The sequence below is a fragment of the Brachybacterium sp. genome, assembly GCF_052095815.1.
Taxonomy (GTDB): Bacteria; Actinomycetota; Actinomycetes; order Actinomycetales; family Dermabacteraceae; genus Brachybacterium.
The window spans coordinates 1-56,789 of sequence record NZ_JBQDLF010000024.1; the positions used below are offsets into that span (position 1 = coordinate 1).

Sequence of the window (56,789 nt, forward strand, 5' to 3'; positions counted from 1 at the left end):
GGGACGAACGGATGCGGATGGGCTACTTCGCCCAGATCGCGAACATGCCCGAGACCACGAAGCTCTACGACACCGTCGTGGCCTGGTGGGACGCGATCGAGGTCCTCATCGTCACCGGCGCAACCACCGCGAAGGTCGAAGCGGGCAACACCGGCATCAAGAACATCAAACGCACCGGCCGCGGATTCCGCAACCCGGAGAACTACCGGACCCGTATCCTGCTGGCCAGCGCCGCGAGAGCCGTAGCGTGAATACCCGCCACAGCAGGGTCAATCACCACGAACCGCGAAGAGCCCCGTTGTCAGGCCGTGGTCAGCTGCCCGCGTTCAGGCTCCTCGATGGAGTCGCCCCCGCGCCTCCGCCCCACACACCACCGCTCGCACCACGCCCCCAGGTCTACGGGCCGTCCAGGACGGCGTAAGGTCGACCTATGACGGAAGAACGCACCACGTACCTCCTGGTGGACGGCGAGAACATCGACGCCACGCTCGGGGTCTCGGTCCTCGGCCGACGCCCCCAGCCCGACGAGCGTCCGCGATGGAACAAGCTGCTCCACCATGCGGAGATGTCGTGGCAGCAGGAGGTGAAGGGCCTCTTCTTCCTGGCCGTGGAGGACAGCCTGCCCTCCGGCTTCGTCCAGGCGCTGATCGCCATGGGCTACAAGCCCGTCCCGCTGCGCGGTGAGGGCAAGGTCGTGGACATCGCGATCCAGCGCACTGCGGAGGCGCTGCTGGCCCGTCCGGCGGACGTCATGCTGGTCAGCCACGATAAGGACTTCGTCCCCCAGATGGAGAACCTGGCCGCGACGGCCGGGCGGCGCACCGCACTCGTCGGTTTCCGCGAGTTCATGGCAGCAGATCTCCAGGACATCCCGGGGATCGAGTTCCACGACCTCGAGTACGACGTCGCCGCGTTCACGAGCCGGCTGCCTCGGGTGCGGATCATCAACATCGACGAGTTCGATCCGCTCGAGTTCATCTGAGGCCCCGCAGAGTCAGCCGGGGCTGCCGCACGTGGAGATGTCCGCGTCACGTACCGGTGCATCACACGAGCAGGTCACACGGATGATCAGCTCCTTGCGAGTGAAACCTGCTCACATCCACTTGCTGCGCTTGAAGATTACGAAGAGCAGCACGCCGAGGGCGATCATCATCCCGATCGCCATCGGATAGCCGTACGCCCAGTGCAGCTCGGGCATGTCGTCGAAGTTCATGCCGTAGATGGCACCGATCAGCGTGGGAGCGAAGAGGATGGCGGCCCAGCCGGAGATCTTCTTCATGTCCTCGTTCTGGCGCTGCGCGACCAGGGTCGCGTTGACGTCAAGGATCTGGGAGAGGGCATCACGCAGGTCCCGCACGTGCGATGCGGCCCGCGCCAGGTGGTCGCCGACGTCGTCGAGGTAGGCCTGCAGCTCGCCGCGGATCTCGTACTTCCCGAAGCCGGCCTGGAGATCGTCGATCACGTCGCGCAACGAGGAGATCACCTGCTGCATGTCGATGACCTCCTGGCTGAGCCGATAGATCCGCTCGGCGACCGCGGCATCGCCGCTGAACACCTGCCGCTCGATCTGCTCCTGGTCGACCCGGAGACCCTTCAGCACGGGGTCGTAGCCGTCGACGATCGTATCGAGCACCCGGTAGAGCACGGCCTCCGGGCCAAGCTCCAGGAGATTGACATCCTCGAGCACCGTGCGCTCCCGACGGGTCGAGGTCAGCGGATGCTCGTCGTCCAGCTGCGGGCCCGGGGTGCCGTCGATCCAGGTCCCGTCCTGGCACAGCACCGCCACAGCGCCGGGTCGCAGCAGCAGATGGAACTCCGCGAAGTCGACCTCCTCCTCGGCATCTACGTAGCGGGCCGAGCGCACCACCAGGAACAGGACGTCGCCGTACCGCTCGAGCTTCGGACGCTGATGCGCGTTGAGCAGGTCCTCGAGCAGCAGGGGGTGCAGGTCCCAGGAATCGCCGAGCTCCATCACCTGCTCGCGGTCTGGCCGCGGATAGAAGAACATCACCATCCGGTCCGGGGCCGCGCGCGAGAATGCCAGGGCATCGGCTATCGAGTCCCCGTCGGGCTGGCGGCTGGGGAGGCCTCCGGCGACGTAGCGGGTCGTTGGCGCCGCATCGCCGCTGTGCTGGGTACGCCCGTCCGCGTGCGCACGGGCCCGATCGGGGCGGCGTTTCCTGGACGGGCCGAGTCGTCGCACAGACATCCCTCTACTCCTCTTTCCTCTCCCCACAGGGAGTCGTCATACATCGTCCCGGGCGTGGCGCTCGTGGCGACCGGGTCGTGATCGTGGCGATCACGCCGGCAGCGTGACCACACCCTCCATGAAGCCGATCACGTCCGCGATGACCTCATCGCGATTGGTCTCGTGGAAGATCTCGTGCTGGGCACCGGGGTAGGTCTTCACGAAGGTCTGCGGGCCCCGCAACGAGTTCAGCCCCTCCCAGCTGGCGGGGAGGGGCACCAGACGGTCCGCCTCGCCGTGCAGGTAAAGCAGCGGATGCTCGCCCACGCTGCCGATCTCGTCGATCGTGGCCATCGCCTGCTGCAGGCCCTCGAGGGTGGGCCGGGCGAAGTCGCCGTGCCACACCAGCGGGTCTGCGACGTAGGCCTCGCCCACGGCAGGGTCACGGGACAGCGTGCCGGGGTCGATCGGCGTCGACAGGATCTCGTCGAGCGCGAGCAACTCGTCCACGGTGGCCCAGGAGCCGAGCACCGGGCCGGAGAGTACGGTCGCCGCAAGGGAGTCCGAGTGCAGCTGGGTGTAGCGGGCGGCGATCATCCCGCCCATGGAGTGGCCGATCAGCACGACCGGCATTCCGGGATGCTGGGAGGCGGCATGCTGGACCACTAGGTCGAGATCGTCGACCACCGGCGCGTAGTCGCTGATCAGCACCCTCTGGCCATCGCTGCGGCCATGGCCGAGGTGGTCGGCGGCATAGACCGCAGCGCCCGCCGCCTGCAGCTGGGCAGCGACCCAGTCATAACGGCCCGTGTGCTCGCCGTAGCCGTGAGAGAGCACGGCAACCCGGCGTGGGGCGGGGCGGGTCCAGGCACGGCCCGCGAGGGTGCCGCCGTGGCCCACGAGGGAGAACTCAGCGGCAGTGGAGTGGGCGTCAGGACTCATGTGGCCATGATGCCCCGTCCTCGCCGCACCTTCTGCCCGTCGTCCTCGTCTCCCGCCGATGCTGGACTGCGGTCACGCCAGATCAGCCGCACCGGGATCCTGGTCTGCGCGACCGACGCCGGGCCCTGCACGATCGAAAGGCCGGACCCCGCTCGATCGTAGCGCCCACCCGAGTTCTTCTGTCCTGACAATTGAGGCCTCCTCTGCCATATCCACCGTATAATGTGAACGACACCTCTGACGGAGGTGTCCATGAGCCCGCACGCATCCGATCCGTCCAGCACTCCAGGTCCCGATGGTTCACGTCGGCCGGTGGTGACGATCTGGGAGGAGTACGGCTCGGGTGCGGATGCGGTCGGTCGCGCCGTCGCCGAGCGGCTGGGACTTCCGTATCACGCGCAGGCATTCAGCTCGGAGGACATCGAGGCGGAGGGCGCACCGCAGGACCAGTCCGCCACCGCGCAGACGATCCAGAGCCGGGTCAACCTCTCGCAGGTGCTCGCAGCGATGGGCGGCGCCTTCGGCGGCGGGGACGGGATGGAGTACGTCGACGCACAGCGCGATAAGCGCGAGCTCATCGACGACAACAACGCCACAGTGCGCCGCTACGGCGAAGAGGGCGGCGTCATCGTCGGCCGCAACGCGACCAAGATCCTCGCCAACCGGCCCCGCACCCTGCACGTCCTGCTCACCGATGCTGCCGAGAGCCGCGTGGCGCGGACGGCAGAGCTGGCGGGGATCTCCCTGCAGCAGGCGGAGAAGCGCCGCCGGCAGGACGACAAGGTGCGCACCGACATGTCCACCTCACTCTATGGCTGGGATCCGCGAGAGCCGGTGCATTACGACCTCATGATCAACACCAGTCGCATCCCCCAGGCCACCGCGGTGGAGGCCATCGTCCATGCCGTGGAGCGCGCCGGCAGGCTGGATTCCTGACCGACGCGGACATGAAGAACCCCGGTTCATCTCGATGAACCGGGGTAATTCCTGCGGTGCGCAAGGGGGGACTTGAACCCCCACGCCGTTTCCGGCACACGGACCTGAACCGTGCGCGTCTACCAATTCCGCCACTTGCGCATTCCTTCGGCACCGGGACTCTAGTCACCAAGACCGAAGATTCCACTAGGTTACCCCTGCAGTACCTTCAGCCCAAGCCGACGCCCCGCACAGTAACGAACGCCACGTCCCGGCAGGTGTGAGCTCGGCTCAGCGCATCGATTCCGCCTCGGCGAAGGCCTCCTCGATGTCCGCCGGGTCGATGCGACGGCGGGCCACAGCGATGTAGAGCACCGTCGCCGCGAGCACCGCGGGGACGCCCACCATCGCGGCGATCTGCATGCTCGGCCGCACCGTGATGGTCGCGAAGACCGCCGCGAGTCCCACCAGGCCGACGATCGCGCTCCCGATCCCGCCCGGCATGTGGAAGGTGGCGCCGGTGACGTGCCGCCGCCGGTAGGCGATGAAGGTGCACAGGATGAGCGCCCAGACCAGGATCACGGCGAACACCACCAGGCTCATCATGTAACCGAAGACGCCGCCCACGCCGCTGAGGTTCAGCAGAGCCGCACCGAGCAGGCCCACCGAGCTCAGGGCGATGCCGACCACGGGAACCCGGTGCTTCGTGGTGCGGGCGGCGAAGCGGGGTGCCAGGCGATCCACGGCCAGGGAGTGGATCATCCGGCTGCCGGCGTAGAGATTCGCATTGGCCGCCGACAGAGCAGCGATGAGCACCAGCAGGTTGGTGATGTGGGCGGCGCCGGGGATGCCGAGCTGGTCGAAGACCATCACGAAAGGGGAGGTGGCGACGTCCTCGCCGGTGCCGGCGGCGGTGCGCCACGGCACCAGGCACAGCACGATCGCGATGCAGAACACATAGAAGAAGGACAGTCGGACCACGGTGGTGCGCGCGGCGGTCCGGATGGAACGGGCCGGGTCCTTGGCTTCAGCGGCAGTGATCGACAGCAGCTCGATGCCACCGAAGGAGAACATCACGACTGACAGCGCGATCCACACCGGCGCCCAGCCGTTCGGGGCGAAGCCTCCGTCGGCCGTGAGCTGGGCGAGCCCGGGTGCGGGGGTGTCCGGCAGGCCGAAGAGCACCAGCACCGCACCGACCAGGATGAAGACGAAGACGGCGATCACCTTGATGGAGGACAGGAAGAACTCCACGATGCCGAAGGAGCCGACGCTGATGAGGTTGATCGCGATGATCAGCGCGGCGAACAGCAGGATCCCGGCCCAGATCGGGATCGCCGGCACCCAGTAGGCGAGGTAGGCGGCGCAGGCCACCAGCTCCGCCCCGGTCACGCACACCGTGACGATCCAGTACAGCCACCGGGTGAGATAGCCCCAGAACGGGGAGAGGTAGTGGGCGGCGAGGGTGCCGAAGCCGCCGCGCACGGGATGGCGGGAGGCCATCTCCCCCATCGCCAGCGCGACGGTGGCGGCGATCAGGGAGCCGAGCGCGAAGGAGATGATCACCGCAGGGCCGGCGATGCCGATCGCTTCGCCGGAACCGAGGAACAGGCCGGTGCCGAGCGCGGAGCCCATGGCGATCATGGCCATCTGGCCGTGGCCGAGGGATCGTGCGAGGGAGCCGTGAGGCGTGGACACGGTGTCACGGGGTGGAGAAGTCACCGCTCGAGCGTAGCCCCCGCGAGTCGCGCCCTCACGCCCGGCCGATCCGATTCACATCATTGCGGGGAGCTCACGCCCCGCGGTAACGGTCGATCGCCTCCTTGGCCTCCTTGAGACCCGCGCCGGTGTGCTCGCGATACGCCTTGATGGCCTGGATGGTCCGACCCTCGGCGACCAGGCGCACGCACTCCTCAGGCATGCGGGGGCCGACGCCGCTCTCCAGCTCGCGCAGCTCTGCACTGCTCACGCCAGCGCGCGCGGCGAGCTCGTCCACGAGTCCCTCGAGGTCGCGGACCCGTGCCTGGAGCGTCTCGATCTGCTTCTGCTGCTGCCTGCTGCCGAACATGGGGGCCTCTCTCTGACTGCAGCGCTCGCACTGCAGAGTTCTCACTGCAGCGCTCTCACTGCATAGGTCGATGGATCAGGGCGAAGGTCACGGGGTCGCCGCTCGCGGAGAGCGTGGGGTAGAGCTGGGCCTCGAAGGGTGCCGGGCTGGCGTCCTGGGTGCCGGTGCAGCGCACCCCGGTGTGGCCGGTGCTCTCGCCGACGATGCCTTCGCAGGTCTCGAGCGTATCGCTCAGGCCGAGGCTCTCGAGCTCGGCCTGGACCCGTTCGACGAGTCCCTCCTGCTCGAGCAGCGCCGGGTCGTCGAAGAACAGCGCGGTCGGGCCGTAGTGGACGCTGACCTCGGTGTCCATCACCATCTCGGCCTGGACCTGGGCGAGCTGGCCGGCGACCACCAGGGAGTGGTCCTCCTGGCCGGAGACTCCGCTGAGCACCGGGTAGGCCGTGACCGGGTCCTGGGTGGAGGTGACGGTGCAGTCCACCGGGCTGCTGCTACCGCCCTTGAGGGTGTCCTCGCAGGTGACGTCCGCCGGTTCCACGCCCGCGACTCCGGCGGCGATCTCGGCGAGGCGGTCCGGTGCGACGTCGCTCCCGGGGGAGTCGTCGGTGGCCATCGGCGCGAGGCTCAGCACCGGGAACTCACCGACCGGGACGTATCCCTCCGAACGACCCTCGCCTTCGGTGGTCGCCGTCCCCTCCGTCGTCGCGGCTCCTGTCGGTGCAGCCGCTGCCGTGGTCTGCGCAGGAGTCGCTGAGTCCTCGTCGTCCCCTCCGCCGCTGCAGCCGGACAGTGCGAGGGCGAGTGCTGCGGCACCGGCGGCGGCGAGAACCGAGAATGGTCGTCGGGTCGTGCGCATGCGTCCCCCTGCTGCTCGTGCGGTGCGGCGTCCCGGGCTGCTCAAGTCCCCCGCAGAACGTACCCCATCAGGGTCGATGCAAAGAAGCGCCCCGCACCATCGCTGGTGCGGGACGCTTCTGGCCGGCCCGAGGGCCGAGGGGCTGATCAGGCCTGGGCTGCAGCGCCCTTCGCCGCGATGACCTGCACGAGCAGGTTCGCGAAGATGTCCTCGTGGAGACGGACGGTTGCCCTGTGCTCGCCGAGCGAGCGGATCGGGGCCACGAACTCGACCGTGCGACGGTCGATGTCCTTGTCGAAGATCGCCTTGACGCCCTCGGCGACCTCCTTGGAGGAGACCGCACCGAAGAGACGGCCGTTCTGGCCGGCGCGCTCGGCGATGACGACGGGCTTCGACTCGAGCGAGGCCTTCAGTGCCTGCGCCTCTTCGATGCTGGCGATCGCACGCTTGCCGCGTGCCGCACGGATCTGGTCGAGCTGACGCTGACCGCCCTTGGTCCACGGGGTCGCGAGACCGCGGGGCATGAGGAAGTTCCGGGCGTAGCCGTCCTTGACGTCGACGATATCGCCGGCGGCGCCGAGACCCGAGACCTCGTTGGTGAGGATGAGCTTGGTGGTCATGTGTTTCCCTTCCTCGCTCAGCGACCGGAGGTCGAGTACGGCAGGAGAGCGATCTCGCGGGCGTTCTTCACGGCCCGCGCGATCTTGCGCTGCTCCTGGACGGACACGCCGGTGACTCGGCGGGCGCGGATCTTTCCGCGGTCGGAGACGAACTTGCGCAGCAGCGCAGCGTCCTTGTAGTCGACGGTCTCGACTCCCGCGGCCTTCAGCGGGTTCTGCTTCTTCTTCGGGGGACGAAGTGAGGGCTTGGCCATCGTGGTGCTCCTTCTTTCTGAGGGGAGCCCGGGCATGCACCCGGGATGGAATGGATCAGTGTGTTGCGTCGATCGCCGAGGCGATCAGAAGGGAGGGTCGTCGTACCCGCCCTGGTTGCCGCCGCCGGCCCAGGGGTCGGCTGCCGGGGCGCCCTGCGGCGCACCCTGCGGCGCGTTGCTGTAGCCGCCCTGACCACCCTGGTTCCCACCGTAGCCACCCTGGCCACCGCCCTGCGGGGCGCCGCCGCCGAAGCCGCCACGGCCGCCTCCGCCGCCGCCGCCGCGCTGGACCTTGGTGGCCTTCGCGGTGGCGTACTTGAGGGAGGGACCGATCTCGTCGACGTCCAGCTCGATGCTGGTGCGGTTGTTGCCCTCACGGTCGGTGAAGGAGCGCTGCTTGAGACGCCCCTGCGCGACGACGCGGGAGCCCTTCTCGAGCGATTCCGCCACGTTCTCCGCGGCGTCGCGCCAGATGGAGCAGCGCATGAACAGCGCCTCGCCGTCCTTCCACTCGTTCGACTGACGGTCGAAGGTGCGGGGGGTGGACGCGATGGTGAACGACGCGACCGCAACGCCGGACTGCGTGAAACGCAGCTCGGGGTCGGCGGTCAGGTTGCCGATCACCGTGATGACGGTGTCATTCGCCATGGGGGCTCCTCTGCTCCAGGATGGGGTGGGGTGGTGCGGGGGTCAGCGACCGCAGGTCACTTGGCGTCGTCGCGCGGGGCCTTGACCTTGTCGTCGAGACGCATGACCTTGGTGCGCATGATCGACTCGTTGAGCCCGAGCTGACGATCCAGCTCCTGGGCGGTCGATGCCTTGGCGGTGAAGTTCAGGACGATGTAGATGCCCTCGGACTTCTTGTCGATCTCGTAGGCGAACTTCCGCTTGCCCCAGACGTCGACGTTGTCGATGGTGCCGCCTTCGGTCGGAACGACCTGGACGAGCTTCTCGAAAGTTGTGGTGACGGTCCGTTCGTCGACGGACGGGTCGAGGATGACGACCATTTCGTACTTACGCATGTTCTTGTACCCACCTCCTGTGGTCTCTGCGGCCACGGTCTCTCCGTGGCAGGAGGGTTCATGCCGCCCGCTAGAGCATCGGCGATGCACGTCACGGACCGGCCCAGCCTACCTGCGCGCTGGACCATCGGCCAGAGGAGGCCGATGGGTGCGCGGCGCATCACAACGACGCATCACGGGTAGAGCGCGGTTCCCACGGGTGGAGCGCGGATCAGCTGCGTGGCGGACGACCCATCGCCTTCCTGACCCGGGCATACCAGCCCCCGGTGCTGATCCCGCCGGCGATCCCGCCGCCGGCGACCACCCCGGCGGTGCGACCCTGCAGCCGCGTCCCACAGCGATCGCAGAGCTTCCGACCGGTGATCGAGGTGTACGCCTTGCCGCGGATCTTCCTGCTGCACTGTTCGCATCGCATGGCTCGATGGTGCCACCCGAGCAGCCCGGCGGCGACCGATCGGTCCGGTCCCGTCGGCTCCTGCCCTCTAACCTGAGCCCATGACCAGCACCGACGAACGCACCACGCTGCGCCGCACCGTGACCACGACGGGTCTGTTCCTGTTCATCCTCGGGGATGTGCTCGGCGCGGGCGTGTACGTCCTGGCCGGGGAGATCGCCGGGATCGCGGGCGGTGCGCTGTGGGTGCCGCTGGTGGTCGCACTGCTGCTGGCGCTGCTGACCGCCGGGTCCTATGCGGAGCTGGCGACCAAGTACCCCAGGGCCGGCGGCTCGTCCCATTACGCGAACCGTGCGTTCGGACCTTTCGCCGGCTTCCTGGTGGGCTTCTGCATGCTCTCGGCGGGAGTGGTCTCGGTGGGTGCTCTGGCCCTGGGCTTCGCCGGGGACTACCTCGGGGCGTTCGTGAGCCTGCCGACCTTCCTGGTGGTGATCGTCTTCCTCGGCCTGCTGGCGGCGCTGAACACCCGCGGCATCTCCGAATCGCTCGGCGCGAACCGGGTCGCCACCGTGATCGAGGTGGGCGGTCTGCTGATGGTGATCGTGCTGGGCGCGATCGTGATCGGTCGCGGTGAGGGAGACCTGGGGCGGCTGACGGAGCTCGGCACCCCCGAGAACGGCCCGGTCGCCGCGGTGCTGGCCGGTACCGTGCTCGCCTTCTACTCCTACGTCGGCTTCGAGACCAGCGTGAACATCGCCGAGGAGACGAAGGACCCGTCCCGCTCCTACCCGAGGGCCCTGTTCGGGGCGCTGATCGTCACCGGCATCGTCTACGCCCTGATCGGCGTGGTCGCCGCGGCGGTGGTGCCCACCGAGGAGCTCGCCGGGTCCTCGGCGCCGCTCGCCCTGGTGGTCGAGGCTGCGGGGATCGTCCCACCCGTCGTGTTCAGCGTGATCGCGCTGATCGCTGTCGCCAACGGCGCGCTGCTGACCGGGATCATGTCCTCGCGCCTGGCCTACGGGATGGCGTCCGACGGCCTGCTGCCCAGGGTCCTCACCCGGCTCCTGCCGGCGCGGCGCACGCCGTGGGTGGCGATCCTCGCGACCACCGCCCTGTCGATCGTGCTCGCGCTGACCGGGACCATCGACGTGCTCGCCGGCACCATGGTGCTGCTCCTGCTGGTCGTCTTCCTCTCGGTGAATGCGGCCGTGCTGGTGCTGCGCCGTGACCGTCTCGAGCATCGCCACTTCCGGACCCCTCTCGTGCTGCCGATCGGCGGCCTGGCCTCGTGCCTGTTGCTGATGACGCAGGTCGAGTGGGCGGTGTGGCGGCTCGGGCTGCCGTTCCTGGCCGTCGCGGCGATCCTGGCCGGCATCGCAGCATGGCGGCGGCGCCGGGCCGGTGCGGACACCGGGGCCGACGCCGATGCGGGAGCCGACACCGCCGCCTGAGGCCCGCGCGCTCAGAGCACGGCGGGGAACCGCTCCCAGACCCGGTGCGACTCCATGAGCGCCGTGATCTCACCGAGCACGGCATGCCCGTCGTCGCCGAGGACGAGCCCCGCACCACCGGGAGCGGTGCGCGCCTCGAGCGCCTCGCGCCCGGGACCCCAGGCGCCGATCGCCTTGGCATGGCGCCAGCACTCGTCGATCAGCTTGCCGACCCGGGGCTCCACCTCTCCGGAACCCGGGGCCCCGGCCTTCGGATCGACCGAGGGGCGGGAATCCGGCGCGGTCAGCGGGTTGCCCGCGAGCAGCAGTGCGTCGAACTCGACCGACGCGGCGGTGCCGAAGGTGCGGCCCACCGGGACCCCTGCGAAGCGCGAGCCGTGCAGCGGGCAGTCCCAGGAGCGCTCCGCGTCATTCCAGCGCAGCACGCCGCCGAGGTGAGGGCACACCGCGGAGAGCGCGCAGGTCCTTCCCTCGACGGTCGAGATCGCGACCGGTCGGCCCTCGCTGCGGCCCACTGACCCGGTGCCCTCAGGCGGAGGGGACGACGGCAGCTCGTGCAGCTCAGCCTGTGCCCAGCCCCCGGCGAGCTGGGCTGCGACGTTCGCGCCCATCGCCGCCCCGGAGGCCAGGGCTCTGAGACCTGACCCCTCCTGCAGGGCGGGATGCCAGGTAGGGGCCTTCCCCTCGAGGAGTCCGGTCATAGCGAGCGCCGCGGCGACGCCGTTCGTCATCCCCCACACATCGAGTTCGGAGCCGGTCATCAGCGGCACCGTGCGGTCGATCCCCCGGACCTTGGCCGCTCCGGCGAGGAGCATCGATCCCAGCACCGGCAGGGCCCGCGGATGCCGCAGCGGGTACAGGGATCGGGGATTCTCGTGCGCGTAACGGTACGGGTGGGCGGCCAGCTCGGCATCCTGCGGATGCAGGTGGACGGGCACTCCGAGGCGCTGCACGAGCCGTCGCGAGGTGCCGACATGGTCGAAGTGCGCGTGGGTGAGCACGAGAGCCCGCAGATCCTCGGGGCGATGGCCGAGCGTCCGCAGAGCGGCGCCGAGCTCGTGCCAGACGCCGGGCAGGCCCGAGTCCACGAGGGTGAGCCCGGACTGCCCTTCGATGAGATAGCAGTTGACGTGCGCGTACTCGATCAGGTGGACACCGGGAACCACATCGATGGTGAGCATGTCTCCTCCTCGCTAAATGTGCGAGGAGGCTACGCGGAGCACCGCCACGGGGTCACGAGCCGAGCGGTCGGCAGCGGCAGCGTGGCAGCGGAGGCAGCAGCGACTGAACCGGCGGTTCAGTCCTCCGGCGGACTCTCGTCGCCGTCGCCCTCGACGCGTCCGGCGCTGGTGTCCGCGCCGCCCTCCGTCTCGCTGGTGGGCTCCTCGGTGGGCTGCGTGTTCTCGCCGCCGTTGCCGGGCTTGGTGGTCGGATCCGCTGGCTTCTCGCTGGGTTCCTCGGACGGCTCCTCGCTGGGCTCCTCGGAGGGTTCCTCGCTCGGCTCCTCCGAAGGCTCCTCGGACGGCTCCTCGCTGGGCTCCTCAGAGGGCTCCTCGGAGGGTTCCGGCGCCTCGGTGGTGGGCGGAGGGGGCGGCGGCGTGTAGCTCCGCTCACGGGTCTCGTTGTCCAGCGTGACCTCTTCGGCGAAGTCGAGCATCTCCTGGCCCTCGAGCGAGGGCGCCATGATGTCGCCCCAGATGTCGGTGGGGAAGGTGCCGCCGGTCATGCTGCGGGCGCCGCCGAAGGGGGTGAGGGACTCCTCGGAGCCGTCCTGGCCGGGCTGGAACATGCCCACCGCGGTCACCAGCTGCGGGGTGAAGCCCACGAACCAGGCGGAGCGGAAGCTCTCCGAGGTGCCGGTCTTGCCCGCGACCGGGCGACCGTCCATGGTGTCCAGCAGCGATCGTGCGGAACCCACCTTCGGCGGGCCCTGCAGGGCGACGGTCGCGTTGATCGCCACCTCCTCGTCCATCGCCTGGGTGTCCGTGCCCTCGTGCTGGTAGCGCGAGGAGCCGTCGGGCCGGGTCACGGACTCGACGATGAAGGCGTCCCGGTGCACGCCGCCGGCGGCGATGGTCGCGTAGACCTCGGCCATCTCGACGACGGTCGGCGAGGCGGAGCCCAGCACGTTGGAGGGCTCGGCGTTCAGGCCGGGGGTGCCCTCGGGCAGGCCCAGCGAGATCGCCGTGTCCATGGTCCGCTGCGGGCCGATCTCGAGGTTCGCCTCGGCATAGGCGGTGTTGATCGAGCTGGCGGTGGCCTTCTCCAGGCTCACCCGGCCGTAGTCGACGTCGTTGAAGTTGTTGACCTCCCAGCCGCCGGGGACATCGGGGAAGTCCTTCGGGGAGTTGCCGTCCCAGCGGGAGTCCAGCGGGAAGCCGTCCTCGAGCGCGGCGATCAGGGTGAAGGTCTTGAAGATCGAGCCGGCCTGCATCCGTGACTGGGTGGCGTCGTTCTGCGCCTGGGCGACGTAGTCCGGACCGCCGTACATTCCACGGATCGCTCCGGTCGACGGGTCGAGGGTCACGGTGCCGACGCGGTTGTTCTCGGGCCGGTCCTCCGGCAGGTTCTCGACCGCCTGGACGGTGTTGTTCTGGATCGTCGGATCGATCGTGGAGACGATCGTGAACCCGCCGGTGTTGATCTCGTCCTCGGTGAAGCCCGCCTCGATCAGCTCTCCCCGCACCTGGGCCAGGAGGTAGCCGTTGGTGCCTCCGAGCGAGTTCTCGTTGCGCGGTGCGATGGTCTCGGGGAAGGTGAGCGCGTCACCCTCCGCGGCGGTCAGCTGGCCCTCGTTCACCTGCCGGGTGATCACCCGGTCCCAGAGGCGGGTGGCCTCCTCGGGGTTGTTCGCGGGATCGTAGGTCGACGGGGCGGGGATCACAGCCACCAGCAGCGCTGCATCAGCGTCGGTGAGCTCGGTGGCGTCCTTGCCGAAGTAGGCCTGCGACGCCTCCTGGACGCCGTAGGCACCGCGTCCGAAGTAGATGGTGTTGAGGTAGCGGGAGAGGATCTCGTCCTTCGACAGCTGCTGGTCGATCTTCAAGGCCATGATTGCTTCCTTGGCCTTGCCCACGTAGGACGTCTCGGTGCCGGTGTAGTACCGCTCGACGTACTGCATGGTGATGGTCGACCCGCCCTGACGGGCGCCGCCCTGGAGGTTGTTGACCATCGCCCGCACGATGCCTCGCGGCGAGACGCCTCGGTTCTCGTAGAAGCTCGAGTCCTCGCTGGCCACGACCGCCTGCTTGATGTTGTCCGGGATCTCGTCGGCCGGCAGCTCGGTGCGGTTCACCTCGCTGAACTGGCCCATCTCGGTCTCGCCGTCCGCGTAGTACACGCGGGAGGTCTGGGCCAGGGCGAAGTCCGAGGGCTCGGGCACCTCGGTGTCGTTGTACAGCCAGACGGCGAAGCCGAGTCCGGCCAGCACCATCAGCGCCATCGCACCGACGATCATGCGCAGCGAAGGGATCCAGCGCCAGGGGTTCTTCGCCCCGGCCCGCGGGTAGTTCAGGAAGTTGGTGGCCGCTGCCTTCTTCTTGCGTCCCTTCGCGGAGCCCCTGCCGGCGGAGGTGGCTGCGGCAGTGCCGGCGTGGCGCGCGTTGACCGAGGTGTGGCGGGTCGGAGCCTTCGCGCCAGCGCTGCTCTTCGCGCGAGCGCTGTTCTTCGCTCCAGCGCTGTTCTTCGCCGAGGCGGTGCGGGAGCTGCCCTTGGCGGCGGTGGCCCCCGAGGCGGAGCTGCGGCCGGTGCGGCTGGCGCCCTTGGCGTCGGAGCTCTTCGCAGAGGCTGCCTTGGCGGGCTTGGCACCGGACGTCGAGGAGGATGCGCGGCGCACACCGGCGGCGCGACGTGCACCACCGCCCGCCGAGTTCTTCGACGAGCCGCGGGACGAGCGTCGGGAATCGCTCATGACTGCTCCTGGTCCTACGAGGGGGCGGACGGTTCCGCGCGCACCGCTGGTGCACGGCCTCCCAGTATGAGCACGACGTCCCGGCCGACGGAACTCCCTGGCGTCGAAGCACACAGGGTGTGCACGTCCGGTGCGGCCCTGCTCACACCTGCCGGGCGGCCCACCAGGCGCGGAGCTCCTCGATGGCGCGCTCCTCGCCCAGCGGACCGTGCTCCATCCGCAGTTCGAGCAGGTGCTGATAGGCCTCTCCCACCACCCGGCCGGGCGGGAGGTCCAGGATCTGCATGATCCGGTTGCCGTCGAGGTCAGGACGGATCTTCCCGATCTCCTCCTGCGTGGCGAGGTGGTCGATGCGCGCCTCGAGCTCGTCATAGGCGAGGGCGAGGGAACGGGCCTTGCGGCGGTTGCGGGTCGTGACGTCGGCGCGGGTGAGGCGATGCAGCTGCGGCAGCAGGTCGCCGGCGTCGGTGACATAGCGGCGCACGGCGGAGTCGGTCCATGGCGACTCGACATAGCCGTGGAAGCGCAGGTGCAGCTCCACCAGGCGGGCGACCTTCTTGGTGGTGTCCTTGTCGAAGGTCAGCGCGCGCATCCGCTTCGCGGTCATCTTCGCCCCCACCGTCTCGTGGAAGCGGAAGGTGACCACGCCCCCCTCCTCGAAGCGCCGGGTGGCGGGCTTGCCCACGTCGTGCATCAGCGCGGCCAGGCGGAGCACCAGGTCAGGGCGCTCGCAGGGACCTCCGGAGCCGGCCGGGGACTCGAGGTCGATCGCCTGGTCGAGCACCGTGAGCGTGTGCTGGTAGACGTCCTTGTGGTGGTGGTGCTCATCGACCTCGAGCTGGAGTGCGGGCAGCTCCGGCAGCACGTGCGCGGCCAGGCCCAGAACGGTCAGCAGCTCGAGCCCGCCCCGCGGGTCGGCGCCCAGCATGAGCTTGACCAGCTCTTCACGGACCCGCTCGGCGGAGACGATCGTGATGCGTTCCGCGAGCTGCTCGATCGCGTCGGCCGTCGTGTCCTCGATCCGGAACCCGAGCTGGGAGACGAAGCGCACCGCTCGCATCATCCGCAGCGGGTCGTCGGTGAAGGACTGGGCGGGGGCGACAGGGGTGCGCAGCAGGGTGCGGGCGAGGTCGCCCAGCCCGTCGAAGGGGTCCACCAGCTCGAGCGAGGGGAGCCGCACCGCCATCGCGTTGACGGTGAAGTCCCGGCGGGACAGGTCGCCCTCGAGGCTGTCGCCGTACTCGACCTGCGGTTTGCGGCTGGTCGGGTCGTACGACTCGGTGCGATAGGTGGTGATCTCGACCTTCACCCCGTCGCGCACCCCGCCCAGGGTGCCGAAGTCGCGGCCCATGTCCCAGATCGCACCCTCGCGCGTCCATCCGCGCAGGATCGCTTCGGTCTCGTCGGGCCGGGCGGAGGTCGTGAAGTCCAGGTCGGCGCTGGAGCGTCCCAGCACTGCATCCCGCACCGGACCACCCACCAGGGCGAGTTCGTGCCCGGCCGCCTCGAACAGCCGTCCCAACTCGTGGATCTCCTCGGGCAGCGCCCGGAACATGGAGGCCGCCCGGGTGCGGGCGGTGTCGAGGCGCGCGGCGGTCTCGTCGACGGGATCGGTCACGGGAGGTCCTGTCCTGGTTCGGTGCGGTGCTGTTCAGTGCGGTGGCGTTGTAGAGGTGTCGTGCACCTGCAGGCCCCTACGGTAGCGGCCGCTTACAGTGTCACCATGCCGTCGTTCCCGCTGTCAGTGCGCCCGGTGCTCGCGGCGCTGCTGACGGCACTGGTCATGTCCTCATCAGTGCTGGTGAGCGGCTCGGCGACCCTGATTCCTGCTGCGCATGCGGCGCCGGCGCCGCCTGCTGCACCTGCCCCCGCGGCACCGCCGGGCACGAGCGCGGATGCTGCCGTGAGCATGGATCTCGTCTCTCTCACCCCGACTTCCCTCGCGCCGGGCGGGACTCTCGAGGCGCAGGTCGAGGTGACCAACACCTCCTCCGAGCCGCTGTCCGACCTATCCCTCGATCTGCGCACGCGCAGCGCTCGGGTGACGGATCGAGCCGTCCTGGCCGACTGGCAGTCCAACAGCTCCCCCGACACCTCCGGGACGGTGCTCGCCAGCTCACCCGCGCAGCCACACCTGGCGCCCGGGGAGAAGACCCTGCTCACCGTGCAGATCGCAGCGGAGGAGCTGGACTACTCCGCAGAGCCCTACTTCTGGGGCACCCGGCGGCTCTCGCTCACCGTCACGTCGGAGGAGCAGCCGCTGAGCACCCTGCGCACCTTCGTGGTGTGGCGGCCCGCGGACGCCACCGACACCATCACCCAGTCGGTGCTGCTGCCGCTCGCCTCGGAGGATGCCTCTGCCGCGGTGAGCGACCCGGAGGCGTTCGCGAGGTCCTCCGAGGCGGGCCGGCTCGCGTCGGTGCGGGGCCTCGCAGAGCGCGAGGACGTGGACTGGTGGCTCGATCCGGCGCTGCTGGATCCGCCGCAGATGCCCCTCGAGAGCGATGCCGACGGGCCGGCCGAGGGCGATGCGGACGAGGACCTCCCACTCGGCCCGGTGCGTGAATACGCGCCCGATCCACGCTCCGCCGAGCTCGCCGCCCTGCTCGAGGAGTCCGTCGGCGAGCGGACCGTGCTGGCGATGCCCTATGCCCAGGCGGACCCGGTCAGCCTGCAGCGGGCGGGGGTCGAACGCCTCGCCGGGGTGGTCCATGATCGGGGCGATCAGGTCTGGGAGGAGCACGGGATCGAGCCCCGTGCCGCAGCACTGCCGGTGGACGGCGCCGTCGCCGATCCCGAGCAGCTGGACTCCGTGCTCGCCGCGGGCGGGACCTCCGCCATCATCCCCGCCAGCTCGCTGCGGGAGTCCCTGAGCTCCACCGTCACCCCGAGCTCGGTCGGCATCTACGAATCGGCGCGCACCCCCGGCGCCCAGCTCCAGCTGCTGACCCCTGACCCTGAGCTCTCCGCCGAGTTCTCGCTGCTCACCGAGGGGTCCGATGCCGAGCAGACCCAGCAGCGGCTCCTCGCGGAGACCGCGACCATCGCCTCCGAGTACGCCAGCGCACCCCGACATCTGCTGATCTCCCCCTCGGCGGATGCGGTGCTGGACCCGGCGGCGGCCAGCGCCGCGCTGGATGCCCTGGCGGAGGCACCCTGGATCGAGTCCGGCCGCACCAGCACCCTGCTCGATACGGCCGATCACCAGGACTGGACCACGGACCCGCGCAGCGAGAGCGAGGAGCTGTACGCCCTGGGACGAATCACCCCCGAGGACGTGCACCCCAGCGGGCCCACCGACAACGGGCGCTGGGGCACGCTGGCGGAGGCAGAGGAGCCTCAGCTGCTGGATCCCGCCGCGCTGACCGAGCTCGATGCCGCCTGGGAGCAGGTCGACACGCTAGCCGCGGCGATGGACGACGACTCCCCGCTGGATGCGTCCCAGCTCGAGATCCTGGCCGGCACCTCGATGCGCTGGCGCGGCGAGCCGGAGATCCCGGCAGCCCGCGCCGAGGATGCCTCCGCCCGCGCCGCGCAGCTCCAGGACCGCATCGAAGTGGTTCCCGCCTCGGGGTACAACGTCATCTCCGACGCCGTGAGCGTCCCGATCACCATCAGCAACGACCTGGACACCCCGATCACGGTGCGCATCCAGGTCACCTCCGACCGTCCCCTGGTGAAGATCGGTGAGTCGAAGGTGGTGGAGATCCCCGCTCGGGGCCAGATCGATGCCGCCGTGGACGTGGAGGCGATCGCCAACGGCACCGTCACCCTCACCACCGTGCTCACCACGGAGGATGGCCGCGCCCTCACCTCCCCGGTCGACGTCCCCCTGACGGTCAACCCCTCCTGGGAGAACTGGACCACCCTGCTGCTGGTGATCGCGATGGGCCTGCTGGTCGTCGTGGGAGTCGCGCGGGCCCGCCGCACCGGATCCTCGACCCGGGCACCGGCCATCCGCGGTCCCGAGGACCCGGTGGAGCTCTCCCGCTCCGGCCGCTCCACGCTCGACACCAGCGCCGCCGAGGAGGTCTGGTCGCGCAGAGCGGACACCAGCACCAGCACCGACGCGACCCCAGATCCAGACCCGAGCACAGCGCACCAGAGCACGACGGACCAGAACGAGGAGGGCCACCGATGAGCACAGCCCGCCGAGTCCAGCACGTCCCTCGCCATCGACGCCACGGCACCCCCTCGAGCCGCTCGACCCTGCTGCGGGCCAGCGTCCTGATGGCCGCGGGGTCGATGGTCTCGCGTCTGCTCGGCTTCGTGCGGAACTTCATGTTCGGCATGATCCTGAGCGGTTCGATGTCCGCGGCGGCCAACGCCTTCAGTGCTGCGAACACGCTGCCCAACACCATCTGGCTGCTGGTGGGCGGCGGCACTCTGAACGCGATCCTGGTGCCCGCGATCGTCCGCGCGGTGAAGCGTCCGGACCGCGGCAGCGACTACATCTCGCGCCTGATGACCCTGGTCGCGGTGGTGTCGCTCGGAATCACCGCCGCCTGCCTGGTCGCGGTCCCGCTGCTGCTGACCCTGACCAGCGGCCTGCTGCCCCCCGCGACGTACGCGCTCGCGGTGCAGATGGGCTACTGGATGATGCCGCAGATCTTCTTCTCGGCGCTGTACGTGATGTGCGGCCAGCTGCTGAACGCGCACGATTCGTTCGGGCCGTACCAGTGGGCGCCGGTGGTCAACAATCTCATCGGCATCCTCGGTGCCGCGCTGTTCCTGGGCGTGTGGGGCACCGTCGGCGATCCCGGCCAGTGGACGATGTCGATGATCGTGGCGATCGCCGTGATCAACGTGGGCGGCTCGGCCGCGCAGGTGCTGTTCCTGTTCTGGTACGTCAAGAAGCTCGACCTGCGCCTCCGCCCGAAGTGGGGCCTGCGCGGGCTGGGCCTGGGCAAGCTCAGCCGGATCGGGCTGTGGTCGCTGGCGATGCTTGGCCTCGGGCAGCTCGGCATCTGGGCATCCCGCTGGGCCACCGGCGGTGCGGTGCGGATGACGGAGCACTACCAGGATCAGCCGGAGCTGGCGGCACGCTATCCGGCGCTGCTCACCATGGAGTGGGCCTACCTCGCGTTCATGATCCCGCAGGGCATCATCGCGGTCACCCTGGTCACTGCCGCCTTCCCGGCGATCTCGCGCCATGCCGCTGAGTCGGACCACGCCGGCGCGCTGGCCCGCTACTCCGAGACCAACCGGATGCTCGCGGTGCCGATGATGCTGTGCACCGCCGTGTTCATCTCCCTGGCCGGACCGATCATGTGGGTGATCGGCGGCGGCACGGCGGAGATCGGCGCCCGAGCCAACGGCACCGTGCTGATCGCCTACATGCTCGGGCTGGTGCCCTTCGCGTCCCTCTATCTCATCAAGCGCGTGTTCTACGCCTACGAGGATGCCCGCACCCCGTTCATCGCCCAGTTACCGATCGCCGTGGTCACGGTGCTCTCGGTGCCGATCATCCTGACGATGGTCGATCCGGCATATGCGGCGATGGCCGCGGCCGGCTCCACCAGCCTCGGAAGCCTGCTCGCGTGGCTGCTGGGCATGTGGCAGCTGCGCCGGCTCGCGGCCCGGCACGACACGCTCCCGCCGAGTGCAGCGTCCGGGGCGCTGATGTTCGGGAAGCTCGCGGCAGCCGCTCTGGTGAGCTGGGCTCTCGGCACCGCGCTGGTACGCCTGGCGGACGATCTGTTCTGGACCCACCGGGCCCTCGCCGTGCTGCTGGGCGCCCTGGTGGCAGGGGTGATGGTGGTGGTGTTCACCGCGGTTGCCTACCTGCTGCAGGTGCCGGAGGTGCGCCACCTGGTCGACGCCGTGCAGCGTCGGCTGCGCCGGTTCACCCACCGCGGCAAGGTGGTGGGCTCGTAACATGGTCGATGCACGTGACGGGCACACCCCCGCCGGACGACGAGAAGGACGGGCCGTGAACACGAATTCAGAGCCGGACGCATTGCGGTCCCGGTGGACGCTGGAGGGCACGATCCCTCTGACCGGCGTCGCCGAGGGCGCCTCATGGCGTCGTGCCCGATCGGTGGCGACCGGTCAGAGCGTGGTCCTGTACATCGTGCACGGCGACACCGCCCTGGAGGCCGCCGACGCGGTCCGCCGCGCGTATCTCGTCGACGACCCGCATCTGCTGCCCGTCCAGGAGATCGTGGTGCTCGACGATCCACGGGAGACCTCCTCGGAGCAGCCCTCCTCCGGGAATGCGCAGGGGCCGACGACGGTGGTGGAGTATCTGCTGCCCCCCGCACCGCCGCTCGCGGCGCTGCTGGCCCGCGGCCCGCTCCACCCGGAGACCGCCCGCGCGATCATCGGCGAGGCCGCGACCGGCCTCGAGGCCGCCCGACGCCGCGGCGTGCGCCATCAGCTGCTCGACTCCAACCGGGTGTTCGTCGATACCCGCTCAGGCGCTGTCTTGATCCTCGGGATCGGGGTGGAGGCCGCGTCCCATCCCGGCCTCGACAGGTCCCGCGAGGTGGCCTCCTTCCAGGACACCGCGGCCCTGGTCGCGCTGCTGTACCGGGCGCTGACGGGCCGCAGCCCGCGGCACGACGCCCAGGGGAACGTGCCCCGGCCCTCCACCGTGGTGGACACCGAGATTCCCCAGGACCTGGATCTGCTGTGCGACCTGGTGCTGAATGAATCGGCCGACGAGATCCCCGAGACCACTCGCGGACTGATCGAGGCGCTCGAGCCGTGGCAGTCCATCCCGGTGACCCTCGAGGCATATCCCCGCCGGGCACCGCAGGAGCCCACACCGGCCGGGACCCCGGAGCCTTCGCCGTCGGACGCCCCCGAACCTTCCTCGGAGCTTGCCCCACCACCGGTGGAGGCCACGCCCGAGGCCGCGCCCACGGAGGACGGGGCGCAGCCCGCAGCGGACGGGACGCAGGACGGCGGCGAGGGCGAGGACGAGCTGCTCGAGAGCACAGCATTGATGCAGGCCGTGCCCGACGAGGACACGATCGCTCAGGCGCCGTCCGACAGCCCGACTGAGAGCCCGGTTGAGAGCCCGGTTGAGAGCCCGGCTGAGAGCTCTGCCGCTGCACCGGGCGCCGGTTCCGCCAGCGCTGCGGGCGCGACCGGCGCCGCAGCAGCGTCCGGTGCCGCAGCAGCGACGGGTGCCGCGGGCATCGCAGCGGCTGCTGCAACCCCGACGCAGCCAACCTCCGGCAGCGAGAGCTATCACTACGGTTCTGCCGACGCTGATCTCACTTCCGACGGTTCAGCGCCTGACGTCGACGCCTCACCTTCCGCAGCGGCAGAGGACCAGACCAATCAGGCCGAAGCAGCCGACGAGGCTGCCAAGGCTGACGCGGCCGACGAGGCGGCTCGCCAAGCGGCCCTGGCCAGGGCCGAGGAGGCCCGGCGCGCCTCCTCAGAAGCGAAGGCTCTGGTCACAGACCTGCAGCTCGACGAGAAGCGATCCAGCAGCCCCTTCCCGGGCCACCTGGAGATCACCCTCCCGACCCGGCCGCAGCCGACGTCGGGCCCGGCAGCGCCCACGGACCCTGCTGCAGCTACGGGCCCAGCGGCGAACGGGGCGGCCACGCACCCGGCGCCATCGTCCGAGGAGCCTCCATCCGCAGCGCGATCGTCCGAGGGACCATCCTCTGAGGAGCCGTCCGCCCGCGCGGCCGGCGCGTCCAGCGCCCTCCCCGCAGGAGGCCTCACCGCCGGTGCCGCTGCAGGCACCGCTGCTGGCGCCGCTGCGGCTGCTTCTGGCACAACTGCCGCTGGCGGAGCGAACGCCGCCGACCTGCCATCGCGTTCCTCCGGCACCCACTGGCCGGTGGCCCACGGTGCGGAGCAGGCTGACGCCCCGACTCTCGCTCCCGACCAGTCCCCGTCGGGTTCCGACGTGCGAGCGCAGCAGCCCCCCGCTGCGCCCTCGGAGATCAGCGTCGCCTCCACCCCGGACCATTCAGCGCCGATCCCCGCGCAACCGGTCGTCCACAGTGCTGACGAGCAGTCGGTCGCTCCGGTTCCGGTCTCCGGTCGCACAGCATCCCTCGCACCCGTCCGAGAAGACGGACCGATCGTGGTCCATGGTCGAGATCGCACTCGGTTCGACGACACCCCCGACGAGAGCACCGCGCCCTTCGCCCGCAGCTCGCTGCTGCGAGATGTGGTCGGGGTGGCCGTGGATGCCGACGCTCCGGAGACCTTCACCATGGGTCCCCGCGATGAGGAGAAGCGTTCCCTGCAATCGCAGTGGATCATCATCGGCGGCGCCATCGTGGTGATGGTCGCACTGGTCATCGCGCTCACCTCGATCACTCGCGACCTCAGCGGGATCCTGGAGGACCCGCTGGCCACCTCCGCACCCGCGGCAGAGGCCCCCAGCGCGGAGCAGACCGGCGAAGCCCCGGTCGAACCGACCGCCGAGGCGACCGAGGATCCCGCCCTTCCCGCACCCGAGGTCACCGGTGTCGAGCTCTTCGCCGAGGGGAGCGATCGGGAACCCGACCACACCGACCAGCAGGAGCTGCTCACCGACGGTGACCCCGCGACGTTCTGGTCCACGAAGCACTACGGGAGTCCCGACTACGGAGGCCTGAAGGAGGGCGTGGGGATCCGCCTGAACTTCGCCGAGCCCTCGACGCTCACCGCAGTGACCCTCACCACCGCACGCAACAACGGCGGCACGATCGAGCTGCGGGCCGTGAACGACGACGGCTCCCTCGGGGACGTGCTCTCGACCGGCGAGCTCGCCGGGGACGGGGAGGTCCGGCTCGAGACCCCTGAGCCCTTCGAGGCCGAACGGGTCGCGCTGTGGATCACGGAACTGCCCCCGGACAGCAACGAGACCGGCCGGTTCCGCGCCCGCATCGCAGAGATCCAGGTCGAATGACCTCGCGGTCCCCCCGTCCTCCATCCCCCCGCAGGGGGACGGAGAGCGCTGCGCGTCAGGTCACGGTCCTGGGCATCCCCATCCCTCTGCTGCTGATCGCGCTGCTGGTCGCTGGCCTGCTGGGGATCCAGCTCGCCGGCGCGCTGGAACGAGCCACCACCAGCAGCTCCCACTCGGCGTCGACCTCGGTCGACTCCCTCGCCGGAAGCGGGAAGAATTCGGCGGGCGTTCCCGTTATCACTGAGACGACGCTCGGCACAGAGGTGCAGCGTTTGATCGACACCGGCACCATCCAGCCGATGACGAGCTTCGATGCTGCACAGTGCCTACGGGAGCAGAACATCCCGGAATCGATCCTGATCATGGAGGAGGTCGCGTGGGGCGGCGAGGAGACATCGAGCTGGTTGCTCGTCCACGGACCGATGGACCGCGAGACGTTGCGTGCCAACGGCGGAACCGTCTCCGCCACCGTGGTCCTTCCCGCCTGCGGCACTTCCGGGGACGGTACCTCGTCCCAGGAGAACAGGCTCTGGTCCGGTGACGTGATGATCGGCCCCCTCTGACCTCATGCGGCGAACGACCCACCCGCCGCGCAATACTCGATGGCGGTCCTCCCGCCGACCACCTACGACAGTTCCCATGGAAGGACACCCCCATGACGCAGCCCATCCAGGCGCTCAACATCCTCGGCGGCACCCCGCTGTCCACGCAGCCCGCCACAGCACCAGCCGCTGATATCGAGCAGGATGAGACGGTCCACGAGGTCGTCATCGTCGGCTCCGGCCCGGCCGGCTACACCGCAGCCATCTACACCGCGCGTGCCGAGATGAACCCGATCGTGATCGCCGGTGCCCTCGACGCAGGCGGCGCGCTGATGACGACCACGGACGTGGAGAACTTCCCCGGCTTCCCGACCGGCGTCCAGGGGCCGGAGCTGATGACGAATCTGCAGGAGCAGGCTGAGCGCTTCGGTGCCGAGATCATCTATGACGACGCGGTGCAGCTCGACCTGGAGGGTGAGATCAAGACCGTCACCCTCGACGACGGCACCGTCTACCGTGCGAAGGCGCTGATCATCACCACGGGTTCCGAGTACCGGAAGCTGGGAATCGACGGCGAGGAGGCGCTTTCCGGTAAGGGGGTCAGCTGGTGCGCCACGTGCGACGGATTCTTCTTCAAGGACAAGGAGATCGTCGTGGTCGGCGGCGGCGACAGCGCCGTCGAAGAGGCCACCTTCCTCACCCGCTTCGGCAAGTCCGTGACCCTGGTGCACCGCCGCGACGAACTCCGTGCCTCGAAGATCATGGCTCGCCGGGCCGAGGCGGATCCGAAGCTGAGCTTTGCGTGGAACAGCGAGCTGGTGAGCATCAACGGCATCGACAAGGTCGAGTCCGTGACGCTTCGGGACACTGTCAGCGGCCAGGAGCGCGTGCTCGAGACTTCTGCCGTCTTCGAGGCGATCGGGCACCTGCCCCGCACCGATCTGGTGCGCGGAAAGCTCGAGCTCGATGACGAGGGATACATCGTCTGCCAGGGCCGCTCGACCTTCACCTCCGTGCCCGGCGTCTTCGCTGCGGGAGACGTCGTGGACCACACCTACCGCCAGGCGATCACCGCGGCCGGGACCGGTTGCCAGGCGGCCCTGGACGCCGAGCGCTGGCTCGCGGACACGGCTGCCAACGCCCACGCCGAGCAGGTCCTGGCCGCCGCCGGTCAGTGACCTCCACGCCCCAGCAGACCACCACCGGCAGCCCTGAATCGCCGGTGGTGGTCCTGGTGAGCGCCTCGTGGGCTGGGCCGTCGCGCCCGGCGCCTACGGTGCTCAGGGAGCTCAGCCGGCGCTGGGGGCCGAGCATCCTCGCTCTGCTCGTCGAGGACCCCGAAGGCGACGTCCTCGAGCAGTGGGGTATCGACATGCTTCCCACCTGGATGAGATTCCGATCTGCTGCTCTAGAGGCCGCCCCCGATGACGCAGAGGAACGGCTCACCGTGTCGTCCCTGTGTGGTGTCACCCCGAATGGGGAGAGGCTCCTGCTGGAGGGGCCCTGGACGTTGACGCACCGACGCACGGGTGCCCTCGCCAAGCATGTGGTGGAGACGGAATTCGGACCGGACTCGCGGCACTGAGGGGGACGCACGTCCTGCTCCGCGGCTGTCAAATCACCTAGGACTGCAAGCGCTGACGTGCATGGATCAGGTTGTGCACAGTGTTGTCCACATGTCCGTCCACATTAGTGGACGGGTAGATCCACAGGGTTATCCACAATTGGGTGTGCACAAGTGGGGAAAGCCGTCGACCAGGCGCTTTGCTGGGAAAGCTGTCCTGACCTGCAGGAACACTGTCCAAGCGGCGGGAGATCGGCACCGCTGGTTCACGTGACCTTGCACATGCGCGTGTGACGACACCGAATCTGTACACCTGTCCAGATGTAGTTGTCCACAATGCTACGCACACTGTGCATGACGGGCACCGCCCGCTGCTTGACATGCATCTGCTGCCCGTAGCGAATGTGCACGAACGCCGTGGCCGCTGGCGGGGACTTTCCAAGTCTCGGGAGTCACGTGAAGCGACCGCAGGTGAAAGCGACGGCAGTGAACCGGCATGCACGCCTTGCCCTGCGGCCCGTGTGCGCGCAGCGCCCCTCCGGAAGAAACTGATCCCTCTCCGTCTGCTGCCGTAGGTCGACGTGGCTTGGGGAGAGTGGAGGAGTGCGGGCTCGGGTTCGGTGCGCCGATCGCGCAGTTCCTCGTGAAACCTGGACCGCGCGATGTGTTGCCTTCGCCGGCTCGCCGGGAGGGGCGTTACGTCCATGTTTCACGGGCAACATCGCGTCGCCGCCCCCCGCCGCGCAAGCACCGACCCTGCGCCGGGTGAAGCGTCGCGCCACGCTTTGTGCTGTGGTCGACTTCCACCGTGCCTCGGTCGGGCGCAGCCGGGCTCGGCCCATCCACGTTCCACGTGGAACTGAGTTCGAAATCATCAGTGATACCAAAGGCGGGTTGAGAGTTCGCTTGTACGACTAAGACCAGCCACCGCTCGGGCAAGTTTTCACCCGGGTAGCGATCCGCTGCGCCTTCCCCAGCACCGGCTCATCTAGCTACACACGTTTCACGGGGAACACAGAGTCGCGGTCGCACGTCGCCCTTAGCCCGTGCTGCGGAGCTGGCGAGAGCGGCCTACGGTCTACTACCCGTCCACGATTCACGGGAAACGAGGACGGCGAAGTGAACCCGGAGGCCGCCTCAGTGGGGACGTCGATCATGGTGGCCCGCCTCCAGAAAGGGCTCGTCCACAGCACAGACGCCAGGAGGGAAGTCCATTCCCCATTTGGCCAGCGGATTCCAGGCTCCGGCGACCACGGCGCTACCCCACACCTGGGGGACGTTTCACGCGAAACCATCGCAAGATCCCTAGTTCTCGCTTGATCCACGTGAAACGTTGATCCAAGGCGCTGTTGGCCCATGAGCTTGTCTCCTCCTCGCCGCCCTTCCTTGACCTCGCAGCAGTTCTATAGGCTTTCAAACGCTAATGACCGGTAGCCGCCTCACGGCACCGGCGCGCACGATATCGATGTTTCACGGGGAACGATAGGGAGGCGCGGCTTGCGAGGTCTCCCCGCTGACGAGCGGCCATAGGAGTCCGGGCCGCGCTCAGTCGTGTCGTTCCAGGCGAATCTCGACCTCCGGCGGGGGCCCATCTGATGCTGGCCATGTTCCACGGGAAACTGAGCTCGTGGGGCAACAGTTGGGAAGTGGCGATGCCCTGATGTCCGCCGTCGCCACCCCGGCAGCCTGCCTACCATGCACATCCCAAGCACGAACTCATACGCGTTCCACGCGGAACTCTCGCGAGGGCACAGTTCCACGTGGACCCCGCCATATCGCACCAAGTGAAGCTCTGGAGAGAAGATTCCGAAGGTCGCCGCCGAATCCAGGATCGGTCCAGGGCGCGAAATGTCGCCCCCCATCCCCGGTTCCCCGCTCTAGGTAGTGAACGTACGGGTAAGCGGGGCTCTCGAGTCGTCGCTTCCCGTGAAACGGTGACCATGCCCAGGGGCCGACCAATCCCTTCCAGCGTACGACCGACGTCGCCGAATCGATGGCTTGACGCTGCGTTCCGTGCGTTTGCGACCACGCAGAGATGACCGCACGCCAGCCCCCGTTTCACGTGAATCGCGGGGTTCGATCTAGGCTGCCCGTTAGCTGGACGACTGTCACGCCCATGTTCTTGAACCTACCGCCCAGGGAAGTAGGTGCACTAGTCCGTGTTTCACGTGAGTCGGACCTATCGCTGCCGGGCCGAATGTCGTCCGAGGCGAGCACGGACGTCACCACCCACATCGGCGTCGTCAGCAACACAACAATTCTCAGCCAGCCCGAGAGGACGTTTCGCGTGGAACGGCGCCAAAGAGCAGCCGGATCGGAGGGCTACTGGAGCACAGCCACAAGGTCCGGCAGTCGTGCCACGGTCGAAGATCCCCGGCGGCCTCGCCGGGGTAGCAGGGTCGCCTCGTACCCAAGGAGGGCTCTATCCACATGTCTGTACACAATGGTGGATAACCGAATAATGGGGCACTGACCTGTGCATACGCCGCTCAGACGGAGACGCTCTCTGCTTCTCCCAGAGCGGATAGACCACGACTACATAGATCAGCGCTTATGTGACCTGACTCACTTCGTGCAAGGTAACTGACATATGCGCCCACTACGTCGTGTCCGCGACCAGCACGTCCTTCAGTCTCTCCAAGCTCAGGGATCTGCCGGCGCGAGGGGCGATCGTTCTCTCGCAGGCGCCCGCTCGGTACCGGAATTCTCCAGGGCCGGGACTGCGTCCTCACACCAGGACCGCGGAACACTTGACGGGCCCCGCTGCGGTCACGAACAGACGCTGGACGCTGCTGACACTGAACAGCAAAGGAGGGGCTCGCAATATCTGCGGGCCCCTCCTGGTGTGCTGCTCGTGCCTGCTCAGTCTTGCGCGGCGTGCTCTCCATCGGGCAGGGGAATGTCCAACCCCATGTTCTCCACCAGACGCTCCAGATCCTCGAGGTTGCTGAACTCGAGGGTGATGCGCCCCTTGCGCTTGCCGACATCGATGCGGACGGGAGCTTCGAGGCGGTTGGAGAGACGACTGGTGAGGTCCACGACGTGCGGGTCATAGGTGGTGCGGCGAACGGTGCGGGTACCGGTCTCCTGGCCTCCACGAGCGACCAGACGTTCGACCGCGCGTACGGAGAGCCCTTCCTGCACGATGCGCTGTGCGAGCTCCTCCATCAACGTCGGGCTGTCGAGGGAGAGCAGAGCGCGGGCGTGACCAGCGCTGATCGCGCCGCTGGCGAGCCGGCGCTGCACCAGGGCGGGGAGACGCAGAAGACGCAGAGTGTTAGTGATCTGAGGGCGGGAGCGGCCGATGCGCTCACCGAGCTCATCCTGCGTGCACCCGAAGTCCTCGAGGAGCTGCTGATAGGCGTTCGCCTCTTCGAGCGGGTTCAGCTGAGTGCGGTGAAGGTTCTCCAGCAGGGCATCGCGAAGCAGGTCATCATCGCTGGTCTCGCGGATGATGGCGGGAATTGCGAGGAGCCCTGCTCGGCGTGCCGCGCGCCAACGGCGCTCACCCATGACCAGCTCGAAGGATTCGCCGTCTTCGGTGACGGGGATCGGGCGCACCACCACGGGCTGCAGTACGCCGACCTCACGCAGCGAGTAGGCGAGCTCATCGAGCTCGTCGTCGTCGAACATGGTGCGAGGATTGCGAGGATTCTCCCGCACCTCATGGATCGGGATCTCCGCGAACTCGGCCCCGGGAACACTGACCAGGCCACGGGTTCCGGTGAGCTCTGTCGGCGGCTCGTCGCTCCCGCTCTCGTCCTGCGCGATGTCGTCCTCTGAGTTCGCGGGCTCAGACTCAGGGGCAGCATCCTCGGAGTCCTCGGCAGTATCCGTGGGCTCCGGAGGGAGATCCGTGGGCTCCTCCGCGGGAGCCGGGGCGGGGGCGTCGGGCTGTGCAGGGGTCGACGTCACCGTCTCCACGTCGACGACCGGGCTGTCCTCGCTCTGGCGGGGCGTGGTCTCGCGCGGGGACGTCGTAGCCGTCCCTGCGGGCTCCGCAGTGGACTCAGAAGTGGCCTTCGCGGGAGACGACTTCGCCGAGGCGGGCTTCGAGGAGGCGGCCTCCGAGGCGGCAGGCTTCGAGGTGGTGCGCTTCGCGGTCGTCGAGGAGGAAGCGGAGGGCTTCTGGGCCTCAGCCGTCGGGGAGGCAGCTGCGCCAGCGGTCTCGGCGGCTGCGGCCGCTCCGGGTGCGACAGCCGGCTCAGCCCCAGTGGCCTTCGTCGGCGCGGTGCTCTTCGTCGGCGCTTCGGTCTTCGCCGCGGTGCTCTTCGCCGCGGTGTTCTTCGTCGCGGTGCTCTTCGCTGCGGCGCGCTTCGGCGCCGGGGCCTTGGCTGCAGTGCTCTTGGGGGCGGCCTTCTTCGCGGTGCCGCTGGAAGAGGAGGTGCTGCGGGAGGACCGTGTCGAGGTCGAGGTGTTCGAGGATTCCTTCTGCGGCTCCTCGTCAGCTCCCTTGGACTTCGTGGACGCAGCCCCGGAGCGTGCGGCACCGGAACCATTGGTGCGCCCGCGTCGCTCCGCCGCTGCGCGTGCCATACCGGTGGCCAGATCATGAGCGCCGGCACTGCCTCGCTGCGCGCGCTCGGTCTCGCCGACCTTCTCCCCGGAGAAGAACATGTCGACCGGCCGGGGGGAGCTGGAACGTCCCTCGGTCGCATCGGACGGGCGCGTGCGCGTACGAAGCTCCTGCTCAGGCGCAGGCCTCGAACCGGCGCCTGGGATCAGGGCGCCGAGTCCTCGACCGAGTCCTCGCTTCTGCGTCATGGCCATTGTCCTTCCAAGAAATATCGTCGCCATCGGGATGTTGACCGGGTGTGCGCGCGTCTTCGCAGCGGGTCCCGGTCAGGGGAGATCAGGGTGCGGGGCGGGTGTTGAGCTCGTGTGCGGCTGCCCGGTAGGCGAGCGCCCCGCTGGAGGCTGGATCGTAGGTCAGGACGGTCTGGCCGTAGCTGGGCGCCTCGGAGATCCTCACCGACCGCGGGATGCTGGTCTCCAGGGTCTGGTCCGGGAAGTGTTCGCGCACGTCCTGGGCGACCTGAGCCGCGAGGCGGGTGCGGGCGTCGTACATGGTGAGCATGATCGTGGAGACCACCAGGTCCGGATTCAGATGCTGACGGATCAGATCGATGTTGTTCAGCAGCAGCGAGAGACCCTCGAGCGCGTAGTACTCGGCCTGGATCGGGATCAACACCTCACGGGCCGCGACCAGCGCGTTCACGGTCAACAGCCCCAGCGAGGGAGGGCAGTCGATCAGCACGTAGTCCAGCCGCTCGAGCCCCTGCTGATCGCGCTCCTCGAGATGATCACGGATCGCGTTGCGCAGCCGGTTCTCCCGTGCCACGAGCGAGACCAGCTCGATCTCGGCGCCCGAGAGGTTGATCGTCGCGGGCGCGCAGAACAGGCGCTCCATGTCCGGGACCGGCTGGATCACGTCGCTCAGAGGAGCGGATTCCACCAGCACCTCGTACATGCTGGGCACCTCGGCATGATGGTCGATGCTCAGCGCCGTCGAGGTGTTCCCTTGCGGGTCCGCATCGATCACCAGCACGTTCAGGCCGCCCATCGACAGCGCCGCGGCGACGTTGACGGTGGTCGAGGTCTTGCCGACCCCGCCCTTCTGATTCGCGACCGTGATCACACGGGTCTTCTCGGGACGAGCGAAATCGAGACCCTCGAGCTTCTTCCTACGGGCATGGTCCCGGGTGAGCTCACGCATCAGCGGGGTGTCTTCCATCGCGCCGCGCCCCGGGGAGGAATCATCGCGCTTTTCAGCCACGTGCGTCTCCCTTCCTGGTCGCCTTCGCACGGCGACGCACTTGGACCACTGTAGTGGGAACCTCGACCTCGCCCACGCCGTACTGGGAGATGGTGGGATCCACGCCTCCGAGCTTGCTGAGGACCTTCTGAGCGTTCTCGACCTCATCCGCCGCCGAGGAACCCTTCATGGCCAACAGCATCCCGTCCTCGGCCACGAGCGGAAGCGTCCAGCGGGCCAGCTTGTCCAGCGCAGCCACCGCCCGCGCGGTCACCACGTCGAAGGACCGCACTCCGTGCAGCTCCTCGGCCCGGGCGCGGACCACCTCGAGCCCCAGAGCCAGCTCGGCGTCGACCTCCTCGAGCCAGGTGGTGCGGCGCTGCATCGTCTCTACCAGCGTGACCTGCAGGTTCGGGCGGGCGATCGCGATCACGACCCCGGGCAGGCCGGCCCCGGAGCCGATGTCGGCCAGGGTCGTCGCAGTAGGGGCGGCGCTGTCGATCGCGTCGACCATCAGCGCGCAGTTGAGGAGGTGCCGCTCCCACAGCCGGTCCACCTCGCGCGGGCCGATCAGCCCGCGCTCCGGTCCCTGCTCAGCGAGCAGCGTGACGAAGCGCTCCGCTAGCTCGAGGCGATCTCCGAAGAGACGCTCGGCTGTCGGGCGGAGGGAATCGGGAAGGGGCTGCACGGTGCGCCTCAGGATGCCGGGTAGATCACGACGTGGCGGTTCTTGCCATCACCATCGGACTCCGAGCGCAGACCCTCGCGCTTGGCCACGTCATGCACGACCTTGCGCTCGAACGGGTTCATCGGCCGCATCGGGACCGGTTCGCCGGACTCCTTGGCCTCGGCGATCGCAGTCGCGGCGAGTCCCTCGAGGCTGCCCTTGTGCTCCGCACGGAAGCCGCCGATGTCGAGCATGAGGCGCGAGCGGTTCCCGGTCCGGGTCTGCACGGCCAATCGCGTGAGCTCCTGCAGCGCATCGAGCAGCTCGCCCTTGGGCCGGTTCAGGCGGGCCAGCTTGTCGGCGCCGGCGATCTCCACGGACGCCCGGTCGCCATCCACGTCGATGTCGATGTCGCCATCGAGGTCGGCGATGTCCAGCAGCTCCTCGAGGTAGTCGGCGGCGATGTCGCCCTCCTCCTCGAGCCGTCGCATCCGCTCCTCAGTGGTCTCGACGGTCGCCTCCGGATCCTCCGGGTCCTCCGAGGACTGTTCGTCGCCCTCCACGGGGGTGTCAGCAGACGCGCTCCCGGAAGGTGCGGACTCGGCCTCGGTCGCCCCGGCGTCAACGGTCGCGGAATCGGCAGCCACGGAATCGTCGGGTGCGGACACGTCGGCAGCAGTCGCATCAGCCGCAGCCTCGTCGGGCGAGGACGGAGTGGCAGCGGACGCAGCCGCGTCGAGCGGCGCGGTCGACGCCTCCCCTCCCTCGTCGGTCACAGGAGCATCAGCGATGGGGTCATTCAGGTTCATCAGGAGTCCTCCGGAAATGCGGGATGTGGGGTGCTCCCCGGGAGCGGCTGTGCTCCCGGGGGCGAGGTCACTTCTTTCGCTTCTTCTTCGCGCCCTTGTTCAGGGCGTTCGATCCCTGCGAAGGAGGGGGCGGAGTCTCGCCCGCGGCCTCCAGCGCCTTCCGACGCTCCTCGGCGGCCTGGGCACGCAGAGCCCGAGCACGTTCGAGCTTCTCCTCGTCGGAGAGCTTCTTGCCGCTCTTGCCCTTCGAGGGCTGCACCCGGATCGGAGCCTCGGGCTCCGGCTCGGCGGAGATCTTCTTGGGCGGGGTGAAGTCCAGCGGCTTGAGGCCCTTCTTCGCCCGCTTGGCGTTGATGCGCTCGTGCTTCGCCTTCTCGGCCTCGGTGCCGGGAGTGGGGGTCGCACGGATGACGATGTACTGCTGGACGAAGGTCCACACGTTGGTGGTCAGCCAGTAGACGAGCACACCGATCGGCATACCCGGCCCCGTGATCACATAGATGAACGGGAGCATGTACAGCATCATCTTCTGGGTGCTGGCCATGGGGCCCTCGAGGGCCGCCTTGGGCATGTTCTTCATGGTCAGCGACTTCTGGGTGAAGAACGTGACTCCGGACATGCACGCGATGATGAGGCCGGAGACGATCATCGTCGTCATCCCGCCGTCACCGGGCTTCAAGAAGGAATTGGCAATGGTGACGTCGCCGAAGAAGGTCGCGGTGCTCGCGCTCTCCGCGAGCGACTGGGTGAGCGGGCCGAAGCCGTCGCTGCCCTCCGCAGCGGCCTCGGGGAGCTTGTTGAACAGCACCCGGAACAGGCCGAAGAAGATCGGCATCTGCAGCAGCACCGGCAGGCACGAGGAGAACGGGCTGGCGCCGGCGTCCTTGTAGATCGCCATGGTCTCGTTCGCCATCTTCTGGCGGGAGTCCGGGTCCGTCTTTCCCTTGTACTTCTTCTGGACGGCCTGGAGCTCCGGGGAGACCATCTGCATCGCGCGCGAAGCACGGATCTGGCGCACGAACAGCGGGATGATCAGCGTTCGCACCACAACGGTGAGGCCGACGATCGAGAGCACCCAGGTGATGCCCGCGTCCTTGTCCATGAACAGGGACAGCAGCGCATGGAACTTCACCATGAGCCATGCGACGGCCCACTCGATGGGATACAGGGGGTTCATCGGCCTGGTCTTCCTGCCGCACGGATGCGCATGACGTTCATACGAGGTGTCGGCTGTGGTCGGGAATCTGAGATAAGGGTAGGCCCTAGTGGGCCGGGTGCCGCAGTCGGCGTGGATTCGTCCACATGCCGGGGGCGGGGACCGGGTCGGGGCCCCCGCGGGTGAAGGGGTTGCACCGCAGGATCCGCCAGCCGGTGAGCAGCGTTCCCTTCAGCGCACCGTGCACACGCAGGGCGTCCATGCCGTACTGCGAGCACACCGGATCGTAGCGACAGGCGGGCGGCGTATAGGGCGAGATGCCCACCTGATAGCCGCGCACCGGGAGCATCAGCAGCCGGCGAGGCAGGCGGGTGAGGGCATGAATCCCTCGCCGCTGGCTCATCCGGCGTGCTCCAGGCGCCGGGCGAGCTTGCGCTCGGCGGCGGCGAGGGCGGAGTCCACGTCGTCCTTGAGTGCAGCGAACTCCTGGTCCTGGATGCCGGGCAGGGTGCGCAGCACGATCGCCGACCCTGCCGGCAGGGTCGCGAAGTGCGGGCGGACGATCTCCCGCAGCCGCCGTGTGACGCGGTTGCGCACCACGGCGTTGCCGACCTTCTTGGACACGACGAATCCCACGCGGGGTGCTTCTCCTCCCTGCGTCAGCAGGGCGAGATGCACGACCACGTGGGATCGGGCGCTGCGCACTCCACCGCGGGTGACCGCTCGGAACTCGTCACCGGAATGGAGCCGGTGACTGGACCAGCTCACGGTGCCACGAGTGTCACGAGGAGTGCGCCGGGAATCGCCTCGACGAGTCGCCTCAGGCGGAGAGCTCGGCGCGGCCCTTGGAACGACGGGCGTTCAGGATGACGCGGCCTGCACGGGTGCTCATGCGTGCGCGGAAGCCGTGCTTCTTGGCGCGACGACGGTTGTTCGGCTGGAACGTGCGCTTGCTCATGGTTCTCCTCGATCGTGGGCACGGACATGCCCCTCGCGGTGGTCTGTGGTCTGCTGCACGAACGGGAAGTCCGGGCGCACCCGCCGAGGCGGGGCGGCTGCCGAGGTCCGATCCGATGCCGGAGTGGGCCCGCAGTGGATCCGGGAAGCGTATCGGGACGGCGCGCAGCGCTGACTGCACGATGTTAGGCGCGGGGGTGCGTGGGGTCAACGGCTTGAGCCCTCAGGAGGCCGGTTGTGGCCGGATTCTCACTCTTCCCGGGCGTTTCGGGGTGATCGGGCCCGTGGGAGGTGTCTCCCGTCCCGTTGTCCACATCCTCGATCCACAATACAGAAGCTATTGTGGAAAACTGTCCCGACCGCCCGCTCTACCTGTAGGGAGAGACCTGATGAACGAGGCGAATGCCGACGCGATCTGGGAGCGCACGCTCCAGACCCTGCGCCGCGACGACACGGTGTCCCAGCGTGTCATCGCCCTGCTCACGCTCTCCCGGCTGATGGCCGTGGTGGCGGACACCGCGCTGGTCGCAGCGCCTTCTACCTCGGCGAAGGAGCTGTTCGAGCATCGGGTCGCCGGGTCTCTCAAGGCTGCCCTCAGCGAGGCCACCGGGCGTGACATCCGCTTCGCCGTGACGGTGGACGAGTCCCTGCTGCTCGAGGAGGACACCGATTCGCCGGCCTCCCCGCCGTTGACCTCCTCCTCCGCTGCTGGCAGTGCACATTCTGTGGACAGAGATGTGGACAACGCCCCTCACGACCTCCACAACGCCCCGTTCCGCCGCAACGAGGGCTCGATCCTGCCCTCGACCGGACACGTCGGGCGGCCCGCCCTGCCGGGCAGCAGCTCGGCGAGCTCCGCCGGAGGTTCCTCCGCTGCGGACCGCTTCGCCACCCACCCGGGCTACCGCGGCCGCGCCGCAGACGATCCCAGCGCCTACTCCGGTCTGACCGGCCCCTCGGCGCCCTCTCCCGGGCCTGCGCCGCGCCGTCCCACCCGCAACGGCGCCTCGCGGATGGGCGAGGATTCGCGGTTGAACAGCAAGTACACCTTCGACACCTTCGTGATCGGTGCCTCGAACCGGTTCGCGCAGGCAGCAGCGTCGGCGGTCTCGGAGACTCCGGCCAAGGCCTACAACCCGCTGTTCATCTACGGCGGCTCGGGTCTGGGCAAGACCCATCTGCTGCACGCCGTGGGCCACTACGCCCAGAGCCTCTATCCCGAGGTGGTGGTGCGTTACGTCAACTCGGAGGAGTTCACCAACGACTTCATCAACTCGGTGCAGTCCGGCCAGTTCGGCAAGGCTCAGGAGTTCCAGAGCCGGTACCGGGACATCGACATCCTGCTGATCGATGACATCCAGTTCCTGCAGCGGGCGCCGGAGACCATGGAGGCGTTCTTCCACACCTTCAACACGCTGTACAACTCGGACAAGCAGATCGTGATCACCTCCGATCTGCCGCCGAAGGAGCTGGGCGGGTTCGAGGACCGCATGCGCTCGCGCTTCGAGATGGGCCTGATGACCGACGTTCAGCCACCGGACCTCGAGACCAGGATTGCCATCCTGCGCAAGAAGGTCGCGCAGGAGAACACTGGGGAAGTGCCCCATGACGTGCTCGAATACATCGCCTCGCACATCGCCACCAACATCCGTGAGCTGGAGGGGGCGCTGATTAGGGTGCAGGCGCTGCACTCCCTCTCACGGCAGCCGATGGACGTCACCCTCGCCGAGACCGTGCTGAAGGATCTGCTCTCCCACGATGACGGTGCGCAGATCACCGCGTCGACGATCATCGTCCAGACGGCGACCTACTTCGGCCTGTCCGTCGAGGAGATCGTGGGCACCGGTCGCTCCCGCCGCCTGGTCTCAGCCCGCCAGATCGGAATGTACCTGTGCCGAGAGCTCACAGATATGCCGCTGATCCGCATCGGTGACGAGTTCGGTGGCCGCGACCACACCACTGTGATGCACGCGAACAAGAAGATCAGCGAGCTGATGAAGGAGCGTCGGGCGATCTTCAACCAGGTCACCGAGCTCACCGCCCGCATCAAGAGCTCGAGCTCCGCGTCTCGTCAGTGAGGCGGCGCCCGCTCGGAGCGGGCAGCTGGGCCCGGAGAAGAACAGAGCAGGTCAACACGGAGTTCTCCCCAATTGTGGATAACTCTGTGGAAACTGTGGAACTACAGCTGTTCCTGCAGGAGCCGATGTGCACGGGCGAATGACAAGAATTCCCTCGATCAGTGCCTCCATGCACAGCCGACGCACGACGCGCTGACACTCCTCAACGATCCGTCCACGCCGATGGAGATCGTAGTGACCTGCAGTGATGACGGTTATCCACCAGATCCACAGTCGTGAAGAAGAGGACTGTAAGTACTTGCTCGACGGGGATGTGGACGGGGAGGGCTGCTCGGGAGCGACCGCAGAGCCTGTGATTCTGGGTGCTGGGGAACGACAGGAAGCCGGGACCAGGAGGGGTCGGCTCCCGGGGAACACGGCGGGATGAGTGCGCGAGCAGATGTTCTCACCACGGCTGAAGCGGGGTCCGGTGACCATGGAAGTCAAGGATCCTTCCCGGTGTGTCGGCGAGAGTCCTCAGGAACCGATACGCTGTGCTCGGTTCGGCCGCGGCACATGACGCGGTCGATCTGATTCCGTCATTCGACCACTGCGAAGGAGTGGCAACGGTGAAGTTCCACCTCGATCGCGGCGTCCTCGGCGACGCCGTCTCCTGGGCCACCCGTACCCTCCCCGTCCGTCCGGCGATGCCGATCCTGCAGGGGGTGCGGATCGTTGCCGAAGCCGGCGGCGAACTGCAGTTCTCGACCTTCGACTACGAGGTCAGCGCCCAGATCCGGCTCGAGGCCGAGATCGAGCAGCCCGGTGAGGTGCTCGTCCAGGGACGGATGCTCTCCGACATCGTCCGGGCCCTGCCGAACAAGGACGTCTCCATCGCGCTCGAGGGGACCAAGCTCCAGGTCCGCTGCGGCAGCGCCCGCTTCGCCCTGGCGACCCTCCCCGTCGAGGAGTACCCGCAGCTTCCGAGCATGCCCCCGGTGGCCGGCTCCGTCGCGGCGGACGTGTTCGCCGAGGCGATCTCGCAGGTCACCGTCGCGGCTTCGAAGGACGACACCCTCCCGCTGCTGACCGGCGTGAAGGTCGAGATCTCCGGCGAGACGATGACGCTGATGTCCACCGACCGCTACCGCCTGGCATTGCGCGAGCTGACCTGGAACCCGTCGACCCCCAGCACCGAGCTCACCGCCCTGGTCCGAGGCCGCACCCTCCACGAGGTGGCACGCTCGCTCTCCACCGGCGGCAGCGTCGAGATCGCACTGTCCGATGACTCCTCGGCGAACCTCATCGGTTTCGAGGCCGGCGGTCGTCGCACCACCTCCACGCTGGTCGACGGCGATTACCCGCCCGTGCGTCGCCTGTTCCCGGACACCTCGGCGATCACCGCCGTGGTCTCCACCGGCAGCCTGATCGACGCGGTCAAGCGCGTCTCCCTGGTCGCCGAGCGGAACACCCCCGTGCGGCTGTCCTTCACCGAGGGTCAGGTCGCCCTTGAGGCCGGCGCCGGCGACGACGCCCAGGCCAGCGAGGTGCTTGAGGCGCATCTCCAGGGCGAGGACCTCGTGGTCGGCTTCAACTCCGGGTTCCTGCTCGACGGCCTCGGTGCCCTGGGCACCGAGTTCGCCCGGCTCACCTTCACCGACTCGATCAAGCCCTCCGTGATGACCGGTCAGGACTCCCTCGAGGGTGAGCCCGACAACTCGTACAAGTACCTGATCATGCCGATGCGGATCTGAGGGAGGGAGTGCTCCCTCCGTGCAGCTGACCTCGCTCGAACTCACCGATTACCGCTCCTACCAGCGGCTCTCCCTGCCGGTTCAGCCCGGCATCACCGTGCTGGTGGGGAAGAACGGGCAGGGCAAGACCAACATCGTCGAGGCCCTGTGGTACCTCGCGACCCTGTCCAGCCATCGGGTCCCGCACGACGCCGCCCTCGTCCACCGCGGCGAGAGCACCGCGATCATCCGTGCGAGTTTCCTGCGTGCGGGTCGGCCGCTCCAGATCGACCTCGAGATCACGCCGGGCAAGTCCAACCGGGCACGGCGGCAGGGACAGAACATCTCCCGCCTGCGCGATCTGCTCGGCGAGGTCCGGGCGGTGCTCTTCGCCCCCGAGGACCTGGGCCTGGTGAAGGCCGATCCCGAAGGCCGCCGCCGATTCCTCGATGAGCTGCTGTTCGTCATCGCCCCGCGCTACGCCTCGGTCAAGGCCGATTACGACCGGGTGCTCAAACAGCGCGGCAACCTGCTCAAGCAGATGCGGTCGATGCGCCGCGGCGGAAGCGGCCGCAGCGTCGGCGGGCTGGATCCCGCAGACACCGCTGCCTCGACCCTCGAGGTCTGGGACCAGCAGCTCGCCCGCCATGGCGCGGAGCTGCTGCGCGCCCGCCTCCATCTGGTCAACCGCCTGCGCCCCCACCTCGGCTACTCGTACCTGCGCGTCGCCACCGACGAAGGCGCAGACCAGGCGCTGGATCTCCCTCCTGATCAGCGGGGCGAGGTCAGTTCCCCGGCGGACATCCTCTACCGCTCCGAGGTGCTCGACGGACTGGGCACCCTGCCGGGCACCCTCCCCGCCACGCGCGAGATCCACGACCGGATGCTGGAGATGCTCGCCGCCCGGCACGACGAGGAGATCGATCGCGGGGCCACCCTCACCGGACCCCACCGCGACGACATGGAGATCCGGCTGCACGAGTTCCCGGCCAAGGGCTATGCGAGCCATGGCGAGTCCTGGTCGCTCGCCCTCGCCCTGAGGCTGGCCTCCTACGATCTGCTGCGTCTCGAAGAAGGGGATCTCGGTGACGGCGAGCCGATCCTGATCCTCGATGACGTGTTCAGCGAGCTCGACGCCTATCGCCGCGAGCGGCTGGGTCGGATCGTCACCGGTGCCTCCCAGGTGCTGATCACCACCGCCAACGATTCCGACATCCCAGATTCTCTGGACGGCGAGATCCACGTGGTCGAGGTGAGCCTGGGAGAGGCAGTGCCACGTCAGAACGGCGGCGGGCTGTGACGGGCCGTGCCGGTGGAACGAGCCGAAAAGGCGGTGCTGGCCGCGGTGACGGAACTGCCCGTCCCCGCCTCGCGAACCCCTATGACCTGGGCACCTGGTCCGGCGGGAACAGCTCAGCCGCCGAGACTGAGCGCGGATCCACGCCTCCGCCCGCGCGGCGATCTGCGGCGGATCAGTCCGCGACCCGGCCGGGTCGTGACCGCCCGGAGGTCCGCCGGATGCCGGACCACGAGCCGGATCGTGCATCTGGATTCGAGCCGAGCATCCGCTCGTTCGATCCGTACGACGCCGACGACCACACCGCCGACGATTATGCGAACCGCTCTGGCGCTGCCGTCGAGGTGCTCTTCGATCCGCCGCAGCTTCCCACCCCGCAGGATCCCTTCGAGCTCGCCCGGCGCACGGTGAACCGCTCTCGGGCCGCGGCTCGGGACCGCGGACTGTTCCCCATCTCCGCGAAGACGCAGGCCAGGGACGTGCGAGACCGTTCCGGCCGGGCCCCAGGCTATTCTGGATCCCGGCCCGACCCGCGCGATCCGCAGGGGATCGAGAACGTGCTGAAGAAGGTGCTGGGAAACCTCGGCTGGAATGCGGGGATGAACGCCGGGCGGGTGCTCGAGGAGTGGGACGAGATCGTCGGCGAACGGCTCGCCACCCACTGCCGCCCGGTGTCCCTCGACGACGGTGTGCTGGTGGTCAGCGCGTCCTCCTCTGCCTGGGCCTCGCAGCTGCGGATGCTCACTCCCCAGCTGATCACCACGATCGAGGAGCATGTGGGCTCCCATGTGATCTCCGAGCTGAAGGTGACCGGTCCCGCCGCGGCCGAGCGCACCTGGAAGAAGGGCCGCCGCACCGTGACCTGGCGCGGCCCCCGGGACACCTACGGCTGATCGACGTGCTGTGAGGGACGAACGGCAGGAGATCAGCGGATGAGGCAGTGCCTGATCGACATGCTGTGAGGGACGGGGACGATGTCCCGGCTGATGTGATGCGCAGTTCACGCCCCGTCATCTCCCGGCGGCGCCCTGCTACGGTGGCTCCTGACGAGCTGATGAAGCTCGCGTGCACTGGGGTCGGTGAAATTCCGAGCCGGCGGTGATAGTCCGCGACCCGATGGCCTCTGGCCCTCGGCTGACCAGGTGAAACTCCTGGACCGACGGTAAGAGTCCGGATGGGAAGCGCACGCGAACGATGTCCCCGGGCGATCCGCCATCGCGCACCTCGGTGCGCCGTACGGTGACCCCTGGGTGACGTCGTCTCCGCACACCCTTCCTCTCCCTCCGGGACCGCGAGCAGCGGACCGGAGGAGAGACCATGTTGAAGGATGCCGAGCGGCAGGCCCTGCGCCGAGCCCTCGAGATCGCGGCCGATCCCGTGGTGCCCCTGGGCCCGAACCCCCGTGTGGGCTGTGTGCTGCTGAGCCCCGCCGGAGAGGTCCTCGCCGAGGGTCACCATCGAGGCGCCGGCACCCCGCACGCCGAGGCCGACGCCCTCTCCCGCGCGACCGTCCCCGTGACCGGTGCGACCGCCGTGGTCACCCTCGAGCCCTGCAACCATGTGGGCCGCACCGGCCCTTGCGCCGAGGCGCTGATCGAGGCCGGCATCCACCGGGTGATCATCGCCCGCCGCGATCCGAACCCCGTCGCGAGTGGCGGCATCCAGCGCCTGCGCGAGGCCGGGATCGACGTCGTGCTCGACGTACCGGACGATCTCGCCGGCGCTGCGGCAGCCCTCAACCGAGGCTGGGAACACGGACTGCGGCACGAGCGTCCCCTGGTCACCGCCAAGATCGCCCTCACCCTCGATGGCCGCGCGGCCGCCGCCGACGGCACCAGCCAGTGGATCACCGGCCCCGCAGCCCGCGAAGAGGTCCACCTCCTGCGCACCACCTGCGACACCGTGCTGGTGGGCACCGGCACGGCCCGGATCGACCACCCAGCCCTCACGGCCCGTCGGCCCGACGGGACACTGCATCCGCGACAGCCGCTGCGGGCCGTGATGGGCATCGGCGAGGCGCCCACGCTGCCCGCCATCGACGGTGCCGGCGAGGAGATCCGGCTGCTCACCCGCGACCCGTCGGCCGCCCTCGCGGAGCTGTTCGATCGCGGTGCCCGGCATGTGCTGCTCGAAGGAGGGCCCACCCTCGCCGCCGCCTTCCTGCGGGAGGGCCTGGTGGATGAGCTGATCCTCCACCTCGCCCCGACGCTGCTCGGGGCCGGCCGCCCCGCCGTCGCGGACCTCTCCATCACCACCCTCACCGACCGGCTCGATCTGGACCTGGTCGATGTCACTCCGCTGCGCTCACCGGAGGGGCCGACGGATCTGCGCCTCACCCTCCGCCCCCGCATCCGGCCCTCTCCACCAGCCAACTAGCGCCGTCTGACGTGCGACACCTGAACCGCATCGCCTGAACCGCACCGTCAGATTCGCACCGTCTGATCCCCACTGTCTGGTCCCCACCGCCTTACCCATCCCGCCTGACCTGGAAGGACCCTCATGTTCACCGGCATCATCGAAGAGCTCGGCACCGTCGAGTCGCTCACCCCGGGCGCCGATCCCACCCGCCTGCAGATCCGTTCCCCGCACGTGCTCGATGGCATCGCCCTCGGCGACTCGATCGCCGTGAACGGCTGCTGCCTGACCGTGACCGCGCACGAGGGCGAGCTCTGGAGCGCGGACGTCATCTCCACCACCCTCGCCGCGACCTCCCTCGGCGACCTCGCGCCCGGGCACCGCGTGAATCTCGAGCGATGCGTGCGGGCGGGCGGCCGCCTGGACGGCCACATCGTGCAGGGCCACGTCGACGGCGTCGGCGAGGTCAGCGGGCGTGAGGAGGCGGAGGGGACCACCCTGCTGCACCTCGCGCTGCCTGCCGGTCTGGCGCGTTACGTCGTGGCGAAGGGCTCCCTCGCCGTGGACGGCGTGAGCCTCACCGTCGCCGAGATCGAGGGAGACCAGGTCACGATCGGCCTGATCCCCGAGACCCTCGCCCGCACCACCCTCGGTGGCCGCGACGTCGGCGACCGCGTGAACCTCGAGGTGGACGTGCTGGCGAAGTACGTCGAGAAGCTCACCGCAAGCCTGCTGCCCACCACTGAGGAGACCCGATGACCGCCCTGCGCCTGGATCCCGTCGAGGAGGCGATCGCCGCGATCGCCGCCGGTCACGCCGTGGTCGTCGTCGACGACGAGGACCGCGAGAACGAGGGCGACCTGATCCTGGCCGCCTCCGCCGCGACCCCCGCCCTGATCGGCTTCGCCGTGCGCCACTCGAGCGGTCTGCTGTGCGCCCCGATGAGCGGAGAGCGGGCCGACGCCCTCGAGCTGCCGCTCATGGTGCGGGAGAACGCCGACCCGCTGCGCACCGCCTACACCGTGAGCGTCGACGCTAGCGAGGGCGTGACCACCGGCATCAGCGCCTCCGACCGTGCCCGCACCCTCCGGGTCCTCGCCGGAGCGGACACCGTGCCCGGAGACCTCATCCGTCCCGGTCACGTGCTCCCTCTGCGCGCGAAGCCCGGCGGCGTGCTCGAACGTCGCGGCCACACCGAGGCGGCCGTCGACCTCACCCGCCTCGCCGGCCTGCCCGCGGTGGGGATGATCGTCGAGCTCGTCCACGACGACGGCGAGATGATGCGCGGCCCCGCCCTGCGCGAGTTCGCCGACGAGCACGGCCTGGCGATGATCTCGATCGAGCACCTCGCCGCATACCGCAGGCGGGAGGATCAGCCAGCCCTCGAGATCACGGCGCCGGTCCCGCTGCCCACCCCTCACGGCACCTTCCAGGCGCTCGCCGTGCGCGAGGGCACCGCCGAGCACCTGGTGCTGGTGCGCGGAGACGTCACCGCCGGTGGCCCGGTGCTCACCCGGGTGCACTCCGAATGCGTCACCGGGGATGTCTTCGGCTCCCGCCGCTGCGACTGCGGTCCCCAGCTGCAGGAGTCCCTGGCCCGCATCGACGCGGCCGGGCGAGGGGTGCTGATCCTGCTGCGCGGCCATGAGGGCCGCGGCATCGGCCTGGTCGAGAAGCTGCGCGCCTACGCCCTGCAGGACGCAGGGCGGGACACCGTCGACGCGAACCTCGACCTCGGCCTGCCGGTGGACGCCCGCTCCTTCGCCGCGGTCCCCGGCATCCTCGCCCACCTCGGGGTGCGCGCCGTCGAGCTGCTCACCCACAACCCCGAGAAGGCCCACGCCCTGGTGGGCGGGGGCGTCGAGGTCGCCGGCACCACCGACCTCACCACCCATCCGACCCCTGAGAACCTCACCTATCTGACCACCAAGCGGGACCGACTGGGACATCGCCTCCGCGATCTCCCCGACCTCCCCACCACCCACCTCGAAGGAGAGACCGCATGAGCGGCCACGGAAGCCCCACCACCCAGATCCCCCACCAGCCCACCACCCGGCTCGCGATCGTCGCGGCGTCCTGGCATGAGCAGGTCATGGACGGACTGCTCGCCGGCGCTCTGCGAGGCGCCGCCGAAGCCGGCATCACCGCCCCGACCGTCGTGCGCGCCCCCGGCTCCTTCGAGCTGCCGGTGATCGCGGACGCCCTGGCCCGCGAGCACGACGCGGTCGTGGCGCTCGGCGTCGTGATCCGCGGCGGCACCCCGCACTTCGAGTATGTGTGCTCCGCGGCGACGGACGGCCTGAACCGGGTCGCCCTGGATCACGGCGTGCCGATCGGATTCGGCCTGCTGACCTGCGACGACGAGGAGCAGGCGCTCGATCGGGCGGGGCTTGCGGACTCGCGCGAGGACAAGGGCTACGAGGCGGTGGCCGCTGCGCTGATCACCGCGAGCGTGCTGAGAGAGCTGAACGGGAGCGGCGCCGGAGCCTCCTCGGAGCTCCCGCGAGGCTGAGGGGAGCTCCCGCGAGCCCGAGGCTATCGGGGCGTCTGGTGCGAGCACGCCAGGCGCCCCTGTGCCGCGACAGGACCCGGGGAGGGGTACGGGACCCCGTCCCACGGAGGTTGATGTCGAAATCGAGGGGGTTCCAGGCCATCTGAGGGCCGTTCCGGGTCGCGTTGTCCACAGAACTGGCCATGAGAATAGGTTCAGGAGACGATTTCCGCTAGAATCAGGGAGGTTCGGCCGACGTCCTCCGACGTCCTCGTGGACTCGATGCTGTCGGCTCGATCGCCGTGGCCTACGGATGTCTCACGCGCGCACGCGCGCGGGCATCAGTGGGCCGCCTGTGCGAAGAGTCGGCGGTCCCGTCCGCCTGGTCTGCTGAACCACCCTCGGCGCTCTCCCGACCGAGGGACCCTGGACTGCGAGGAGCCACATCAGGTGAGCGACAGCGACCGCCCCATGCCCGATCAGGACGTGCCCGTGGGCACGACGGACCCAACCCCCGTGCCGGGCGAGGGTGCCGTGCCGGTCGAGTCCGGCTCGACGGAGCCCACCGCCGGAGAGCGTGCGGCCCGTGCGCCCGAGCACTACGAGGCCTCGGACATCACGGTCCTCGAGGGCCTCGAGGCGGTCCGCAAGCGTCCGGGCATGTACATCGGCTCCACTGGTGAGCGCGGCCTGCACCACATGGTCCAGGAGATCGTCGACAACTCGGTGGACGAGGCGATGGCCGGTCACGGCGACACCATCGAGGTCACGCTGCTGGCCGACGGCGGCGTGCGCGTGGTGGACCACGCCCGCGGCATCCCGGTGGACATGCACCCCACCGAGGGCAAGCCTGCGGTCGAGCTCGTGCTCACCGTCCTGCACGCCGGCGGCAAGTTCGGCGGCGGCGGCTATGCGGTCTCCGGCGGTCTGCACGGCGTCGGCTCCTCCGTGGTCAACGCCCTGTCCATCCGGATGGAGGTCGAGATCCGCCGCCAGGGTTACGTCTGGCGCCAGGCGTACAGCCGCGGCGTCCCGCTGGCCCCGCTCGAGAAGGGCGAGGAGGCCACCGAGACCGGCACCACCATCAGCTTCTGGGCCGACGACGAGATCTTCGACGAGACCGTCTACGACTTCGAGACGCTGCGCAAGCGGTTCCAGCAGATGGCGTTCCTGAACAAGGGACTGCGCATCACCCTGACCGACGAGCGCCTCCCGGAACAGGGAGACGACGGCGAGGACGACATCGTCGACGTCGAGCTCGAGGCGGAGGGCGCCGAGAAGGACAAGGGCCCCCGCACCATCTCGTACCACTACGAGCGCGGCCTGCAGGACTTCGTCGAGTTCATCAACACCTCCAAGCGGGCCGAGGTGATCCACCCCGACATCATCTCCTTCGAGTCCGAGGACACCGACGCGCACATCAGCGTCGAGGTCGCGATGCAGTGGACCGGCGCCTACTCGGAGTCAGTGCACACCTACGCCAACACGATCAACACCCACGAGGGCGGCACCCACGAGGAGGGCTTCCGCTCCTCGCTCACCTCGATCGTGAACCGCTACGGCCGCGCCCAGGGCCTGCTCAAGGAGAAGGACGCCAACCTCACCGGCGAGGACATCCGCGAGGGTCTGACCGCGGTCATCTCCGTGAAGCTCGGCGAGCCGCAGTTCGAGGGCCAGACCAAGACCAAGCTCGGCAACACCATCGCCCGCACCTTCATGGTCAAGGTGATGACCGATCAGCTCCAGGACTGGTTCGTCTCCCACCCGCAGGAGGCCAAGTCCATCGTCATGAAGGGCCAGGCCGCCGCGGCCGCCCGCGAGGCGGCCCGCAAGGCCCGCGACGCCACCCGTCGCAAGTCCCCGCTGGAGACCGGCGGCATGCCCGGCAAGCTGCGCGACTGCGCCTCGCGCAACCCCGCCGAGTCCGAGATCTTCATCGTCGAGGGCGACTCCGCCGGCGGCTCGGCCGTGATGGGCCGGGATCCGCGCACCCAGGCGATCCTGCCCATCCGCGGAAAGATCCTGAACGTCGAGAAGGCGCGTCTGGACCGGGCCCTGGACAACCAGGAGGTCAGGTCCCTGATCACCGCCTTCGGCACCGGCATCGGCGAGGACTTCGACGCCACCAAGCTGAGGTACCACAAGATCATCCTGATGGCGGATGCCGACGTCGACGGCCAGCACATCTGCACCCTGCTGCTGACGCTCCTGTTCCGCTACATGCGACCGCTGATCGAGCTGGGCCATGTGTTCATCGCGATGCCGCCGCTGTTCCGCCTGAAGTGGTCCAACGCCCCGCACGAGTACGTCTTCAGCGACGTCGAGCGGGACGAGCGTCTCGAGGCGGGCCGCGCGGCGGGCCGTCGGATCCCCCGGGACAACGGCATCCAGCGCTACAAGGGTCTGGGCGAGATGGACTGGAAGGAACTCCAGTCCACCACCATGGACACCAACACGCGCACGCTGAAGCAGGTCACGGTCGATGAGGCCGCCGATGCGGACACCATCTTCTCCGTCCTGATGGGGGATGACGTCGAGTCCCGGCGCCGCTTCATCCAGGAGAACGCCAAGGACGTCCGCTTCCTCGACATCTGATCGTCGGCCCCCGGGGCGGCGCCGGCCCGCCGTGCGCCCCCGGGAGCCCCTGACCCATCGGCCCCACCGGAAAGGCCCTGTGCCCCATGAGTGACACCCCGCAGAACCCAGACGAGACCCCGCGCCCCGACCAGGACCCGAGCCCGGAGCAGACCCCGGGCGAGGAGACCACCCCCGCGCAGAGCGCCGGCATCGGTGGCCAGGAGACGCCCGAGGGCGCCCACGAGATCTCCGCCGAGGAGGCCGCCTCGCGCACGGTCACCCTGGTGGATCCGCTGGACGAGCACGAGGTCGACCGCATCACGCAGGTCGATCTGAATCAGGAGATGCAGCGCTCCTACCTCGACTACGCGATGAGCGTCATCGTCTCGCGCGCTCTGCCGGACGTCCGCGACGGTCTCAAGCCCGTCCACCGCCGCATCGTCTACGCGATGTACGACGGCGGCTACCGCCCCGACCGCTCCTTCTCGAAGTCCGCGAAGGTCGTCGGCGAGGTCATGGGCAACTACCACCCCCACGGCGACAGCGCCATCTACGACGCCATGGTGCGCCTGGTGCAGCCCTGGTCGCTGCGCTATCCGCTGATCCTGGGCCAGGGCAACTTCGGCTCCGCCGGTGATGACGGCGCCGCCGCCCCGCGATACACCGAGTGCAAGATGGCCCCGCTGGCCCTCGAGCTGGTGCGCGACATCGACCAGGAGACGGTCGATATGCAGGGCAACTACGACAACACCGTCGACGAGCCCACGGTGCTTCCCGCCCGCTTCCCGAACCTGCTGGTCAACGGCTCCTCCGGGATCGCCGTCGGCATGGCCACCAACATCCCGCCGCACAACCTGCGCGAGGTCGCCGAGGCCGTGCAGTGGCTGCTGACCAACCACGAGGCCACCAAGCCCGAGCTGCTCGAGGCCTGCCTGCGCTTCATCAAGGGACCTGACTTCCCCTCCGGCGCCACCATCGTGGGCACCTCCGGCATCGAGGACGCCTACCGCACCGGCCGTGGCTCCATCACCCAGCGCGCCGTGGTCTCCACCGAGGAGATCAACGGCCGCATGACCCTCGTGGTCACCGAGCTGCCCTACCAGGTCAACCCCGACAACCTCGCGCGCAAGATCGCCGAGATGGTCAAGCTCGGCAAAATCCAGGGCATCGCCGACATCACCGACGAGACCTCCGGCCGCACCGGCCAGCGTCTGGTCATCACCCTCAAGCGCGACGCCGTCGCGAAGGTGGTGCTCAACAACCTCTTCAAGCACACCCAGCTGCAGGAGAACTTCTCCGCGAACATGCTGGCGCTCGCGAACGGGGTGCCCCGCACCCTGTCGATCGACTCCTTCGTGCGCGAGTGGACCAAGCACCAGATCGACGTCATCGTGCGCCGCACGAAGTTCCGCCTGCGCAAGGCCGAGGAGCAGATCCACGTCTTCCGCGGCTACCTCAAGGCGCTCGACGCGCTCGACGAGGTCATCGCGCTGATCCGCCGCTCCCCGGACGTCGATGAGGCGCGCACGGGCCTGATGAATCTGCTCGAGATCGACGAGATCCAGGCCAATGCGATCCTCGCGATGCAGCTGCGCCGCCTGGCCGCCCTGGAGCGCCAGAAGATCATCGAGGAGCACGACAAGCTGCAGGCCCTGATCGAGGAGTACACCGCGATCCTGGCCTCGCCCGTGCGGCAGCGCGAGATCGTCTCCGAGGAGCTCGCCGAGATCGTGGACCGCTACGGCGATGACCGTCGCACCCAGATCCTCCCCTTCGCCGGAGACATGGCGATGGAGGACCTGATCCCCGAGGAGGATGTGGTCGTCACCATCACGCGCGGCGGCTACGTCAAGCGCACCCGTGAGGACCAGTACCGCGCCCAGAAGCGGGGCGGCAAGGGGGTCCGCGGCGCGTCGCTGCGCGAGGACGACGTGGTCGAGCACTTCTTCACTACGACCACGCACCGCTGGCTGCTGTTCTTCACCAACCAGGGCCGTGTCTACCGCTCCAAGGGCTACGAGCTGCCCGAGGCGCCGCGGGACGCGAAGGGCCAGCACGTCGCGAACCTGATGGCCTTCCAGCCGGACGAGCACATCGCCTCGGTGCTCGCGATCGACAGCTACGAGGACGCCCAGTACCTCGTGCTCGCGACCGAGTCGGGCCTGGTCAAGAAGACGGCTATGTCTGCCTTCGACTCGAACCGCACCGGCGGCATCATCGCGATCAACCTGCGCGAGGTCGACGGCGTCGACGGCACCCGCCCGGACCGCGTGATCGCGGCCCGCGCCGTGAACGCCGACGACGAGATCCTGCTGGTCTCCCGCAACGGCCAGTCCGTGCGGATGCCTGCGGATGACGGCACGATGCGCCCGACGGGCCGCGCCACCAGCGGCGTCACCGGCATGAAGTTCCGCCATGACGACCAGCTGCTGGCCATGGACGTGGTGCGTCCGGACACCTTCGTGGTCACCGTGACCGACGGCGGCTTCGCCAAGCGCACCAGCGTCGACGAGTACCGCCTGCAGGGTCGTGGCGGCCTGGGCATCCGGGTCGCGAAGCTGCCCGACGACCGCGGCCACCTCGTCGGTGCCGCCGTCGTCGAGGAGTCCGACGAGCTGCTGGTGGTCATGGAGCGCGGCCGCGTGGTCCGCTCCAAGGTCGCCGAGGTCCCGGCCAAGGGCCGCACCACCATGGGCGTCGTCTTCGCCAAGCCCGACAAGGGCGACCGCATCCTGCTGGTCACCACCGGCCAGGAGACCGAGGTCGACGACGAGGACGCCGAGGCACCCGAGATCATCGACGCCGACGTGAGCACCGACGCAGCTGGAGTTGCCGAGGCTGCTGAGGTGGCCGAGGGCGCTGTCGACGGCGCAGGCGAGGATGCTGTGGAGATCTCCTCGCAGGGCGCGCCCGAGGGTGTGGCCGACGAGGCTGATGTTCTAGGCTCTGACGAGTCCGACCAGTCGCCGCAGGGCGACGCCGACCCGAACCAGGAGTGACCCGTGAGCACCAGTGAGTCCAGGACAGCCTCCGGGTCCCCCAGCCCGGCCGAGTCCACCACCAAGCTCCCGGCCTTCGAGGACACGTCCTCGCCGGCCGAGTCCCCGATGGGTGCGGGCCGTGGCTCCGCGGCCAAGGGCGCGAGCCGCAGCCCGAAGAAGACCAGTGGGATCGCGAATCCGGCGGAGAAGGAACGTCGCGGCCCCCGCCGTGTGCGCCTGACCCTGGCCCGGCTCGACCCGTTCTCGGTGATGAAGCTGTCGTTCCTGGCCGCGATCGCCATCGGCATCGCGACCGTGGTCGCCGTGGTGCTGCTGTGGAACCTGGTCGAGGCGATCGGCATGTGGGACCAGATCGAAGAGCTGGGTCGCTCCCTGAACGGCGGCGATCCGCTGCCCTTCATGGAGTTCTTCAGCTTCTCGAAGATGACCAGCTACGGCACCATCGTCGCGGTGGTGAACGTCGTGATCATCACCGCCCTCGGCACCCTGCTGGCCTTCCTCTACAACCTGGTGGCGGCGCTGCTGGGTGGATTGAAGATGACCTTCACCGACGAGTGAGGCTCATGGCGGGCCCCGCGTGAGACCGGTGGCTCAGGCGCCCTGAGGGTCGGTGAGGTCGGTGAGGTCGGTGATGTCGGCGAGCTGGGCGGCGAGGTGGGAGAGTGCCGCCTCGGCGGGAACAGTGACCGCGACCCCGTGGGCGCCGGCACCGAGGGAGATCGTGCGCTGTGGGTCACCGGTGAGGTCCATGTCGGCGATCACGGGCCAGGCGGTGATCGACCCGAAGGGTGTGATGGTGCCGCGCTCATAGCCGGTGACCTCCTGGGCGACGTCCTTGTCCGGCATCGACAACCGGTTCACCCCCAGCAGCGCCCGCAGCTTCGGCCAGGAGATCTCACGATCACCCGGGACCAGCACGAACAGGAAGTCCCCCTCGCCGCGACGCACCACGAGGGTCTTGATGATGTCGCGAGGCTCCACCCCGCGAGCGGCCGCCGCCTCGGCGAGGGAGCCCACCCGGCCGTGCCGGGTGATCTCGTAGGTGAGGCCGGAAGCCTCCAGGGCGTCGATCGCACGCTGTTCGCTCATGGTGCCAGGGTAGGCCCGGCTCTCAACCTCGCTCTCAACCTCGGCGGCGCTCCATCCAGTCCTCGGGGCCGTCGAGGGGAGTCCAGCCGGCGCGTTCGTAGAGCACTCGGGCCTCGGCGGAGGCTTTCAGCACGACCCTCGTGAGGCCCAGGGGTGCGAGGTCCTCGAGCACGCCGTCGACGATCGCCGCGCCCAGGCCGCACCTGCGGTGGGCGGGATCCACGACCACGTCGGCGAGCCAGGCGAAGGTCACCCCGTCGGTGACGACTCGGGCGTAGGCGACCTGGTCACCGGTGCGCCCCTGGTAGATCCCGTAGTTCCGGGACCCGGCGATGATCGCCTCCTGAGTCTCCCGGTCACGGCCCTGCGCCCAGTGCGCGTGCTCGAGCAGCAGCTGGTGCACGCGCACCGCGTCGATCCGCCCGGAATCCGTGGAGAACTCGTAGCCGGAGGGGAGCTGGGGAGGCGTGACCATGGGAAGAAGTGTGGGTGCTCGGGCGCCGTGTGTCCCAGGTGTCCTGCTCTGCGGACCATCTCTGCGACGGGCGTGAGGGTGATCGCGGTTCCCTGGGCGGGGTGCACAGACCTCGCTATGGTCGAAGGATGTCTTCCTCCACGATGACCGCCGTCGCTGCTCCCTCTGCCGCTCCCGAGGACTACCCGTGGCTCGGTCCGGCCGTGCGCTCGGCCCTGCTGCGGAGCGAGGGCGTCGTGGAGCTGGATCCGAGCGGCGGCGTGGACGCCCCGAGCGAGCAGCTCGAGGAGGCGCTCATCGACACCGCGGCGATCGAGCAGGCCCTCGCCGCCGACGGGGTGGCCCCGCTGGCCGAGCGCACCCTGGTGGTGGCCGTCGGCTCCAACCAGACCCCGCAGACGATCGCCCGCAAATACCACCGCTCCGGCCGCCGCATCCCGGCGACCACGCCGTTCGTGCGATGCACCGTGCACAACCTCGCCGTCGGGCACGTCGCCCACACCGCTGCACCGGGGTATGTGCCCGCAGCCCCGTACCTCGCCCCAGGGGAGCGGATGGAGCTCGTCGCAACCTGGTTCGACGACGAACAGCTCGAGGTCGTCGACGCCACCGAGCCGAACTACGACCGGGTGCGGCTGTCCACCGACGACTTCCCCCTCACCCTTGCCACCGGTGTGAGGCCTGCACATTTCGATGTCTACGCCTCGCTCTGGGGCGTGATCGCCCGGGAGGAGCAGCCGATCCCGCTGCGCCATCGCCAGCAGGAGATGTTCGACGAACTGGTCGGGCTCACCGGAGATCCGCTGACCCACGGCGAAGCCGCTGAGGTGTGCGCAGCGCTGGCCGCGTCCCCGGAGGCGCTCCATGAGCTGGTCACGGTGCACGAGCTGGTCGTGGGCGACGGCCTGCCCCGCTGAGAGGCGGCTGACTCGCTGAGAGGCGCCTGCCCGTGGGTGCCGCGCAGGCCACGAAGCCGCTCAGGCCACGGTGCCGCGCTCAGACCACGGTGCAGCGCACCGTGTGCCAGCCGCTGGACCCGTCGGGTGCGGGGTTCGCCCGCTCCTCGGTCTGCACCTCGCCCTCGCCGTCGGTCGCGCGGACCATGATGCTGTGGTCGCCGGGGGACGCATCCTCCCAGCGCAGGGACCACTGGACCCAGGTGTCCTCGGAGACTTCCGCGCCGAGCTCGGCCGCGCGCCAGTCGCCGTCGTCGATCCGTACCTCGACCGCCGCGATGCCGCGCTGCTGAGCCCAGGCGGTGCCGCCGAGCATCACGGCACCGCTGGCGTCGGGGCGGAGATCCCCGAAGGAGCGGGGAACGTCCACGCGGGAGGCGATCTTGATCGGCCCGCGCTCGGACCAGCCACGGGTGGACCAGTAGGCGACGTCGTCCGCGAAACGGGTGACCTTGAGCTCGGTGAGCCATTTGGTCGCGGAGACGTAGCCGTACAGGCCCGGCACCACCATCCGCACCGGATAGCCGTGCTCCGCAGGCAGCGGCTCGCCGTTCATGCCCACCGCGATCAGCGAGTCGCGGGAGTCGGTGAGCGCCTCGAGAGGGGTGGAGGCGGTGAACCCGTCGATCGAGCGAGAGAGGACCATGTCGGCCCCGTCCTTGACCCCTGCGCGCTCGAGCAATGTGCGCACGGGGACCCCCAGCCAGATCGCGTTGCCCACGAGATCCCCGCCGACCGCATTGGAGACGCAGGTCAGCGTCAGATTCGTGTCGATCATGGGCTCCGCGAGCAGCTCCTCGAAGCTCAGCGTCAGCTCCCGGTCCACGAGCCCATGTATCCGCAGCTGCCAGGTGGTGGGGTCCACCCGAGGCACCGCGAGAGCGGTGTCGATCCGATAGAAGTCCCCGTTCGGGGTGACGAAGGGCGGCATGCCCTCGAGGTTCACCTGGGCGCCCTCCGGGATCGGGTCCGCGGGGGTGCGCGGAGCGGGGAGCATGAACTGCGCCGCACGCTGAGCCACCTCACGGCTCGCGCTCACCCCGCGGGCGGTGGCGGCGGCGATCACTGCCAGGACGCCCACGGCGCCGATGCCCACCAGTGAGCGGCGCCGCGTCCAGCCGTCGCCGCGCTCCTCGACGGGGGCGTGGACGGTGCGCAGCAGGAACAGCAGAGTGGGCGCGGCGATCACGGTGCCAAGCAGAGTGGGGATGACATCGAGCGCAGAGTTCTGCGCGCGGGTCAGCACGATGATCATCGCGAACACCCCGAGAACCGCGAGGAGGCCGGCGGCGAGGCGCGGCCGGGCATCCCCGAGACGGCCGATCAATGCCGTGAGCACGAGGTACACGGCGATCATCGAGGCGAACAGCACCACCTTGTCCCAGGTGCCGAACAGACCCACCACCAGGTCCTTCACTGCAGGCGGGATGATGTCGACGAAGCCACCTCCGACGGCCACGAAGGGCGCGGAGGAGGAGCTGAAGGCCAGGGAGACCAGCTCCGCGACGGCTACCAGCACCACCCCGGAGATGGTCCCGGCCAGCATCGACCACAGGGGCTGTCGGGCCCGGCGAGGAGCGGCGGGCTGTGTGGCGGCGGACATCACAGCACACCCATCGCGATCGGGGTCATCGTCGGCTGGTCGGAGCCCCCGGCCGGCTCGATGGTCAGGCCGATGCTCGCGCCCTCGCTGATCTCGCCGGTCCTCATCACCGCCGTCGCCGGGTCCTCGATCGTCCCCGCGCTGTGGATGCTCTCGGGACTCTCGATGACCCACAGCTGGTAGTCCTCATCCGCGGGCAGCGCGGGCAGTCCGGCGGACTGGATGATCATGGCCTGCTGATCCTTCGAGTACATGAGGTTCAGGCTGCCGCCGTGCTGGGAGGGGACCGTGAGGTGGGCGGCGTCGGAGGAGGCCATGATCGTCGAGACCAGCTGGCTCTCCTGCTCCGCACCGGCCTGTGCGGATTCCATCGCCGCGAGGGCCTCCAGGGTCTCCTGCTGTGCGCCCCGCTCGGTGCCCCACAGGCCGAAGCCAACGATCGTCGTGACCATCAGCGCCGCGGCCGCGACGGCGAGCCAGCGAGTGCGGGAGCGATAGCGGTCCAGGGGGATCACAGCAGCGTCGTGCCCGGCAGAGTTGTGCTCAGCGGCGTCGCGCCCAGTGGGGTTGTGCTCCGCAGCGTCGTGCTCGGCCGCGGAGGCGCTCTCCGTGCGGGTGTCCGGCTCGACGGCTGAGTGCGTGGCTGTGCCTGTGCCTGTGCCTGTGCCTGTGCCTGTGTCTCTGTCGCCTGTGGAGACGTCCTCAGCCGGCTCCGGCGAGAGCTGGCGGGTCTGGGAGATCTGCGCCATCAGTGCGCGCTTGAGCTCGGGTCGGGGAGCCTCGCGCTCGAGGCTCCCGGCCAGCTCGCCGGCGGTCTCCTCGAAGGAGCGTGCCTCGGCCGCGGCCTCGGGATCCTTCGCGAGGAACTCCTCGAGCAGGGCGCGCTCCTCGGCATCCAGGGCGTTCAACGCCCAGGCACCAGTCATGTCATGCTGCTGATCGTTCACGAGGTCACCCCCAGGCTGTCGCGGAGGACGATCATTCCGTCCCGGATTCGTGTTTTGGCCGTCCCGACGGGGATGTCCAGAAGTTTCGCCACCTCCGTGTGGCTGTAGCCGCCGAAGTAGGCGAGGCGGATCGCATCGGCCTGCAGCCCGCTCAGCGAGCCCATCGCTGCCTGCACGCGCTGTGCCTCGACCCTCATGATGCCCTCCTCCTGCACGTCGACGACTTCGTCCTGGATGATCCGCAGCCCCTCCTGGGAGTCGCGGCGCCGAGCGGCGGCGCTGGAGCGGACCGTGTCCACCGCGCGGCGGTGGGCGATGGTGCAGATCCATCCGTGGGCGGATCCGCGCCGAGCATCGAACCGCGGGGCCTGCTTCCAGATCTCCACGAACACCTCCTGGAGCACTTCTTCGCTGATCGACACATCCCTCACCACGCGCTTGATCAGTGAGAACAGCAGCGACGAGGAGTCGTCGTAGAGACGGGAGAAGGCATCCTCGTCACCCCGAGCGACGCGGGGCAACAGCTCGGAGAGAGTGGGCGCGGCGGGAGCTTCCGCCACGTACCTTCCGCTATTGGTCTCCGGCGGTCGCCGTCGCTCGGCTGATGTCTCGGGAGGGTCGTGCACCATTCACAGCTCCTTCGAGGACCGGTCGAGCGGGCGGAGGTCATCGGGTCGATGCTCCCGCCCGCTCACCGCGTCTCCACAGTGTGCGCTGATATCAGCTGGCGTCCGCCATCGACGGAGGCATCAGAACGGTATCGACCAGGTAGACGGTCGCGTTCTGGGTCTTCACGCCGCCGCAGATCACGGTGGATCCATTGACCATCAGATCGTCGCCGCTGCCGGTCACCTCGACCTCTTCGCCCTGCACGGTCGTGTGCGTGCCGGCGATCTCGTCGGGGGAGAGCTGCCCGGGGACCACGTGGTAGGTGAGCACGGAGGAGAGACCCTCGGCGTCACCGGCCAGGGCGTTCAGATCCGCCTCGGGGACTGCCGCGAAGGCGTCGTCCACCGGCGCGAACACGGTGAACTCGTCTCCATCGAGGGTATCGACGAGGTCCACGTCCGGGTTCAGCTCGCCGGAGACCGCTGAGGTCAGGGTGGTGAGGATCGGGTTGTTCGAGGCCGCCACGCTCAGCGGGTCCTGGGACATGCCCTCCACGGAGCCGGCGCCGTCCGGCACCATCGCGGCATAGTCCGCGCAGCCGGCGCCGACGAGATTCGCCGCGGGGTCCATGTCTCCGCCGCCGTCGGACGTCATCCCGCTGT

At 69.0% G+C, this 56,789-nt stretch carries 49 protein-coding genes, 1 tRNA gene and 1 riboswitch (1 of these 51 running past the window's edge); of the genes, 22 read left to right on the plus strand and 28 right to left on the minus strand.

What is annotated here, in order from left to right:
* Together ACTH43_RS10615 and ACTH43_RS10620 are read left to right on the plus strand one after the other, a co-directional pair.
* On the plus strand, positions 1-251 hold a 251-nt coding region (locus tag ACTH43_RS10615), incomplete at its 5' end, for a transposase (RefSeq protein WP_441444872.1).
* Positions 252-430: 179 nt separating this feature from the next.
* Positions 431-982, plus strand: a complete 552-nt coding sequence (locus tag ACTH43_RS10620) for an NYN domain-containing protein (protein WP_441444873.1) — start codon at positions 431-433, stop codon at positions 980-982.
* 111 nt (positions 983-1,093) lie between these two features.
* On the opposite strand, the gene ACTH43_RS10625 is transcribed toward ACTH43_RS10620, so the two are convergent.
* Both ACTH43_RS10625 and ACTH43_RS10630 read right to left on the minus strand, forming a co-directional pair.
* A complete protein-coding gene (locus ACTH43_RS10625) occupies positions 1,094-2,209 on the minus strand; it encodes a magnesium and cobalt transport protein CorA (RefSeq protein WP_441444874.1) in 1,116 nt (371 codons plus the stop codon).
* A 90-nt stretch (positions 2,210-2,299) separates the two neighbouring features.
* Positions 2,300-3,130 carry an alpha/beta fold hydrolase gene (locus tag ACTH43_RS10630; protein WP_441444875.1) on the minus strand — a complete coding sequence of 277 codons (831 nt, stop codon included), beginning with the start codon at positions 3,128-3,130 and terminating at the stop codon, positions 2,300-2,302.
* Positions 3,131-3,382: 252 nt separating this feature from the next.
* On the opposite strand from ACTH43_RS10630, the gene ACTH43_RS10635 reads away from it, so the two are divergent.
* Positions 3,383-4,066: an AAA family ATPase gene (locus ACTH43_RS10635; RefSeq protein WP_441444876.1), complete on the plus strand. Its 684-nt coding sequence runs from the start codon at positions 3,383-3,385 to the stop codon at positions 4,064-4,066.
* Between the two features lie 57 nt (positions 4,067-4,123).
* Here the strand turns inward: ACTH43_RS10635 and ACTH43_RS10640 are convergent.
* From ACTH43_RS10640 to ACTH43_RS10680, 9 genes are all read right to left on the minus strand, one after another.
* A tRNA-Leu gene (locus tag ACTH43_RS10640) sits at positions 4,124-4,207 on the minus strand.
* A 129-nt stretch (positions 4,208-4,336) separates the two neighbouring features.
* Entirely contained in the window at positions 4,337-5,695 is a 1,359-nt protein-coding gene (locus ACTH43_RS10645) for an amino acid permease (protein WP_441444921.1), read from the minus strand.
* A 142-nt stretch (positions 5,696-5,837) separates the two neighbouring features.
* Positions 5,838-6,113: a hypothetical protein gene (locus tag ACTH43_RS10650; RefSeq protein WP_441444877.1), complete on the minus strand. Its 276-nt coding sequence runs from the start codon at positions 6,111-6,113 to the stop codon at positions 5,838-5,840.
* 55 nt (positions 6,114-6,168) lie between these two features.
* Positions 6,169-6,969 carry a hypothetical protein gene (locus tag ACTH43_RS10655; protein WP_441444878.1) on the minus strand — a complete coding sequence of 267 codons (801 nt, stop codon included), beginning with the start codon at positions 6,967-6,969 and terminating at the stop codon, positions 6,169-6,171.
* Between the two features lie 146 nt (positions 6,970-7,115).
* A complete protein-coding gene (gene rplI / locus ACTH43_RS10660; protein ID WP_441444879.1) occupies positions 7,116-7,589 on the minus strand; it encodes a 50S ribosomal protein L9 in 474 nt (157 codons plus the stop codon).
* 17 nt (positions 7,590-7,606) lie between these two features.
* Positions 7,607-7,843 carry a 30S ribosomal protein S18 gene (gene rpsR / locus ACTH43_RS10665; protein WP_441444880.1) on the minus strand — a complete coding sequence of 79 codons (237 nt, stop codon included), beginning with the start codon at positions 7,841-7,843 and terminating at the stop codon, positions 7,607-7,609.
* A gap of 84 nt (positions 7,844-7,927) precedes the next feature.
* Positions 7,928-8,491, minus strand: coding sequence for a single-stranded DNA-binding protein (locus ACTH43_RS10670; protein WP_441444881.1), 564 nt, complete (start codon positions 8,489-8,491; stop codon positions 7,928-7,930).
* 56 nt (positions 8,492-8,547) lie between these two features.
* Positions 8,548-8,865, minus strand: a complete 318-nt coding sequence (gene rpsF / locus ACTH43_RS10675) for a 30S ribosomal protein S6 (protein ID WP_441444882.1) — start codon at positions 8,863-8,865, stop codon at positions 8,548-8,550.
* Between the two features lie 211 nt (positions 8,866-9,076).
* Positions 9,077-9,280 carry a hypothetical protein gene (locus ACTH43_RS10680; protein WP_441444883.1) on the minus strand — a complete coding sequence of 68 codons (204 nt, stop codon included), beginning with the start codon at positions 9,278-9,280 and terminating at the stop codon, positions 9,077-9,079.
* Positions 9,281-9,360: 80 nt separating this feature from the next.
* On the opposite strand from ACTH43_RS10680, the gene ACTH43_RS10685 reads away from it, so the two are divergent.
* On the plus strand, positions 9,361-10,710 hold the full coding sequence (locus ACTH43_RS10685) for an APC family permease (RefSeq protein WP_441444884.1): 1,350 nt from the start codon (positions 9,361-9,363) through the stop codon (positions 10,708-10,710).
* 11 nt (positions 10,711-10,721) lie between these two features.
* On the opposite strand, the gene ACTH43_RS10690 is transcribed toward ACTH43_RS10685, so the two are convergent.
* The 3 genes from ACTH43_RS10690 to ACTH43_RS10700 all read right to left on the minus strand — a co-directional run bounded on the left by ACTH43_RS10690 (position 10,722) and on the right by ACTH43_RS10700 (position 16,238).
* Positions 10,722-11,891: an MBL fold metallo-hydrolase gene (locus ACTH43_RS10690; protein WP_441444885.1), complete on the minus strand. Its 1,170-nt coding sequence runs from the start codon at positions 11,889-11,891 to the stop codon at positions 10,722-10,724.
* 116 nt (positions 11,892-12,007) lie between these two features.
* Positions 12,008-14,620 (minus strand): transglycosylase domain-containing protein, encoded by a 2,613-nt coding sequence (locus ACTH43_RS10695; protein ID WP_441444886.1) that lies wholly within the window; start codon positions 14,618-14,620, stop codon positions 12,008-12,010.
* Positions 14,621-14,762: 142 nt separating this feature from the next.
* On the minus strand, positions 14,763-16,238 hold the full coding sequence (locus tag ACTH43_RS10700; RefSeq protein ID WP_441444887.1) for a CCA tRNA nucleotidyltransferase: 1,476 nt from the start codon (positions 16,236-16,238) through the stop codon (positions 14,763-14,765).
* 105 nt (positions 16,239-16,343) lie between these two features.
* On the opposite strand from ACTH43_RS10700, the gene ACTH43_RS10705 reads away from it, so the two are divergent.
* The 5 genes from ACTH43_RS10705 to trxB all read left to right on the plus strand — a co-directional run bounded on the left by ACTH43_RS10705 (position 16,344) and on the right by trxB (position 25,206).
* Complete coding sequence (locus ACTH43_RS10705; protein ID WP_441444888.1) at positions 16,344-18,761, plus strand: DUF6049 family protein; 2,418 nt, start codon at positions 16,344-16,346, stop codon at positions 18,759-18,761.
* Positions 18,758-20,497, plus strand: coding sequence for a murein biosynthesis integral membrane protein MurJ (gene murJ / locus ACTH43_RS10710; RefSeq protein ID WP_441444889.1), 1,740 nt, complete (start codon positions 18,758-18,760; stop codon positions 20,495-20,497). The genes ACTH43_RS10705 and murJ overlap by 4 nt, the downstream gene beginning before the upstream one ends.
* A 55-nt stretch (positions 20,498-20,552) precedes the next feature.
* Complete coding sequence (locus ACTH43_RS10715) at positions 20,553-23,486, plus strand: hypothetical protein (RefSeq protein WP_441444890.1); 2,934 nt, start codon at positions 20,553-20,555, stop codon at positions 23,484-23,486.
* Positions 23,483-24,049, plus strand: a complete 567-nt coding sequence (locus tag ACTH43_RS10720) for a hypothetical protein (protein WP_441444891.1) — start codon at positions 23,483-23,485, stop codon at positions 24,047-24,049. The genes ACTH43_RS10715 and ACTH43_RS10720 overlap by 4 nt, the downstream gene beginning before the upstream one ends.
* 92 nt (positions 24,050-24,141) lie before the next feature.
* Positions 24,142-25,206 carry a thioredoxin-disulfide reductase gene (gene trxB / locus ACTH43_RS10725; RefSeq protein ID WP_441444892.1) on the plus strand — a complete coding sequence of 355 codons (1,065 nt, stop codon included), beginning with the start codon at positions 24,142-24,144 and terminating at the stop codon, positions 25,204-25,206.
* 3,248 nt (positions 25,207-28,454) lie between these two features.
* On the opposite strand, the gene ACTH43_RS10730 is transcribed toward trxB, so the two are convergent.
* The gene (locus ACTH43_RS10730) at positions 28,455-29,507 is read right to left on the minus strand and encodes a ParB/RepB/Spo0J family partition protein (protein WP_441444893.1); all 1,053 of its coding nucleotides are present in this window, start codon (positions 29,505-29,507) and stop codon (positions 28,455-28,457) included.
* Between the two features lie 100 nt (positions 29,508-29,607).
* On the opposite strand from ACTH43_RS10730, the gene ACTH43_RS10735 reads away from it, so the two are divergent.
* Complete coding sequence (locus tag ACTH43_RS10735; protein WP_441444894.1) at positions 29,608-30,147, plus strand: hypothetical protein; 540 nt, start codon at positions 29,608-29,610, stop codon at positions 30,145-30,147.
* 297 nt (positions 30,148-30,444) lie between these two features.
* Here the strand turns inward: ACTH43_RS10735 and ACTH43_RS10740 are convergent, their stop codons facing one another.
* From ACTH43_RS10740 to rpmH, 7 genes are all read right to left on the minus strand, one after another.
* A complete protein-coding gene (locus ACTH43_RS10740; protein ID WP_441444922.1) occupies positions 30,445-31,326 on the minus strand; it encodes a ParA family protein in 882 nt (293 codons plus the stop codon).
* A 34-nt stretch (positions 31,327-31,360) separates the two neighbouring features.
* Positions 31,361-32,035, minus strand: a complete 675-nt coding sequence (gene rsmG, locus ACTH43_RS10745) for a 16S rRNA (guanine(527)-N(7))-methyltransferase RsmG (RefSeq protein ID WP_441444895.1) — start codon at positions 32,033-32,035, stop codon at positions 31,361-31,363.
* An 8-nt stretch (positions 32,036-32,043) separates the two neighbouring features.
* Entirely contained in the window at positions 32,044-32,823 is a 780-nt protein-coding gene (locus ACTH43_RS10750) for a Jag family protein (RefSeq protein ID WP_441444896.1), read from the minus strand.
* 67 nt (positions 32,824-32,890) lie between these two features.
* Positions 32,891-34,000 (minus strand): membrane protein insertase YidC, encoded by a 1,110-nt coding sequence (gene yidC / locus ACTH43_RS10755; protein ID WP_441444897.1) that lies wholly within the window; start codon positions 33,998-34,000, stop codon positions 32,891-32,893.
* An 85-nt stretch (positions 34,001-34,085) separates the two neighbouring features.
* Positions 34,086-34,382: a membrane protein insertion efficiency factor YidD gene (gene yidD, locus ACTH43_RS10760; protein WP_441444898.1), complete on the minus strand. Its 297-nt coding sequence runs from the start codon at positions 34,380-34,382 to the stop codon at positions 34,086-34,088.
* Positions 34,379-34,747, minus strand: coding sequence for a ribonuclease P protein component (gene rnpA, locus ACTH43_RS10765; RefSeq protein ID WP_441444899.1), 369 nt, complete (start codon positions 34,745-34,747; stop codon positions 34,379-34,381). The genes yidD and rnpA overlap by 4 nt, the downstream gene beginning before the upstream one ends.
* 52 nt (positions 34,748-34,799) lie before the next feature.
* Positions 34,800-34,937 (minus strand): 50S ribosomal protein L34, encoded by a 138-nt coding sequence (gene rpmH, locus ACTH43_RS10770; protein ID WP_441444900.1) that lies wholly within the window; start codon positions 34,935-34,937, stop codon positions 34,800-34,802.
* A gap of 388 nt (positions 34,938-35,325) precedes the next feature.
* Here rpmH and dnaA point away from each other — a divergent pair, with 388 nt between their 5' ends.
* The 11 genes from dnaA to ACTH43_RS10825 all read left to right on the plus strand — a co-directional run bounded on the left by dnaA (position 35,326) and on the right by ACTH43_RS10825 (position 51,006).
* Positions 35,326-37,014: a chromosomal replication initiator protein DnaA gene (dnaA, locus tag ACTH43_RS10775; protein WP_441444901.1), complete on the plus strand. Its 1,689-nt coding sequence runs from the start codon at positions 35,326-35,328 to the stop codon at positions 37,012-37,014.
* Positions 37,015-37,622: 608 nt separating this feature from the next.
* The gene (gene dnaN / locus ACTH43_RS10780) at positions 37,623-38,747 is read left to right on the plus strand and encodes a DNA polymerase III subunit beta (RefSeq protein WP_441444902.1); all 1,125 of its coding nucleotides are present in this window, start codon (positions 37,623-37,625) and stop codon (positions 38,745-38,747) included.
* A gap of 19 nt (positions 38,748-38,766) precedes the next feature.
* The gene (recF, locus tag ACTH43_RS10785) at positions 38,767-40,026 is read left to right on the plus strand and encodes a DNA replication/repair protein RecF (protein ID WP_441444903.1); all 1,260 of its coding nucleotides are present in this window, start codon (positions 38,767-38,769) and stop codon (positions 40,024-40,026) included.
* Positions 40,027-40,244: 218 nt separating this feature from the next.
* Complete coding sequence (locus ACTH43_RS10790) at positions 40,245-40,916, plus strand: DciA family protein (protein ID WP_441444904.1); 672 nt, start codon at positions 40,245-40,247, stop codon at positions 40,914-40,916.
* A gap of 168 nt (positions 40,917-41,084) precedes the next feature.
* Positions 41,085-41,214, plus strand: a riboswitch (FMN riboswitch).
* A gap of 126 nt (positions 41,215-41,340) precedes the next feature.
* Positions 41,341-42,399 (plus strand): bifunctional diaminohydroxyphosphoribosylaminopyrimidine deaminase/5-amino-6-(5-phosphoribosylamino)uracil reductase RibD, encoded by a 1,059-nt coding sequence (gene ribD / locus ACTH43_RS10795; protein ID WP_441444905.1) that lies wholly within the window; start codon positions 41,341-41,343, stop codon positions 42,397-42,399.
* 123 nt (positions 42,400-42,522) lie between these two features.
* The gene (locus tag ACTH43_RS10800) at positions 42,523-43,137 is read left to right on the plus strand and encodes a riboflavin synthase (RefSeq protein ID WP_441444906.1); all 615 of its coding nucleotides are present in this window, start codon (positions 42,523-42,525) and stop codon (positions 43,135-43,137) included.
* Positions 43,134-44,384 carry a bifunctional 3,4-dihydroxy-2-butanone-4-phosphate synthase/GTP cyclohydrolase II gene (locus ACTH43_RS10805; RefSeq protein WP_441444907.1) on the plus strand — a complete coding sequence of 417 codons (1,251 nt, stop codon included), beginning with the start codon at positions 43,134-43,136 and terminating at the stop codon, positions 44,382-44,384. The genes ACTH43_RS10800 and ACTH43_RS10805 overlap by 4 nt, the downstream gene beginning before the upstream one ends.
* On the plus strand, positions 44,381-44,890 hold the full coding sequence (gene ribH, locus ACTH43_RS10810; protein ID WP_441444908.1) for a 6,7-dimethyl-8-ribityllumazine synthase: 510 nt from the start codon (positions 44,381-44,383) through the stop codon (positions 44,888-44,890). The genes ACTH43_RS10805 and ribH overlap by 4 nt, the downstream gene beginning before the upstream one ends.
* 429 nt (positions 44,891-45,319) lie before the next feature.
* Positions 45,320-47,464: a DNA topoisomerase (ATP-hydrolyzing) subunit B gene (gyrB, locus tag ACTH43_RS10815; RefSeq protein ID WP_441444909.1), complete on the plus strand. Its 2,145-nt coding sequence runs from the start codon at positions 45,320-45,322 to the stop codon at positions 47,462-47,464.
* A gap of 86 nt (positions 47,465-47,550) precedes the next feature.
* The gene (gene gyrA / locus ACTH43_RS10820) at positions 47,551-50,445 is read left to right on the plus strand and encodes a DNA gyrase subunit A (RefSeq protein WP_441444910.1); all 2,895 of its coding nucleotides are present in this window, start codon (positions 47,551-47,553) and stop codon (positions 50,443-50,445) included.
* Positions 50,446-50,448: 3 nt separating this feature from the next.
* On the plus strand, positions 50,449-51,006 hold the full coding sequence (locus ACTH43_RS10825; protein WP_441444911.1) for a DUF3566 domain-containing protein: 558 nt from the start codon (positions 50,449-50,451) through the stop codon (positions 51,004-51,006).
* A 33-nt stretch (positions 51,007-51,039) separates the two neighbouring features.
* Here the strand turns inward: ACTH43_RS10825 and ACTH43_RS10830 are convergent, their stop codons facing one another.
* Positions 51,040-51,537, minus strand: a complete 498-nt coding sequence (locus tag ACTH43_RS10830) for an aminoacyl-tRNA deacylase (RefSeq protein WP_441444912.1) — start codon at positions 51,535-51,537, stop codon at positions 51,040-51,042.
* A gap of 34 nt (positions 51,538-51,571) precedes the next feature.
* Positions 51,572-52,012 carry a GNAT family N-acetyltransferase gene (locus ACTH43_RS10835; RefSeq protein ID WP_441444913.1) on the minus strand — a complete coding sequence of 147 codons (441 nt, stop codon included), beginning with the start codon at positions 52,010-52,012 and terminating at the stop codon, positions 51,572-51,574.
* A gap of 128 nt (positions 52,013-52,140) precedes the next feature.
* Here ACTH43_RS10835 and ACTH43_RS10840 point away from each other — a divergent pair, with 128 nt between their 5' ends.
* On the plus strand, positions 52,141-52,929 hold the full coding sequence (locus ACTH43_RS10840) for a hypothetical protein (RefSeq protein WP_441444914.1): 789 nt from the start codon (positions 52,141-52,143) through the stop codon (positions 52,927-52,929).
* 79 nt (positions 52,930-53,008) lie between these two features.
* On the opposite strand, the gene ACTH43_RS10845 is transcribed toward ACTH43_RS10840, so the two are convergent.
* The 4 genes from ACTH43_RS10845 to ACTH43_RS10860 form a co-directional block, all read right to left on the minus strand.
* Positions 53,009-54,571: a molybdopterin-dependent oxidoreductase gene (locus tag ACTH43_RS10845; protein WP_441444915.1), complete on the minus strand. Its 1,563-nt coding sequence runs from the start codon at positions 54,569-54,571 to the stop codon at positions 53,009-53,011.
* Positions 54,571-55,518 (minus strand): anti-sigma factor, encoded by a 948-nt coding sequence (locus ACTH43_RS10850; RefSeq protein WP_441444916.1) that lies wholly within the window; start codon positions 55,516-55,518, stop codon positions 54,571-54,573. Before ACTH43_RS10850 ends, ACTH43_RS10845 begins: the two co-directional genes overlap by 1 nt.
* Complete coding sequence (locus ACTH43_RS10855; protein ID WP_441444917.1) at positions 55,515-56,078, minus strand: sigma-70 family RNA polymerase sigma factor; 564 nt, start codon at positions 56,076-56,078, stop codon at positions 55,515-55,517. Before ACTH43_RS10855 ends, ACTH43_RS10850 begins: the two co-directional genes overlap by 4 nt.
* Positions 56,079-56,238: 160 nt before the next feature.
* Positions 56,239-56,789: the 3' portion of a fasciclin domain-containing protein gene (locus tag ACTH43_RS10860; protein WP_441444918.1), read on the minus strand. Its footprint extends 139 nt past the window's final position; 551 of the gene's 690 nt are visible here — the last part of the coding sequence; its start codon lies beyond the right edge, outside the window; it ends in the stop codon at positions 56,239-56,241.

What these genes read in the sequence shown, in the direction of transcription:
- ACTH43_RS10620 (WP_441444873.1), top strand. Translation starts at nt 431, where the DNA reads ATGACGGAAGAACGCACCACGTACCTCCTGGTGGACGGCGAGAACATC.
- ACTH43_RS10625 (WP_441444874.1), bottom strand. Translation starts at nt 2,209, where the DNA reads ATGTCTGTGCGACGACTCGGCCCGTCCAGGAAACGCCGCCCCGATCGG.
- ACTH43_RS10630 (WP_441444875.1), bottom strand. Translation starts at nt 3,130, where the DNA reads ATGAGTCCTGACGCCCACTCCACTGCCGCTGAGTTCTCCCTCGTGGGC.
- ACTH43_RS10635 (WP_441444876.1), top strand. Translation starts at nt 3,383, where the DNA reads ATGAGCCCGCACGCATCCGATCCGTCCAGCACTCCAGGTCCCGATGGT.
- ACTH43_RS10645 (WP_441444921.1), bottom strand. Translation starts at nt 5,695, where the DNA reads ATGGCCATGATCGCCATGGGCTCCGCGCTCGGCACCGGCCTGTTCCTC.
- ACTH43_RS10650 (WP_441444877.1), bottom strand. Translation starts at nt 6,113, where the DNA reads ATGTTCGGCAGCAGGCAGCAGCAGAAGCAGATCGAGACGCTCCAGGCA.
- ACTH43_RS10655 (WP_441444878.1), bottom strand. Translation starts at nt 6,969, where the DNA reads ATGCGCACGACCCGACGACCATTCTCGGTTCTCGCCGCCGCCGGTGCC.
- rplI (WP_441444879.1), bottom strand. Translation starts at nt 7,589, where the DNA reads ATGACCACCAAGCTCATCCTCACCAACGAGGTCTCGGGTCTCGGCGCC.
- rpsR (WP_441444880.1), bottom strand. Translation starts at nt 7,843, where the DNA reads ATGGCCAAGCCCTCACTTCGTCCCCCGAAGAAGAAGCAGAACCCGCTG.
- ACTH43_RS10670 (WP_441444881.1), bottom strand. Translation starts at nt 8,491, where the DNA reads ATGGCGAATGACACCGTCATCACGGTGATCGGCAACCTGACCGCCGAC.
- rpsF (WP_441444882.1), bottom strand. Translation starts at nt 8,865, where the DNA reads ATGCGTAAGTACGAAATGGTCGTCATCCTCGACCCGTCCGTCGACGAA.
- ACTH43_RS10680 (WP_441444883.1), bottom strand. Translation starts at nt 9,280, where the DNA reads ATGCGATGCGAACAGTGCAGCAGGAAGATCCGCGGCAAGGCGTACACC.
- ACTH43_RS10685 (WP_441444884.1), top strand. Translation starts at nt 9,361, where the DNA reads ATGACCAGCACCGACGAACGCACCACGCTGCGCCGCACCGTGACCACG.
- ACTH43_RS10690 (WP_441444885.1), bottom strand. Translation starts at nt 11,891, where the DNA reads ATGCTCACCATCGATGTGGTTCCCGGTGTCCACCTGATCGAGTACGCG.
- ACTH43_RS10695 (WP_441444886.1), bottom strand. Translation starts at nt 14,620, where the DNA reads ATGAGCGATTCCCGACGCTCGTCCCGCGGCTCGTCGAAGAACTCGGCG.
- ACTH43_RS10705 (WP_441444888.1), top strand. Translation starts at nt 16,344, where the DNA reads ATGCCGTCGTTCCCGCTGTCAGTGCGCCCGGTGCTCGCGGCGCTGCTG.
- murJ (WP_441444889.1), top strand. Translation starts at nt 18,758, where the DNA reads ATGAGCACAGCCCGCCGAGTCCAGCACGTCCCTCGCCATCGACGCCAC.
- ACTH43_RS10720 (WP_441444891.1), top strand. Translation starts at nt 23,483, where the DNA reads ATGACCTCGCGGTCCCCCCGTCCTCCATCCCCCCGCAGGGGGACGGAG.
- trxB (WP_441444892.1), top strand. Translation starts at nt 24,142, where the DNA reads ATGACGCAGCCCATCCAGGCGCTCAACATCCTCGGCGGCACCCCGCTG.
- ACTH43_RS10740 (WP_441444922.1), bottom strand. Translation starts at nt 31,326, where the DNA reads ATGGAAGACACCCCGCTGATGCGTGAGCTCACCCGGGACCATGCCCGT.
- ACTH43_RS10750 (WP_441444896.1), bottom strand. Translation starts at nt 32,823, where the DNA reads ATGAACCTGAATGACCCCATCGCTGATGCTCCTGTGACCGACGAGGGA.
- yidC (WP_441444897.1), bottom strand. Translation starts at nt 34,000, where the DNA reads ATGAACCCCCTGTATCCCATCGAGTGGGCCGTCGCATGGCTCATGGTG.
- yidD (WP_441444898.1), bottom strand. Translation starts at nt 34,382, where the DNA reads ATGAGCCAGCGGCGAGGGATTCATGCCCTCACCCGCCTGCCTCGCCGG.
- rpmH (WP_441444900.1), bottom strand. Translation starts at nt 34,937, where the DNA reads ATGAGCAAGCGCACGTTCCAGCCGAACAACCGTCGTCGCGCCAAGAAG.
- dnaA (WP_441444901.1), top strand. Translation starts at nt 35,326, where the DNA reads ATGAACGAGGCGAATGCCGACGCGATCTGGGAGCGCACGCTCCAGACC.
- ACTH43_RS10790 (WP_441444904.1), top strand. Translation starts at nt 40,245, where the DNA reads ATGCCGGACCACGAGCCGGATCGTGCATCTGGATTCGAGCCGAGCATC.
- ribD (WP_441444905.1), top strand. Translation starts at nt 41,341, where the DNA reads ATGTTGAAGGATGCCGAGCGGCAGGCCCTGCGCCGAGCCCTCGAGATC.
- ACTH43_RS10800 (WP_441444906.1), top strand. Translation starts at nt 42,523, where the DNA reads ATGTTCACCGGCATCATCGAAGAGCTCGGCACCGTCGAGTCGCTCACC.
- ACTH43_RS10805 (WP_441444907.1), top strand. Translation starts at nt 43,134, where the DNA reads ATGACCGCCCTGCGCCTGGATCCCGTCGAGGAGGCGATCGCCGCGATC.
- ribH (WP_441444908.1), top strand. Translation starts at nt 44,381, where the DNA reads ATGAGCGGCCACGGAAGCCCCACCACCCAGATCCCCCACCAGCCCACC.
- gyrA (WP_441444910.1), top strand. Translation starts at nt 47,551, where the DNA reads ATGAGTGACACCCCGCAGAACCCAGACGAGACCCCGCGCCCCGACCAG.
- ACTH43_RS10830 (WP_441444912.1), bottom strand. Translation starts at nt 51,537, where the DNA reads ATGAGCGAACAGCGTGCGATCGACGCCCTGGAGGCTTCCGGCCTCACC.
- ACTH43_RS10835 (WP_441444913.1), bottom strand. Translation starts at nt 52,012, where the DNA reads ATGGTCACGCCTCCCCAGCTCCCCTCCGGCTACGAGTTCTCCACGGAT.
- ACTH43_RS10840 (WP_441444914.1), top strand. Translation starts at nt 52,141, where the DNA reads ATGTCTTCCTCCACGATGACCGCCGTCGCTGCTCCCTCTGCCGCTCCC.
- ACTH43_RS10845 (WP_441444915.1), bottom strand. Translation starts at nt 54,571, where the DNA reads ATGTCCGCCGCCACACAGCCCGCCGCTCCTCGCCGGGCCCGACAGCCC.